We start from the raw sequence: 56,662 nt of genomic DNA on the forward strand, positions 1-56,662 counted from the left end.
TGGCGAGCGTCGAGACCAGGTGGTGGCATGTCGATGTGTTGAGCCCGCTGCGGTCCGCCATCTCGGCGAGGGTCAGTCCTTCCGGCTCGCTCGCAACAAGTTCGAGCAGAATGAGTGCCCGCTCCACCGATTGTATCGTGCGTCCGAATGTGGTGCGATCCCCAGCCTGCACGTCTCCGAGATAAGCCACTGCTTCGCTCGCTCCGATTATATTTTTGTCTGTTTGTCGGACCACGTTCTGTCCTCCCCGTTGCCGCCGAGTTTGGGCAACATCTCGATTCTTTCAATCGTTTTTCCAAATATCGCCACTTATTTCACGATGTGAAATCAATAGCGTTATTGGTGGGAGCCATCGGGTAAGTTAGCGGATCCGGTTCGGCCCGCCCGCCGGCAGCGCTCGGAACAATACCTGACCTTGTCCCAATCCCGCTTCCACTTCTTGCGCCAGGCAAATGGCCGACCGCAACGTTCGCAAATCTTCGTGGGGAGATCCCCCTTGGCGCGCATCTTCACTTCGGACCTCTCAGCATAGGATCGATCATCAGGTAGCCGAATGCCGTCGCGGGAACAGCAGTGCGGCAGAGAACACCGTTCTCCATGCGCGACAAAGACCTGCCGCACGGCACCGGCTTGCATCTTTACCGATTATTCAGGAGCGGGCGTTGACACGGCTCTTTCAAAGGCGCCAAATGATCCACCGCAGGCGAAAAGGCCGCGGTAGGGGGAAGAAAGAATGCAGCAGCCGATACTCTCGGCCGCCGTCTTTTATATGGCCTGTGCGTCGGCCGCTTTCGGACAGACGACCTTGACCATAGCGACGGTAGCCAATCCGGACATGGAGCGGATGCAGAGGCTCTCGGAAGCCTTCACGTCCGAAAATCCCGAAATTTCATTGGACTGGGTCACACTCGACGAAAATACCCTGCGCCAAAGGGTTACCACAGATATTGCAACAGGGGCCGGGCGTTTCGACATCGTGTCGATCGGAACCTACGAGGTACCGATCTGGGCCGAACGGGGCTGGTTGTCCGCGATCAACACCATGCCCGCAGACTACGATGTCGAGGACATCCTGCCGCCGATCCGCGAAAGCCTGAGCTACGAGGGCATCCTCTTCGCAGCACCCTTTTACGGCGAGTCGGCCTTCACGATGTATCGCACGGACCTGTTCGAGGCAGTCGGGCTCGAGATGCCCGAGGCACCGACCTGGGACTTCATCCGCACCGCCGCTGCCACGATCACCGCCGAAACCGACGACGTCCACGGAATCTGCCTGCGCGGCAAGCCGGGCTGGGGCGAGAACATGGCCTTCGTCACGGCAATGGCCAACTCCTATGGCGCGCGCTGGTTCGATCAGAGCTGGGATCCCCAGTTCACCAGCGAGACCTGGGCGAGCACGGTGGCCGATTACGTCTCCCTGATCAACGAGTTCGGCCCACCCGATGCAGCCTCAAAGGGATATGTCGAGACGCTGGAAATGTTCCAACAGGGGGAATGCGCGATCTGGATCGACGCAACCGTCGCCGCCTCCTCGATCACCGATCCCGAAATATCGGAAGTGGCTGATAGCGTGGACTTCGCGCTTGCTCCCGACCGAGGCTTGGGCAAGCGAGCCAACTGGCTATGGGCTTGGGCGCTCGGCATATCGTCGGGCTCGGAACACCAGGACGCGGCAAAACGCTTCGTGGCCTGGGCAACCTCGCCCGACTACGCGAGGCTCGTGGCCGAAGAAGAAGGCTGGGCCAATGCCCCGCCAGGCACGCGCGCGTCACTTTACAAGAACCCCGACTATCTGGAAGCCGCACCCTTCGCCGAAATGGTTCTCGCTTCGATTCAGGCCGCCGATCCGGAGAATCCCACGGTCGATGAAGTGCCCTATACCGGTATCCAGTATGTCGCGATTCCAGAGTTCCCGGGCATGGCGACCGCGGTCGGCTCGCAGATCGCAAAGGCGTTGTCCGGCGACATTTCGACCGGCCAGGCCCTGGAAAACGCCCAATGGGTCACCGAAAAGGTGATCGAGCGCGCCAGGTTCATCGGCGAGGAATAGCGCCCGACGGGCCTGCCGCGGCCCGTTTCCACGGCACAAGCAATTGTGGGGGAGATTGAAGTGACACATTTGGCGGATGCCTATCAGAAACCCGTCTCCGAAATGGACGACGAACAACTGCCGGTCCCTGAACACCGAACACATGGGGCAAGGCACTTTCTCGGCCTCTACGGGTCCGAACATGTAGCCGCGACCGAATTCGTCATCGGCGCCGCATTCGTGGCCATGGGTGCGACGATCCACGACATCCTGATCGGGCTGCTGATCGGCAACACGCTGGCCGTCCTGAGCTTCTGGATCATCACCGCGCCGATCGCGATAAAAACGCGGCGCAGTCTGTATTCCTACCTCGACCACCACATGGGGGATCTTCTCCCGCGGCTATACAACGGCGCCAACGTGCTGATCTTCGTGGCAATTTCCGCCGCAATGATCACGGTTTCCGCGACGGCCGTTCGTGTCCTCTTCGACATTCCGCCGCAGATCTATCCATGGCCCAGCAGCATGGCCTTTGTGCTCATTGCCGGCTCGGCAAGCATCATCGCCGTGGTCGTGGCCTATTACGGGTTCAACGTGGTTGCCGAGTTCGCCACCATCTGCACCCCCTGGCTGATGGTGATGTTCACCGCCGGCGGCATGGTTCTGATCCCCGCGCTCAACGAAACGCTTACCGGCTACACCACGCTCTCCAGCTTCGGGGATTTCGTGAACCTCGCTGGCGCGACCGTGTTCACCGGCATTAACTCCCAAGGAGAGCCCGGCATCGGTCTGATCGAGGTCATCGGCTTTGCCTGGGCCGCGAATACCTTCGCCCATTTCGGCCTCGTGGACATGGCGCTCCTGCGCTACGCGAGAAAGTCGGTCTACGGCCTCTGCACCGCGACCGGCATGATGTTCGGCCACTACATCGCCTGGATTTCCGCCGCACTGATGGGCGCAGCCACGGCTTCGATCATGAAGCTGAGCGTCGCCGTGGTCTCGCCCGGTGACGTCGCCTTCTACGCGCTCGGGGCCACCGGTTTCGTAATCGTCGTGATTGCGGGATGGACGACAGCCAACCCGAACCTCTACCGCGCCGGCCTTGCCGCCCAGGCGGTCTTCCCGAAGATTCCACGCCAGAAGGTCACCCTCATGGTGGGCGCTGTCGTGGTGGTCGGAAGCTGTTTCCCCTTCATCTACCGCAGCATCCTGCCGATCCTCGCCTATGCCGGGCTGGTTCTCGTGCCCATCGGCGGCGTTGTCTTCGCCGAGCAGCACATCTTTCAACGCATGGGGCTGAAGCCCAACTGGCACCGTCTGACAGGCGCCAAGGACAACAGGCCTGCGCTGATCACCTGGCTGGTCGCCCTGATATTCGGGTTCGGGCTGAACTTCATGAACATCATGCCCTTCGTCTACCTCTTCCTCCCGACCTGGGCGCTCTCCATTGTCGTCTACACGATCCTCGCGAAGCGGGCCGGCGCTGGCGGAGACTATCCCGAGGCAGAGAAGCGCGAAGCCGAATTCGAGCGCCGCGTCGCGCAGTATCACGCCAGTCTGGCACAGACGGAAAGCCACGAGCACGTCTCCGACACATCCCTGCTGACGAAGATCATCCGCGCTGTCTGGATCGTCGTGGGCCTCCTGGTTCCAGCCGTGCTGGCCTGGCGCGTCCTCTTCAACAGCCCGGACCTCTACGCCTATTACGTCAACCGCGAGGTGTTCTACGACGTCACCATCTGGTGCACGCTCATCTACTTCATATTCGCCTGGTGGGACCTGCAACGCTCGAAATCGCTTCAGCGGCAGAGCCACCCCGCCGGGGAAACCGCGCCTGCGGAATGACGCGTCCCTGAAATGAGTGCCCGCCCGACCTTCCAAGGGTCGAGCGGGTCTCGCCAAATTTCATGCATACACGGATTACAGAGCGCCGGACGAGGCCCTCGGTGAACGGCCCGCCCGGCTAGGCGAACTATCCCCATCTCCCTCCCGGAATTAGCCCCAACCACGCGCCCCTGCTTGATGCCTGGGGCGCGCGGGCAAGACTGATTTGCCATACCACCGCCCCTAGAGCGTCCTTGATGCAGGGACGCGATTTGCCGATGCTCGGCCAAAACGCGAAAAAGATCCTTGAACCCACCCAAGAGACATCCATATACCATCCAAGTGGAATATAAAATATGCCGAAGATCCACCGACCCACGCATTCGGATACGGAGAAACTGACCCTCAATGTCGGACATGTCGATCTCGGGCGTATCGACCTTCTCGTGCAGGAGGGCTTCTACGCCAATCGCAGCGATTTCATTCGGACCGCGATCCGGAACCAGCTCACGGCCGAAGGCGGGGCGCTGTCCAAGTCGGTGGAGCGCCACACGCTCGATCTGGGAATGCGCGATGTCACCCGGGAGGAACTCGAAGCCGCCCAGCGCGCCGGAGACGAGTTGCACATCCGCATCGTCGGGCTCGCCCGCATCGCGCCGGACGTCACGCCCGAACTTGCAAGGGCCACCATCGGCTCCATCACCGTTCTCGGCACGCTCCAGGCACCCGCCGAGGTCAAGGCGGCCCTGAAGGACCGCATCCGCTAACCGGCCGTCTCCTCTGAGGGGGGGCCGCCGGACAGGCACCCACCAACAGAGGTAAGACAGCTATGCAGACAAGTTTCGCGACGGCCATGGGCCGGGCGCTCGAATCGACGCGTGCCGGCGATCCGATGGCCGCCACCCGGATCATCCAGATGGCTCTGGCGGGCGAGGAAATCGACCTCACGGACGCCACCACACGCCCCGGACCGCCCCGCTTCAAGGCTCCCTGGGGCTTCGTTGAGGATGCAGAGATTCTCGACGACACACCCGGCAGGACGGAGCGCAAATCGCGGCACAAGTCCGCGCACCGCCGGTCGCTCAAGGATACCCTCTCCGCACTTCGCCATGGCAAGGAAAGCATCCTGCCCGGCATGCAGATGCCTGGAATGCGCAAGCCGGGCCTGGGCACTCCACCGGCCATACCGGAAGGTGCGCGCTACGAAAGCCGCCATTTTTCCTGTGCCCACGGGGCGCGGGACTACCGGCTCTATGTCCCCGCCTCGCTTGAAGGGGCGCCGACCGGGCTTGTCGTCATGCTGCATGGCTGCACGCAGGACGCAGACGATTTCGCTTCCGGCACGGGCATGAACGCGCAAGCGGAACGGCACGGCTTCATCGTCGCCTACCCGCATCAGACGCAGGCCCACAACCCGATGAGTTGCTGGAACTGGTTTCGCCCGTTGGATCAGGGTCCGGAGCGGGGAGAGCCCGCGCTGCTCGCGGCGCTCGCCCGCAAGCTCGGCTCGGAATTCGGCATCGCCACGGGCCGAACATTCTGCGCCGGCCTCTCGGCAGGAGGTGCGATGGCCGCCATTCTCGGGGAAACACACCCGGAAACCTTCGCCGCCGTGGGCATCCATTCCGGCCTGCCCCATGGCGCGGCCCATGACGTGGTTTCGGCCTTCGCCGCCATGCGGGGTGATACGATCAATGCAACGCGGAGCCGTATGAAGACCCGCACGATCATCTTCCACGGCACCGCCGATGCAACCGTCCATCTGTCCAACGCCGAAGCCATCTTCGCGACAGCGGGCGGCGATGGCGGCCGCGTCCTGCCTGCGCGCGAAACCTCCCCCGGCGGCCGCAGCTACACCCGGACGCGCATCACCGGGGAGGCCGGAGACCCCCGCGCCGAGCTCTGGCGCATCGAGGGTGCAGGCCACGCCTGGTCGGGTGGAAACGCCGCAGGCTCCTACACCGACCCAATGGGCCCCGATGCCTCGCAGGCCATGGCCCGTTTCTTCCTCGACACCACATCCGAAACCGGAGACACGAAATGAAAAACTCACTGACGTTCGACGCCATCGCCGAAATAACGCCGGGTCCGAAATGGAAGGCGCGCTGGGATTGGTCCTGGCCGGCCTACGAAGCCTGGTTCACGTCGCGTGGAGGCGACAACGGCCCGTCCCGCGCGGAATGCGAATACGCGCTGGCAGAGCATATGCCGGAACTCGTCCCGACCTACCGACGCCTTGTGGCGCTGGCGGGCGGCGGCGACCGGGCCGCGCGCTTCCTCTCCACATGGTGTCCGCCCGCCTACCTGGGGGGCTGTTCGCTCGCTGCGCGCTCGAGATCGGGCCGCGTTCGCCTCGTGCGCAACTACGACCTCTCGCCGAACCTCAACGAGGGTTTCCTCCTGCGCAGCGAATGGTGCGGACGCCCCGTGATGGGCATGATCGAGTTCCTCTGGGGCCTCTCGGACGGCGTCAACGGGGCCGGTCTCTCCATCGCGCTGGCCTATGGCGGCAGCAAACGGGTGGAGCGCGGCTTCGGCATCACCACCATTCTGCGATATGTGCTGGAAACTTGCGATGATCTGCCCGCAGCTCTGGAGGCGCTTCGCCGTATTCCCTCGCACATGGCCTACAACCTCGTTCTGGCCGACCGGCATGGTGCAACCGCGTCTGTCGAGATGATCCCCGGTGGCGGCATCCGTTGCATGGACCTGCCGATCGCGACCAACCACCAGCACGGGGAGGACAAGCCCGATCGCCCGGCCTTCACCCGCACGATGGAGCGTCGTGCACATCTCGAAGACCTCATGGGCAATGCCACGGCCCCCGAGGATCTGCGCTGGCACTTCCTGAGAACTCCCCTCCTGCGGAAGGACTACGCGAACGGGTTCGGAACGCTCTTCACCGCGGACTATGATCCGGTGCATGGGGCGCTTACCCTTGCCTGGCCCGGAAAAAGCTGGACCCAGAGCCTGGACCACTTCGTCGAAGGCACGCGCGAGATCACGTATTCCGGGATCACACCCGATCAGCCGCAGGCCACATCGGGCGGATGGGATTGGGCCCGCATGCTCCTGCCCGGAAACCCGGCGCTCGAGGCATGGCTCGATGGTGCCGAGGAAGGCGCACCCGACTGGGCCGCCTTCGGTCAGATCATGGCCTCGGCATGGCAGAGCACGGACTGGTCGGATCAAGGGCAGTGGTCGAACCATGGCCAGCCCGCGAATAATCGGGATGCAGCCTGAGACATGGCGCGCCCGGCCCTCGTGCGGCCGATAGAACGGTTCAGACACAAGCGTCTGAACCTGCCTTTTAGTCCAGTAGGGTCGACCGACCAGAGCCCGCCCCAGATGGCAAGTCCGACTAAGCTGGCTCTGATCTAATGCGCCGCAGCCTTCTCGCCTTCGCCGTCCCATTTCGCCTCGGTCTCGAGCGCATCGACGTCGCGCTTGCAGGTCAGCAGCGCCTCCATCTCGTCGCCCGCCATGAAGCGGACCTCGAAACCATCCTTGTCCACCGTCTCGGTCGGCACGGCTTGCGCTTCCGATCCCGCATGGCCGAGATAGCGCATCTGCGTGCCGTAGTGACCGGTCCAGAAGAATGGCGTGTCGTAGAACTCGTCATCCGTGTCCGAGAGCAGCAGGGCGGCAAGGTGCTGTCCCTGCCGTTCCGCGTGAACCCAATGCTCGACCCGGATGCGCTTGCCCAGGCGCGGATCGGGATAGGCCGCAATGTCGCCGATGGCTCGGATCGCGGGATCTGATGTACGAAGCTGGCCATCGACCCGGACACCGCCCAGATCATCGTCGATCTCGAGCCCCGCCGCTTCCGCAAGCTGCGTGCGCGGCGCCACCCCGGTGCCGACAACGAGCAGATCAGCCTCGAGCGTGCTGTCGTCTTCCAGCACCACCCGGCTCCCGTCATAGCTCTTGATGCTCTGCCCAAGCTTGAAGGTGACGCCCTTGTCCTCGTGCAATCCTTGCACGAACTTGCCCGCTTCCGCTCCCAGCACCTTCTCGAGCGGCACCTCGTCCTGCGCCACCACCGTGACCTCGAGCTCACGCGCAACAAGCGAGGCCGCCGCTTCCAGCCCGATGAAACTTGACCCCAGAATAACCGCACGCTTTGCGCTTTCCGCCTTCGCGATCAGGTGCCGCGTGTCCTCCAGGCTGCGCAGGGTAAAGGCGTTGGGATGGTCGAGCCCGTCGATGGGCAATTGTTTTGGCGCTGCACCCGTGGCAAGCACCAGCGTTCCGTAGCCGATCCGATCTCCGCTTTCTGTCACGACCGTGCGCGCGGCCCGGTCGATCGAGGCCACCCGCGTGCCGGTGCGCAGATCGATGCCCGGCCCGCGACCCAGCCCCGGCTCGGGCAGGCGCGCATCGCCCGCGTCCATCTTCCCCGCCAGAACCTGCTTCGAGACCAGCGTCCGGTCGTAGGGCGGTTCATCTTCGGCCATTAGCAGGATCACGTCCCGCCCGCTCCCGGCCCGTGCCAGCCCGTCCGCCAAGGCGTGACCTCCGGCGCCACCGCCGACGATCACCACCGGCCCTTCCTTGAGTTGACGCGCCCGTGTCGGAGCAGGATCGCGCTTGCCCGTGACCCGCACGATGCCGTCGCTGACTTCAGTGACATAGCAGCCGAGCGGCTCGAATCCCGGTGCCGCGGTCGCCTCGCCCGTCTCGACGGAGAACCGCGCGTGATGCCAGGGGCAACGGATCTCGCCCTCGGCGACGATCCCGTTCTTGAGCGGCGCGCCGGCATGGGTGCAGTTGCCTGACAGCGCCATGACATGCGCGCCCTGCTTCACCAGAATCACGGATTTTTCCTCGAAGGTGCCGCCAAAGGGCCGCCCCTCGGTCAGGTCCGCGAGTGGCACACCCTTGGCAAGGTCGGGGCTCTGATCGGTCATGGCTGGATCCTCCGTTCTGGCTTTGAACCTGTATCGCGTCTCCCTCACAGCTGGCTCGGTGATCCGCCAAATCCAGTTATCTCACGGCGGCGTGAGGCTCTTCGGCGGCGAGCTGTCTGCGAGGCCCGAGAGCCACCCCGCCGGATTTCGACGGGAACCCAACCCGGCGCGACGAGTTGGTTTGTTGACGGAGCAGGCCGGGACTGACGGAGACACGCCCAGCCGCTCCCGCAATTGCGACAAGACTGGAGCCAGTATGACCGACCAGCCAATCTATCAGCCGACTGCAGATGTGCAGAAATCTGACGAAGTGACCGAGCATCCCGCCACCCGCGGCCAGGGCGGCGAACTCCACCAGGAGCCCGCCGGCGATGCGCCCCGCCTGACCACCGCGCAGGGCATCCCGGTCGCCGACGACCAGAACAGCCTCAAGCAGGGCGACCGTGGCCCGACGCTGCTCGAGGATTTCCATTTCCGCGAGAAGATTTTCCACTTCGACCATGAGCGCATCCCCGAGCGGGTGGTCCACGCCCGCGGGTATGGTGCCCACGGCTATCTCGAAGTGACCGACGCCATTCCGGAACTCACCTCCGCCAGCCTCTTCCAGAAGGCCGGCACCAAGGTTCCCGCCTTCGTCCGTTTCTCGACCGTCGCCGGGAACAAGGGCTCCTTCGACCTCGCCCGCGACGTGCGCGGCTTCGCGGTGAAGCTCTACACCGAGGACGGCAACTGGGACATCGTCGGCAACAACATCCCCGTCTTCTTCATCCAGGACGCGATCAAGTTCCCCGACCTGATCCACTCGGTGAAACCCGAACCGGACCGGGGCTGGCCCCAGGCGCAGTCGGCCCATGACACGTTCTGGGACTTCATCTCGCTGATGCCGGAATCCATGCACATGGTCATGTGGACCATGTCAGATCGCGCCATCCCGCGCTCGTTCCGCTTCATGGAAGGCTTCGGCGTCCACACTTTCCGCTTCGTCAACGCCGAGGGGAAGGGCACCTACGTCAAGTTCCACTGGAAACCCAAGCAGGGGCTTCAATCCGTGGTCTGGGACGAGGCCGTAAAGATAAACGGCGCGGACCCGGACTTCCACCGCAAGGATCTCTGGCACGCGATCGAGGCGGGCGACTACCCGGAATGGGAACTGGGCGTGCAGGTCTTCGACCACGAGTTCGCCGACCAGTTCGAATTCGACGTGCTCGACTCCACCAAGCTCATCCCCGAAGAGCAGGTGCCGGTGCGGGTGATCGGCCGCCTGGTGCTCGACCGTGTGGTGGACAATTTCTTCGCCGAGACCGAACAGGTGGCCTTCTGCACCCAGAACATCGTGCCGGGCATCGATTTCACCAACGATCCGCTGCTCCAAGGCCGCAACTTCTCCTATCTCGACACCCAAACCAAGCGCCTGGGCGGGCCGAACTTCACCCAGATCCCGATCAACGCGCCGAAATGTCCGTTCCACCACTTCCAGCAGGACGGCCACATGGCGATGCAGAACCCGAAGGGTCGCGCCGCCTACGAACCGAATTCCTGGGCGAAGGGTGGACCGCGCCCCCGGCCGAAGCAGGGCTTCGAATCCGTGGCCGAACACAATGAGGGCCCGAAACGGCGCATCCGCGCGGAAACCTTCGCGGACCATTACAGCCAGGCGCGGCAGTTCTACCTCAGCCAGACCAAGGTCGAAAAGGACCACATCGCCGACGCGATCACCTTCGAGCTTTCCAAGGTGGAGGTGCCGGAGATCCGCGCCCGCGTGTTGTCGCATCTGCCCAACATCGACAAGGATCTCGCGCAAAAGGTCGCGGAAGGCCTCGGCATGGAGATGCCCGAAGCGGCGGAGCCCTACCGCACGCCCATCGACCTGCCGGTTTCGGACAAGCTCTCGATCCTGAAGAACGGGCCTGACAGCATCGCGGGCCGCAAGATCGGTATCCTCGCCACCGACGGCGCCGACGCGGAGCTAGTCAACGCGGTGAAATCCGGCGCCGAAAGCGCGGGCGCCATGGTCGAGATCGTGGCACCCCAGGTCGGTGGCGTGAAGCTTTCGGATGGCAGCCACATGCCGGGCAACGAGAAGATCGATGGCGGCCCCTCGGTGCTCTACGACGCCGTTGCCGTGATCGTTTCCGAGGAGGGCGCGGGCAAGTTGGCCTCCATGCTGCCCGGCAAGCAGTTCGTCGCCGATGCCTTCGGACACTGCAAGTTCATCGCCTACAGCGATGCGGCCGAAACCCTCCTGAACGCTGGCGGCGTGACCGACCGCGACGAAGGGATGATCGCGCTGAAATCCGCGTCCGATGCCGAGACCTTCCTCGAGGCCTGCGTCGCGATGCGGTTCTGGCAGCGTGCGGGCTGATCTCGCATTTCGCAATTCCTTGAACCTCAGGAGTGGATTGAATGAGTGACATTCATGCCCAAGACAATCCCCACCGCAGACTCAAGATCCAGCCGGGGCCGCGTATCGCGGCCCTGGTCATTGCAGCCCTGCTCGGCCTTCTCGGGGCCGGGCTCGCCTATACCGGAACCCAGATAGCGCTTCTTGGCGGCACCTGGTTCTTCGTGATTACGGGTCTCCTGCTTCTCGCGGGGGCCCTTTTGCAATTCATGGGGCGATACGCCGCAGGCGGCGTGGTCTTCGCCGCTGCTGCTCTCTTCACGATAGGCTGGTCGTTCTTCGAAATCGCCGGAAAGGGCTTTCTTCCCGCCTGGGGGATCGATCTCGCCGGCCGTGCGGGCCTTATCACGGGCTTCGTTGCGCTCAACATTTTCTTTCTGCTAATCGGGCTGGCACCGCAGGTGCGACCCCGCTGGGCGCGCCCCCTTGCGGCAGGCGGTCTCGTGGCGGGGCTCGCGGTCGTTGCCGGTCTCGTCGCATTCCACTGGGAACGCCCCGCTGACCCCTCGGGCGGAACCGAAACCGCATCCGCGGACAATTCGATCGCACCCGGCCATAACGCAGCCGACGAATGGACGGCCTACGGCGGCTCCCCCCTCGGCGCCGGATACTCTCCCGCCGACGAAATCACCCCCCAGAATGTATCCGACCTGGACGAAGTCTGGCGCTTCCGCACCCGTGACCTGCCCCCGAACGAAAGTGTGGCCTTCGCGGCCCAGAACACGCCGCTCTATGTCAAGGACCGCATCTTTGCCTGCTCCCCATCCAATGAGGTCTTCGCAATCGATCCTGCCGACGGCACCTTGATCTGGGGCTTCTCGCCCGAGGTTCCGGACAAGGCAATGGAGCCTCTCTTCTCCGTCGCCTGCCGCGCCGTGGGCTATCATCCGGGCCAGGCAACCGCAGCCCCTACCGACACGGATGCGCTGGCAGTGGGTGCCCAGGGGGACGATTGCGGCGCGCGGATCTACGTCACCACCACGGACGGGCGGCTGATCTCGCTTTCCGCCGAAACCGGTTCTCCATGCGAGAGCTTCGGCGAGGGTGGCACGGTCGATCTGACCGAGAACATGGGGCTTCAGACCTCGGGCTTCGCCTCATCCTCCTCCGGTCCGGCCGTCATCGGCGACACGCTCATCATCGGCCAGCAGGTCAGCGACAACCAGCAGCGCGACGCCCCCTCCGGCGTGGTGCGCGCATACGATGCCTTCACCGGCGAACTGCAATGGGCCTGGGATTCCGAACGCCAAGGCATGGCCACGGATCCGCTGCCCGAGGGCGAGATCTACCCGCGCGGCACACCGAACGTCTGGAATGTCATCTCCGGCGATCCGGACGCGGGCCTCGTCTATTTCGGCACCGGCAATTCCGCGAACGACCATTATGGCGGCGACCGCTCGGAGCATGAAGACCGCTTCACCGCCGCCATCGTTGCAGTCGATCTCGAAAGCGGCGAAACGGTCTGGGACTTCGCGACCATGTCCCACGACCTCTGGGACTACGACCTCGGCGCCCAACCCGCGCTGCTCGATCTTGAAATCGAGGGCGAAACGCGGCGCGTTCTGCTCCAGGCCACCAAGCAGGGCTCCCTCTACCTGTTCGACGCGGCGACAGGCGAACCCATGCGGCCCATCGAGGATCGGCCCGCCCCGCAGGGAGACGGCCCGTTGCCCGGCGACCGGCTTTCGCCGACGCAGCCGCAATCGGTCTACTATCCCAATCTCTCCGGCCTGCCGGGAGACAACCCCGAAGAGCTCGACGCCCGCCATGCCTGGGGGGTCGGCCTCATCGATACGGCCATGTGTCGCCGCGATTTCCTGAAGATGGACTACGAGGGCACCTTTACGCCGCCCTCGGACAACCCCGACGGAACGCTGCTCTTTCCCGGCACCATCGGCGGCATGAACTGGGGCGGCGTCGGCATCGACCTAGAGCGACAGATCGTCGTTACCAACAATTCGCGGCTGCCGAACCGGCTTACCATGTATCCGCGCGAGGAAGTGGAGGACCTGCCGATCGGCGAGGGAGGATCCCACTCCGAGCAGGACATCGTGCCGCACTGGAAGTCTCCCTGGGGGATCACCCGGCCGATCTGGCTTTCCGCACTTGGAATGCCCTGCATTGCCCCACCCTGGGGGATTCTCGCCGCCACCGACCTCGTCAGCGGCAATCTGGTCTGGAGCCAACCCATCGGCACGGGCTTCGATTCCGGCCCCATGGGAATGTCCACCTACTTGAAGCTTCCCATGGGCACGGCCACCATCGGCGGCCCGCTCGTCACCGGCACCGGCCTCACCTTCATCGCCTCCGCACAGGACAACTTCCTCCGCGCCTTCGAGACGGAGACAGGCCGCCTGCTCTGGGAAGGTCGGCTACCCGCGGGCGGACAGGCTTCGCCCATGACCTACGAGCACGAGGGCCGGCAGTATGTGGTGATCTCGGCGGCGGGTCATGAACGGCTACAGACCGACGTGGGCGACTACGTGGTCGCCTACGCCCTGCCAGAATAATCCACGTCAACGGGTCCTGCCGCAAACAAGATCCGGCAGGCGCCCCGACAAAAGAATAACCCCCGCCGGAATATCCCGGCGGGGGCCTTTTCCTGTCTCGCCAAGGAAGCGGGTCTCATGCCCCGACGACGTACCCCGCATTCGGATGCAGCGTCTGCCCGGTGAAGCATTCCCCATCGGAGGAGGCGAGGAACAGGTAGGAGGTCGCAACCTCCCAAGGCTGCGCCGGCCGCCCGATCGTCGTGTGCGAGCCGAACCCCTCGACCGATTCCGCCGGGATCGATCCCGGAATGAACGGCGTCCAGACCGGCCCCGGCGCCACGGCGTTCACCCGGATGCCCCGATCCGCGAGATTGAGCGCAAGGGAGCGCGCCAGCGCAAGCGAAGCCCCGCGCGAGGTGGAATAGGCAATCAGGCTGTCGTTGCCCTTGAAGGCGTTCACCGAGGTCGTGTTGATGATCGACGCACCTTCCTTCAGATGCGGAAGGGCTGCCTGGGTGCAGAAGAAATAGGACATCACGTTCGAGTCCATCACGCGCCGCAACCGCTCCTCGGAGAGGTTCGCAATATCCTCGTCGACCCACTGCTGGGCTGCGTTGTTGATAAGGATGTCGAGCTGGCCGAAATGCTCCACCGCCTGCTTCACGGCCGCCTCGGCATGGTCCTTGGCTCCGAGATCACCCCGGATCAGCAGGGCCTCGGACCCCTCTTCCTCCTCGACGATCCGCTTGGTTTCCTGCGCGTCCTCGTCCTCTTCGAGATAGGCGATCGCGACCTTCGCCCCTTCCCGCGCGAAGAGCACCGAAACCGCCCGGCCAATGCCGCTGTCACCGCCGGTGATGAAGGCGACCTTGCCCGCGAGCTTGCCGACACCCGGATGGCGCGGCGCGTAGTCGGGCTTCGGATCCATCTTGTATTCGTCCGCCGGCATGCTGTCCTGCGACTGTGCCGGGATCTTCGGATGATCGTTCATGTTGTGCCTCCTCAGGTGTTGAATGCGGCAACAGCGCCGCCGTCAGCCCGCCAGGCCGAACCGTTGGTGAAACTCGCCCGCGCCGAGCAGAGCATCGCGACCAGGGCCGCAACCTCCTCGGGCTTTCCGCGCCGCTTCAGGCTCAGATAGGGCCGTTCGTTGTCGAGAAAGTCCTGAATGGCCTCTTCCCGCGACGAACCATTCTCGTCCGCAAGCTTGTCCATCATGCCATCCGTCATCGGGCTCTCGATGAAGGCCGGCATGACCGAATTCACCAGCACGCCCTTTGGACCGTAGGGAAAGGAGAGCGCCTTGGTGAAATTGAGCAGCGCAGCCTTGGAGGCGTTGTAGACCGCCTCGTCCGGATAGGGCTGCACCGCGTTCTCGGAGGTGACGAAAACCACCCGGCCCCAGCCCTTCTCGGCCATACCAGGCACGAAACCGCGCGCCATCCGCACGGCCGACATGAAGTTCGTTTCCCAAGCCGTCCGCCAGTCGTCGTCGGTCATCTCCAGCGGATCGCCCTTGGCGCCGGTGATGCCCGCCATGTGCACGAGAATATCCGCGACCCCATGTTTCGACACCGCAATCTTGAGATCCTCGATGCTCTCCTCCGAGGTCAGATCGGCCTCCATGAAGCCCGCGACATTCGAAAGCCTGGCCGCGGTTTCCTCCAGTGCCGACGCGCTCGTATCCGTCAGGAAGAGCTGCACGCCTTCCCGGTCGAGATCCTGCGCGGCAGCAGATCCGAGACCGCCGCCGGCACCCGAAATCACTGCAAGTTTGCCGTCTATACCGAGGTCCATTCGCACTCCCATCGTTTGCTATCGTCAGGAAGCAAACGCGGGTCTGCGCGGGCCGGTTCCACGGCAGAACGGCCGCAACAGCCCCATTGCGGGGCCTCGGGCGAACACGTCTGCGTGTCTAGTCGCCAGCAGGTGGCTCGGGCTGCGTGATCGGATCGAGCGCCGCATAGTAGGCGGCCAGCGCGCGGATCTGATCGTCATCGAGTTCCTTGACGCTCAGCGCCATCAGTTCCGCATGGCGATTTCCGACGCGTGCGTGATCCCGCCAGAGCCGGAGCTGGCTCTCGAAATAGGCTTTGTGCTGGCCGGCAATTTCCGGAAAAGCCGGGTTGCGCGGTTCGGGCCATGGTCCGTGGCACGCTTTGCAGGAGGGGACATCCCCGCCATCCGATCCCGAGGCCAGTGCCTCTCCGTCCGCAGATCCCTCACCCGCGGGCGCGCCAACGGGCGTCTGCGATGCATAATGCGCGGCCAGGCCTGCCAGCATTCCTTCATCCACCGCCCGCGCCGCGTGATGCATGATCCCGCTTTCCCGCGTGCCTTTACGGTAGGTTTCCAGCGCCGAAAGGAGATATGCCTCGTTCTGGATATCGAGCCGCGGCATGTGCGGATTGCCCCCGGCGCGCCCATCCACACCATGACAGGTCGCGCAGTAGCCCAGCCCCGGCACCGGCGGAATGCTTTCCCCCGCGGCCGCATTCCGCATCGCCTCGTAGTCATCGTTGCCCATGTCCGGCACCGCATCCAGAAACGCCACGACCGCCCAGACATCGTCATCGCGCGTCTCGGTCGGCCAGTGCGGCATCCCGCTCATCTTCACGCCATTGTCCACGATCCAGTGGAGCTGGTTCGGCTCCCAACTCGCCGCGGCATCGGAGACATGCGGCGGCGCGGGATTCATCGACAGCGCGGTGGCACTCTGCGCCTCCCCCGGCGAGGCATGGCAGAACCGGCAGGCACTATCGAAATGCCCTGCCCCGATGGCCGCGAGGCCCGGATCGCCGAGGTTCGCGGGAACCTCCGCCTCCGACGGCGCGCGCAGCCGCACATTCTGCTCGAAGGTGGTATGCAACGCCCAGTGCACGGGTGGCAGATGTCCGATCCGCGCCGAGACATTGAAGAGCCCGAACCCGACGGTTGCGGCCCCCGCAAGTGCGGCAAGCCCCGCCCAAATCGCCGTGGTGCGCAGAAAACATCTCATTTCGCCGGCTCCCCCTTTGCCAGCAGGTGCCCGACCCGTGTGAGCCCCGCGACGAGATAGATCGGCGTGCCCAGGGCCAGCATGATCATGCCGCCCAGTTGCTGATCCCGCAGCGGATCGCCCCCGTAGCAGATCGCACTGTAGAGCGGTCGCCCGCCAAGGATCAGCAGCGCACCCAGAAGTGTCATATGCATCGAGGTCAGCAGCAGCCCGCCCGCCCCGGCAAGCTCTGCACCGGGGCGCAGCACGGAAATCCAGATCAGCCCACCCGCGAACAGGAACGAGGCTTGTTCAGCTACATACCAGCCGAGTGAGAGCCGTGCGGCCTCATGAAATGCGGGAAGGTGCCAGCCCCAAACCACGGCGAACTCCACGAGCGTTGCCGCAAGGGGCGAAACCGGCAGATCCGCAAGTCGCGGCACCCCCAGAACGATCAGGGGTGCGGCCACCGCGACGATCACCATGTGCCGCGCCATGTGCACCGAGAAACTCGCGTGGTTCCCAGCTCCCCAGGCGATCCCGAGCAGGACAAGCCCGGCTCCAAGGCACAATGCGCGTATCATTGGCAGCTCCCCGTGAGCCAGACCGGCAGCGCCACGTAGGCCACGCCCACGAAGGACACGATCGAGAGCAGGAACGCCGCGTGCCCGAGAAACTCGTGCCGATCCTCTTCGCGCGAAAGATGATGGGTATGGTCGAAATCGTCGAGGAAATCCCACTGTTTCCAGGACCGCCAGGCCACGAAGGCGATACCGCCCAGCGCCACGGCCGTCAGGACACCAACGCCCATCTGAAGCCAGGCAACCGCCATTTCACCGGCCCCGAACTTGATGCAAAGGACCGAAGTGGCGGCATAGCTGAGCACGAAATGCACTGCCCAGATCAGGGGCGCGATGGTGATCGTCCAGAGCGAGCTCGCCTCCTCTGCAATCTCCTTTTCCTCTTCCTTGTGTCTGAGATCCTCGTTCATGGCATCAGCCTCGGCAGCAGCCCGATCACCGTCGCCGAAACCAGCCCGGTAATCAGGAGGAAATGCCAGTAAAGCGCGGTGTTCCACAGATCCGCATCATAGCTTGGCGTAAGCTTGCCCCGCCAGCTTCCCGCCAGGCAATAAAGCGGCATCACCACACCGGGGATCGTGTGCACCACCGTCCAGACCACGAAACCGCAAATCATTGCCGGATAGACATGGGCCACAGGATCGAGCCCCGGCACCCAGACCGCCGCGACAAGCGCCAGTGCCCCCAGAAGCGCCAGCAGCGGTGCGACCATCAGCGCGATCCGAGCACGGGAAACCTCACCCTCCCGGTTCCAGCCGCGTGCGAGCAGGGTCAGCCCCCAAGCCACCAGATAACAGAGCGCGGCCGCAGCAACGAATGTCCCGTCCGCATGTGCCGCTCCGGGCAGCGGGAAATCATCGCCCGCCGTCCAGTAGAAGAAGAAGCCGAAGACAAGGCTCGCAAAGGCGGTCATGTCGCCCAGCATGGTGATGAAGACTCCCCACCATCCCGGCGCCGTCGGCCCGGAGGCATAGACCGGAAGGCGCAGGCCCAGCCCCACATCCTTCATGTCCGCCTCCGGCACCTGCGCGGTCGAGGTCCAGAGCCACCAGATGATCGCGCCCAGCGCGCCCAGCGCGCAGACGAGCGCCGGCCAATAGTGGTGGAACACCGGCAGGATGAAGAACCCGCCCGTGAAGGCGGCCGCGATCAGCGTGATCCAGGTGGGCCCGGTCACACGCTGGCAGAGCACGGGCTTGGCGTCGAGCACGGTGGTGATCAGCGTCTCGCGCTTTCCCTCTGCCGCATCGCCCAGATAGTAGCCGCCCTTGTCCATCCGCGCGACGATGCCCTTCTGGTCCCAGAGCGGATAGCGCGAGGTGACATAGGGGATCGAGCGCACGCCCCAGCCCGGATCTTCCGGCACGTCATGAGCCCATTCGAGCGTCCCCGCGCCCCACGGGTTGCGTGGTGTGTCCGCGTCCTTGCCCTTGGGCCGGATCACATCCCACAGGAACACCGCGAACCCGGCGGCCATGATGAAGGCGCCGACGGTCGAGATCAGGTTCAGCCAGTCCCAGCCAAAATCGCCGGGATAGGTGAAGACACGCCGCGGCATGCCCTTGAGCCCTGTGAGATGCATCGGCAGGAAACAGATGTTGAAACCCGCGAAGACGAGCCAGAACGCAAGCTTGCCCAGCCGTTCGCTCATGACCTTCTTCCGGATGAACGGATAGAAGTAATAGATCCCCGCCATCACCGGAAAGACCATGCCGCCGAAGAGCGTGTAGTGCAGATGCGCCACGATGAAGTAGGTGTCATGCACCTGCCAGTCGAAGGGCACCAGCGCCACCATGACGCCCGTGAGCCCTCCAGCGGTGAAGATCGCGAGCGCGCCCGCAATGTAGAGCATGGGCACACTCATCCGGATCCGCCCCACCATCAGCGTCGCCAGCATCGCGAAGAGCTGCACGCCGGTAGGGATCACCACCGCTTCCGACGCCGCCGAGAAGAACCCGAGCGAGATCGCGGGCAACCCGGTGGTGAACATGTGATGGACCCAGAGCCCGAAGCTCAGGAAACCGGTGCCTACCGCCGAAAGCACGATCCAGGAATAGCCGACGATGGGCCGCTGCGCGACCGTGGGCACGATCATTGCCGCAATCGCGATCGACGGCAGGAAGATGATGTAGACCTCCGGATGGCCGAAGATCCAGAACAGGTGCTGCCAGAGCATCGGGTCGCCGCCGCGCTCGGGATCGAAGAACGGCCAGTCGAAACTGCGCTCCATCTCGAATAGGAAATCGCCCGCGATGAGCGGCGGAAAGGCGAAGAGGATCATCGCGCCGACCACGAGCACATACCACGAATAGAGCGGCATCAGGTTGATGCGCATCCCCGGCGGGCGGCATTTCAGCACCCCAACGATCAACTCGACCGCGGCCGCGATCGAACTCACCTCGATGAAGGAGAGCCCCAGGAGCCAGATATCCGCGCCCATCCCTTCGGACTTGGTGGCGAGCGGCGGATACATGAACCAGCCGGAGGACGGCCCCGCGCCGAACAGCACCGAGCCGAAGACGAAACACCCGCCGATCAGGAAACACCAGAACCCGTAGGCCGAAAGCCGCGGGAACGGCATGTCGCGCGCGCCCAGAAAGGCTGGCAGGAGCAGGATGGCGATGGCCTCGAACATCGGCACGGCGAAGAGAAACATCATCGCAGAGCCGTGCATGGTGAAGAGCTGGTTGTAGCGCTCCGCCCCGATGAAATCGTTCTCGGGGACCGCAAGTTGCACCCGCATCAGCACCGCCAACAGCCCCGCGCAGAGCATGAAGATGAAGCAGAGCATGGAATACCACTGCCCCACCTCGGAATTGTTCACCGCACTCCAGTAGCGAAAGCCCTTTGGCTGCGCCCAGATCGCCTTGAGCCTGTCGCCGCTTGCCTTTGTCCACGCGGGATCGACCGGAGCGGTCAACATCTCTTCGGTCGGCGGATAGGTGCCCTCCGGTTCGAGCACGCGGGGGGATTTCCGACCGTCGCTCATTTCAGCCCCGCGAGATAGGTTGCAAGCGCCCGGAGGTCGTCTTCAGGGAGGTAATCATAGTCCGGCATCATCACTCCGGGCTTGGTGTCACTCGTATGCGCGATCCAGTCGGCCAGCGCGTCCTCACTCATGGGCAGGATGCCTGCGGCAAGGCTTTCCCGACCGCCCACATGGGTGAGATCCGGCCCCACATCGGCGTTTGCCGGCGTGCCCCGGATCGTGTGGCAGCCACCGCAACCCTCCGCGAGAAATACCGCCTCGCCCCGCGTGGCCGTCTCCCCACCGGGGGGGCGCGCGTCGCCCGCCTCGGTCGCAAGCCAGGCCTCGAACGCGTCCGGCTCCATCACCACCGCCTCGAACGCCATCAGTGCGTGCGACGTGCCGCAGAACTCCGCGCACTGGCCGCGAAAGACGCCTGTTTCGGACGGCTCCACGGCCAAGCGCGTCTCCCGACCGGGGAACATGTCGAGCTTGCCCGCAAGCGCCGGAACCCAGAAGGAATGGATCACATTGCGCGCCGACAGCGTGATTTCCGTGGGCATGCCCACCGGCAGCCGGATCTCGTTGGCCGAGATCACTGGCTCGGTCGCGCCTTCGGGCCAGTATTCGACCCGCCACCACCACTGCTCGCCCTGCACATGGACCCGCAACCCGTCCGCCGGGGCGCGATGCTCAGGGATCCGGGGGAGCGTGAGCGAAAGGAGCACCGCAAGCAGCGTCACCGGAAAGACGATCCCGCCTCCGATGATCAGCGCCTCGGCGAGCCTGCGCGACAAGGGCTTCGGATTGAGCCGGGTGACATAGACGAACAGACCGTTCACCAGCACCCAAAGGAGGATCGCACCTCCCAACAACCACCAGAAGAGGCTGGCCACGAATTCGGCCTCCAGCCCGGCGGGCGACAACACGGATTGCCGGCCCTCGCAACCTGCGAGCAGTGCAAAGAGGGCCACGGCCCCGACAGGCCGGGCGCGGACCGGCGCCAGCCTCACAACATTCGTCAGCAGCGGTGTCCGCCTTGCGATGCCCCCCGGACCCTCAGGGTGCATGGACCGCTGCCGGGCAACTCATCGAATTCGTCATTCGTGGTGCAATCCCGCCGTTCAATCACTTCCCTCTAATGGTTTAACGGCGTGACCGGGCGGAGGTTCCGGACGAAGGCGCAATTTCCCACTCCAGCAATCGGGAACCAATTGCCCGACCCGCCATTTTCTTGAAGCCCCATCGCCCTAGCTTCAAGGTATCATGGAAAAGAGCAAAGCCACCCCGCGCCATTCGCCCACGCAGCAAGACCCGGATCTGCCCTTCGACCGCCAGCCTTCCGGCGGCTGGGGCTCGTTCAAGGGAATCAAGCAGGTTCTCGGCAATGTCCAGGTTTCGCCGCATGCCCTGAAGATCCTTGGCAAGCTGAACAAGCCAAAGGGCGTGATGTGTTCTTCCTGCGCCTGGGCCAAGCCCGCCGATCCGAAGGTGGCGGAGTTCTGCGAGAACGGAGCCAAGGCGACGCTGTGGGAAATGGACGAGCGGCGCGCCGATTCCGCCTTCTTCGAGCAGCACACGCTGACCAAACTCCGCGAGATGCACGATCATGCGCTCGAAAAGGCAGGGCGCCTGACAGAGCCGATGCGCTACGATCCCGAGACGGACAAGTATCGCACGGCGACCTGGGAGGAAGCATTTGCCGAGATTGGGCGTGAACTCAACGCAATCGATCCTGAGCAGTCGGTCTTCTACGCCTCCGGTCATGCGGGGCTCGAAGCCTCCTATCTCTACGCCCTCTTCGCCCGCGCCCTGGGTCACCAGAACCTGCCGCAATCCTCCAACATGTGCCACGAAACCACGTCGGTGAACCTTCAGAAGTTCATCGGCACACCGGTCGGCACCTGCACGCTCGAGGATTTCGAGCATTGCGATGCGATCTTCTTCTTCGGCCAGAATACCGGGACGAACAGCCCCCGCTTCCTGCACAACCTCAAGGAAGCGGTGAAGCGGGGTTGCCGGATCGTCACATTCAACCCCATCCGCGAGCGCGGCCTCATCGAATTCACCGACCCGCAAAGCGTCGCGCAGATGACGCTCGCGCCACCGACGAAGATCTCCGAGAAATACTACCAGGTGCGGCCTGGCGGCGACATCGCGGTGATCGCCGGCATGATGAAGTTCCTGCTGGCCGCGGAAGAACGCTATCCCGGCACGATCCTCGACCGGAGCTTCATCGAGACGGAAACCACGGGCTTCGACGAAACCGTCCGGGCTCTGGACAACGTCACCTGGCCGGAGATCGAGCGCCTGTCCGGCCTCACGCGCGCAATGATCGAGGAAGCCGCCGAGATCTACATGGATGCCGAGCGCGCCATCGGGATCTATGGCATGGGCCTCACCCAGCACGTGAACGGTTGGCTCAATCTCGGGATGCTCTGCAATCTGCTGCTGATGCGCGGCAATATCGGAAAACGCGGCACGGGCATATCGCCGGTGCGTGGGCACTCGAACGTCCAGGGCCAGCGCACGGTGGGCATCGGCGAGAAATCCTCGCACATGCCGACCGACAAGCTGCGCGCACTTTATGATATCGACCCGCCGGAACAGGAGGGCCTCAACGCCGTCCATGCTTGCGAAGCGATCCTCGATGGGCGCGTGAAGGCCATGATCTGCTTGGGCGGCAACCTGCTCCGCGCCCTGCCCGACCGGGAACGCATGGAACAGGCCTGGCCGCGCCTCCGCCTCACCGTCCATATCGCCACGAAACCGAACCGCACCCATCTGGTGCCGGGCGAGATCAGCTACATCCTGCCCTGCCTGGGCCGCGTGGACGAGGATGTGCAGGAAACCGGCCCGCAAACCGTCACGGTCGAGGATTCGCTCTCCCACATCTACGGCTCCATCGGCACGGCATCGCCTCCGGGTCCGCATGTCCGGTCCGAGCTTGCCATCGTCGCAGGAATGGCCAAGGCCACCCTGCCGCCGAACCCGAAGCTGAAATGGGATGCCTGGACCGCGGATTACGGTCTCGTGCGCGACCTGATCGAGCAGACCTTCCCGGACGAGTTCGCGCGGTTCAACGAGCGGATGCACCAGCCGGGCGGCTTCTATCGCGGCAATTCCGCCGCCGAACGCCGCTGGGAAACCGAAAGCGGCCGGGCCGAGTTCACCCCGCCCACCACCTTCACCGCACTGGGCTCACCCCCCGGCCATGACGAGACGGTCATGACGCTCACCACGCTCCGCTCGAACGACCAGTTCAACACCACGATCTATGGCTTTTCCGACCGCCTGCGCGGGCTTCAGGGCAGCCGGCACATCCTCCTCATTAGCCCGGACGAAATGAAACGTCTGGAGCTCAGGGAAGGCCAGAGCGTCACGCTCACCAGCACCGTGGATGACGGGGTGGAGCGCCGCATCGAGGGGCTGAAGATCACTGCCTACGACCTGCCGCCGGGTTGCGTCGCGGGCTACTATCCCGAGCTCAACCCGCTCGTTCCGCTGTCCTACCACGAGACATACTCGCAGACGCCCGGCTACAAGGGCGCCCCGGTGAGGATCACCGCCGGCTGACGTCGGTGCGGGCGACGGCTACCCGTCGCCCTCCGCCCGCATGATCCGACCGAACCGCTTCTCCATCGGGAAGCTGATCCGGCACCGGAACCCCTCTGGCATGTAGGAAAGCGTCGTGACCGCATTGAGCTCATAGGCGAGCGTACGGGTCAGAACCTCGGTCCCGAACCCCCGAAACCCCGGCTCTTCCGACTTGATCCGGCCGCCCTCTTCCCAGTCGATCGTGAGCACGGGTTCCTCCGCAGACGCATCGTCCACGCTCCAGCGCACGGAGAGCGCGCCGGCGCCCGAGGCAAACGGCCCGTGCTCGATCGCATTCACCGCAAGCTCGTGAATGGCCAGCGCCAGGACCTGTCCCGCCCGCGGCTCGAGCAGTACGAGCGGCCCCTCCAGCGACAGCTGATCCCCGTCGAGGATGTTGTAGTAGAGAAGCTCCTCGCTCAGGAGGCCCTGCAGATCCACACCGCCGCGCGCATCCGCCGCATGCTGCGCCCGCGCGATCGCTTCCAGCCGATCCTCGAGATGGGCGACGTAATCGGGCAAATCGCGCTTCGTCTCGGCCGATTTCTGAATGATCACCCGCAGCATGGCCAGGGTGCTGTTCAGCCTGTGCCTCAACTCCCCCGGCGCATCGGACTTGTCCAGAAGGCGGCGCAACCGGGCGTTGTCCGCTTCGAGTTCGGCAAGTCGGGACGCATGGTCATTCGTCGTCATTCCTGTCTCTCCCGATTGCTCTTAGTCACACCGCAGGCCCATCGATGGCGTCAAGAATCTCGGGATCGAGATGCATGTAAGCAGGGTCGAAGAGAGCCTCCTCGCGCAACCCGGTCAGATCCAGGATCTTCACCCAACGGCCCTCCTGCGAAATCAGGCCCGACGCTCTCAGATCCTGAAGCGACCGATTCACATGCACGGTCGAGAGACCGAGAATGTCCGCAATATCAGTTTGTGTAACGCCGATTTCGAAGCCGTGTTCCTTCACTTGTCCAACGAGGCTAAGCCGTACATGTAGCTCGCAAAGCAGATGCGCCAACCGCTCGAGGGCCGTACGCCGCCCGAGACTCACGATATGCTGACGTTCCAGCGCGGTCGTGAAGAGCAGGTCCCACCAAAGCGCCGTCGAGACATTGTCGCGCACACTCGCGTTGCGGATATCTTCGAGCGAAACCCGCGCCAGCGTCACGGGGGTCAGCGCGCTGAACCCGTTCTCGATGAAATGCGGTGTGACGCCGAAAGGCTCGCTCAGATCGCCGGGAAGGAGAATGGAGACGATCTGCTGCTTCCCGTTCGGGAGCAGCTTGAACCGGCAAGCCCACCCCTGCAGCACCACGTAGATCGACTTCTGCTTCTCGCCTTCCGCAAGAATATCGCCGCGCGCGCCGTAGCTCTGGATGCGGGTCATCATGGCCCGCAGAACGGCCTGATCTTCTCCGGATAGATGAATTACGTGGTGTAGCTTCTCAATGAAGGGATTCCTGATACCCTGATCTGGCGCTCGATACATCACTGTACCCATACTTCTGAACCGGTCGCGCCATCTCGCGCACGAAACATGAACCGGCATAGCGCCGGACGTGAAAATGGACAATCTCCGCGAACCGACACCGGCAGCAAATCGCCCGCCCGAGGCGCAGACGCCACTTCCGGAAAAATCTAGGTTGAAGAAATCTGGTTTGCTAGATTTTTTAACAGGGGAATCGTTTCGGTCCCGCCCATTCACAACTCCAAGTCGAGAATATCTCGGGAAAATACACCTTTGAAGACAACTCTCACGCCCGCGGAGACGGAGGAGAAGTATCAGGCCCTTCTGGAGGGCATGAGCGACGGTTTCGCTATTCTGGAAACGGTTCAGGACAGCAGCGGTGCCATCGTTGACCTGATCTTCCGCGAATACAATTCGGCCTTCAAGACGGAAACCGGGCTTACTCCCGACGGAGGGTCGATCCGAGAGGTTCTGCCCTATCTGGATGGAATGGGCGTGAGCGATTTCGGCTCCACGCTCGAGACCGGGGAAACCAGTTCCTTTCGGGCCCGCCTTGCCAATACGGGCGAGAGGCGAGTCTTTCGCCGCTTCCGCCTCGGCGGGCCGGGCAGCACGCATATCGGTCTCATCCTCGAACGGCGCACCAACCGGGGCCCGGGCTCGGGTTTGTTCGAGGAAGGCGATGCCCTGCTCCATGCCATGACCGAGCAGTCCGATCTCGGCGTGGCCTTCTTCGACCGGAACCAGAAATTCACCTACGCCAATTCGGCCTATCACCGGATGTACGGCTACAAGCCGGGCGACATGGTCGGGAAGCGCGTCGAGGATCTGACCGTGCCGGAAGACTGGCGGCGCAAGCGCATCCTTCTTGATCGCACGCTCGCCCGCGGGGAACCCTTCTCCATCGACAAGCGCCATACGCGGCCAGACGGCAAGCTGGTCTGGGTCCGCAGCAGCGTCGGGTCGCAGCGCGACGAGCACGGCAATATCACCGGCGGCGCAATCACCTCGATCGACGTCACGGATCTCAAGATCGCCGAACTGACCCGGAAAGACATCGAAGACCGCTACAAGCTGCTGTTCAACTCCATCGATCACGGGTTCTGCGTCATTGAGATGGTGTTCGGGCCACAGGATGAGCCGCTCGATTACCGCTTTCTCGAGGTGAATACTTCCTTCGAGGCACAGACCGGTCTCAAGAACGCCGTAGGGCGCACCGCCCGCGAGATGCTGCCGGAACTCGAGGACTACTGGTTCGAGATCTATGGCCGGATTGCCAAGACAGGCATACCCGAGCGATTCGAAATGCCCTCGGAAGAAATGGGCGCCTACTATGAAGTCTATGCCTTCCGGATCGGGCTTGCGGAGGCGCAACAGGTCGGCATCCTCTTCAGCAACGTAATCGAGAGGGTCGAGGCACAGAACATCCTGCGGGAAACCGAAGCCCGCTTCCGGCAGTTCGGGGAAGCTTCCTCCGATTTCATGTGGATCCGCAACGCAAACACCCTTGAGGTGGAATATCTGAACCCCGCTTTCGAGATCGTTCACGACATCAGCCCACCGGATCTGCTCGCCGATCCCGGCCTGGGCCCATGGCTCGAGATGATCGTTCCCGAGGATCGTCAGGCGATCGAGGAAAGCTTCGAAAGCGTCCGTGAGGGCAAGTCGGTCGAATGCGTCTACTGTCTGGTCCGCCGCACCGACGGGCAGCTCCGCTGGGTCAAGAGCCGGCATTTCCCCCTTATCGACAGCCAGGGCAGCGTGCAGCGGATCGGCGGCATCGGGCGCGACATCACCGAGGAGCGGCAGACCTCCAATCGCCTCGAAGTACTCGTGACCGAGCTTCAGCACAGAACCCGAAACCTCCTCGCGGTCATCAACGCCGTCGCCGGCAGAACCATTCGCCGCAGCAAGTCGCTCGATGAATTCAGAGAGAAGTTCACCGCGCGGCTCGATGCGCTCGAACGGGTGAATGCCCTGCTCTCAAGGCTCGGCGAGGGAGATCGGATCTCGTTCGACCTGCTGCTGGAGACCGAACTCGGCAGCCTGGGGCTGGACGAATTCAATCCCGATGCATCGCCCAATGTCGTCTTCAAGGGGCCGCGCGGCGTGCGCCTGCGCTCCGGTTCGGTGCAGACCTTCGCCCTGGCATTGCACGAGTTGATGACGAACGCGGTGAAATACGGCGCGCTCAGCCGCCCCGAGGGGGAATTGTCCGTCACCTGGAGCGTCGAGACAGAGGACAACTACTCGCGCCTTCAGGTCAAATGGGAGGAGCGGGGCGCTCCGAGGGAAGAAACCTGCCCCGAGGGCACAGGTTATGGCCGCGAATTGATCGAACGAGCGCTGCCATACCAGCTCGGGGCGGAAACCAGCTACGATCTGCAACCCGATGGTCTGCGATGTACCATCGTCATGCCGATCTCGATCAGTTAGGGTGAAGGGATGACAGAGGGGACACAGCCAAGATCGGTGAAGGGCAGCACCATTCTCGTGGTCGAGGATGACTACTTCATTGCCGATGAACTACGAAACGGGTTCGAGGAACGCGGCGGGCAGGTGCTCGGCCCGGTTCCAACGGTGGAGGCCGCGCTCAAGATCATCGAGGCGACGCCCGATCTCGACGCCGCGACACTCGATGTCGCACTCGGGGAGGGCAACGCCTTCGCCGTCGCCGATGTCCTGATCGAGAAGGACATCCCCTTCGTGTTCCTCACGGGCTACAGCGGCTGGGTCATCCCGGAACGCTACGACATGACCGAACGGCACAAGAAACCCGCGCGCATCCAGGAAGTGGTCAACTCGCTCTTCGACGACGAAACCTGACCCCTCGCGCGTCGTTCCCGCCGGGATCAGCCGGCGTTTCCCGCCCGCGCGTGCAGGTCTGCCGCAAATCGCGCCAGCCTGCCCAGCGCCGCCTTTCCTTCCGGCAGAGCATCCGGCCAGAGCGGAAACATGTGGAAAAGGCCGCGGGTCACGTGCAGATGCGTCTCGACGCTGGCCCGCGCTGCCCCGGCCGCGAGCATCAGACTGTCATCGAGAAGGATCTCCGTGCTCGCGGCTTCGAGGTGCAGCGGCGGCAATCCCGAGAGATCCGCCAGCAGTGGTGAGGCATCCGTATGGTCCGGCGCAATTCCCGGCATCGCCATCCGCGCCAGCTCCGCATCACCCGCGTCATCGTTCATGGCATCGGAGGTCCGGGCCCGCGTCGTGCTCCGCCCCGAGCGATCGGTATTGGGCGCAACGAGCGCCAGCCCAAGCACCGATCGACGCAGGGCCACGTTCAGCGCCAGATGCCCACCGGCACTGTCCCCGCCAAGAACCACGTCTCCGCTTGCCGCGACCACCGCCAGCGCATCCTCGAGCATCGCGGGCCAGGGCGCTTCGGGCGCCAGCCGGTATCGCGGAAGGATCACCCGCAGACCCGCGGCCGCCAGCGTCTCAGCCAGCAGCACATGGGTCTCTGGCGCCCCGAAAACGTAACCGCCCCCGTGAAACCAGACGATCTCGGGCCCCTCGCCCACCGCAAGGCACTCCACGCCACCGCGCTCGATCGACCGCGCCTTCGGCTGCACCCCGGCCAGCTCCGCGAACTGCGTGCGCAGGGCCTCCGGCGCTCCCTCCATCGGCACCCGGTCGATGAGCGCCCGCAGCTCCGCCTCGTTTCGCGGACGCCCCCCCATGGCTCCCCCGCGCCCCGCTAGTTGACCGGGTTCTGCGCTCCGATGAAGTAGAGCAACTGCCCCTCGTCATCGAAGAGCGGCCGGATGCGGAGCCGGTTCATGAACGGCTCGCCCGACTTGTGATAGTTGAGAATATCCACCGAGAAGGTCGTCTTCGCCGCAAGCCCGGCACTGATCATCCGGATGGCATCCGGGTTGGTTTCCGGCCCCTGCAGGAACCGGCAGTTCTCCCCGATGACCTCTTCCGCGGAATAACCGGTCTGCCGCTCGAACTCCTCGCTGACATAGATCAGCGGGTTGCCCGGCACATGCGGATTGGTGATGACGACACTCAGTTCCTGTTCGTCAGCGGCGAGCGATGCCGCCAGAAATGCGTCGTCGTGAACCAGTTCGTTCATTTGTCCCTCGCAGCGATATTGATTTCCATTCGACGAAAATCCTAACCGCCCGGCAATTGCCCGCAACAACATAGGATAATGCGGTGCGACAAAACCGGCCTCCCCGAAGCCGCTTCCTGCACCTCGCCGTTAACACGATCTTCGCCAGCGCGCGGCTAGGGAAGGCGGATCAGGAACATGACAGCCCGGAATTGAACCATGGCCACATACAGCTTTGACGCAGTCATCAGCATTGTGAATGAGGACTCGCAGGACTCCGTCTATTTCAACGGCGACAGCGAGTTGACGGTTGTCGCGGCCGACGGCGACGGCTTCGAGTACGAATACAAGAAGAACGGCGGCGGCATCAAGCCCGTCAACTACGAGGCCGAAGGCTACCACTTCCTCGTCGATGGGCTCGACCTGGTCAACTACGACGTCGATATCGAGTTCGGCTGGGGCAAGTTCTCCGGCACCGGCAAGATCACCGTCATGGTCCTGACCTTCATGAAGAAAGACGTGAACGGCCAGGACGAAGAAGTCGTCGTCCTGGTCAATCTCGACGGGGACGACATCCCGAGCGTCAGCAGCACGCAGGAATTCGACGACCTCGAGGGCGAACTGACAGATGTCGGCAGCCACAGCTCCGGCTCGTTCCGCCCCGACCAGCTCATCGAATGGAGCGAGTTCAACTACACCTCGATGAGCGACGAGGACGAGATCTTCGGCACCAAGGGCAAGGACAAGGCCTTCGGCGGCGCGGGCGAGGACACCTTCTACAGCAGCGCCGGCAATGACACGCTCAAGGGCGGGGACGACTGGGACACCGCCTCCTATGCCTATGACAAGAAGGCCATCATCGCCGACCTCTCCAAGGGCCAGGTGAAGAGCGACTTCACCGGAACCGACAAGCTCGACTCGATCGAAGCCATCGAGGGCAGCCGCCGCAGCGACAAGATGACCGGCAACGGCAAGGACAACTACTTCGCCGGGAACAAGGGCGAGGACACGCTCAAGGGCGGCTCCGGCAGCGACCATGTGCGGTACAACAACGAGGACGACTACGGCGGCACCGACGGCATCAAGGTCGATCTTGCCGCCGGAACGGCCACCGACACCTTCGGCAACACGGACAAGCTCGATTCCATCGAGAATGTCGACGGCTCGGTGTTCCACGACAAGATCTTCGGCTCGGATGACGCGAACCGCCTGCGCGGGCGCGACGGCAAGGACAAGATCGAGGGCGGCAAGGGCAAGGACACGATCGATGGCGGCCGGGGCGCGGACACGCTCGAAGGCGGCGGCGGCTCGGACCTGTTCCTCTTCGAGGACAAGTTCGGCAACGACAAGATCAAGGATTTCGACGCCACGAACAACAAGGAGAAGATCGACCTCTCCGAAGTGAGCGCCATCAAGAGCTTCGACGATCTGGAAAACAACCACCTCTCCCAGAAAGGCGATGACGCGATCATCAAGGTGAGCAGCAGCCACAAGATCACCCTTATCGACGTCGACATCAGCGATCTCGGGTCCGGCGATTTCCTGTTCTGAGCACGGCCCCTGCGGGCGCAAGCCCGGGACCGAACACACTCCCGGACCGGCACCGTTCCGGGGGTTTGCGCATCTGCCAACCGGTGCTGACACTGCGCGGTGCTGCGCGCGCGTGAATGACTTCCCCAAACATGCTCGCCTGCAGGGTACCGTTGAGCGGCAACCCCGGATTGCGCCGCCCTTTCCCGGCACGCCCACCCGTGCTAACCATTTCTCATTACAGACAATCCCTTTGCGAGCACCATGGACCCCGATTCCACCGGAACCCCGCCGCAGACCGACCAACCGGGCTTCAGCCTCGCGACGGGCGAAACGGGACTGACGCTCCACATCCCGCCCCTGCCGGATCCCCTGGTCATCGCTATCTGGGCGCTTGGTCTCGGCGCTTTGCTCTTCATCGCGCTCATGCTCATCAACGCTTGGACCAACCGCCAAAAGACCTGGCCGTGGATCACGAAACGCTGGCGCGGCATCATCGGCATTCTCCAGCGCAACTATCTGACCATCCTCATTCCGCTAGGCTTTCTTCTGATCGGCTGGGCGTTCGCCGCCTACATTTGGCAGATTCCCTTCCTGATCGGCCAAATGCTGACAAAGCTTAAGACCGAGATTGCGGGTGCGGATACCCAAGCCATACGCAACATTGGCTACACCTTCGCCGCCCTCGCCGGAATGCTTGCGATCCTCGCCACCATCCCGTTCCAGCTCGTGCGCGTCTGGATCAACGAGCGCACCGCCAAGACCCAGGAAGCCAACCTCACCACCGGCCTGATCAACACCGCAGTCGAGGGCCTCGGCGCGGACAAGACCGTCAGCCGCATCGGCCGCACGGTGATCTTCACGAAGGAAGGCGAAGACGCTCATGGTACCGTTCAATGGCGTGGAGAAAAACCGCCCAAAAAACCAGGCGAAGGCTGGAAACTTGAGCTAGGCGAATGGAAAACCTACGACACCACAGAGCCCAATATCGAGGTGCGCGTCGGCGCCATCCTCACCTTGGACCGGATTTCCCGCACGAACCCCGAAGAACACATCCGGGTCATGGATATCCTCTGCACCTACATCCGGGAGAACGCCCCGGCGAAGGACGCAAAGGACCTTAATCTCGACGATACATTCGAGGACAGCATCAATAGCCTCTCTAAACCCCGAACCGATATCCAGACTGCACTGACCACCCTCGGCAACCGCGAACCGCAGCGCATCGAGAACGAAGAAAAGCGACGCACTCAAGGCGGCGAAACAGGCTACCGCCTCGACCTGCGTGAAACCAACCTGCGCAAAAGCGACCTATCGCACCTTAACCTGAATCGTGCGCGCCTGAACCATGCGCGGATGGAAGGGGCGGACCTCAGGGAGGCAAGAATTCTGCGGGCGGACCTCAGCGAGGCGCAGATACAGGGGGCGGACCTCTCCGAGACACAAATGGGGGCAGCGGACCTTGAGGGGGCACGAATGGAGCGGGCGGACCTCTCCGAAGCACGAATAGAGGGGGCGAACCTCCGTAGGGCGTCGATGAACGGGGCGGGCCTCCGCTTGGCGCGGATGGAGGGAGCGGACCTCCGCCTGGCGCAAATGGGGGCAGCGGACCTCTGGGGGGCGCAGATGAAGGGGGCGGACCTCGGCGGGGCGCAGATGCAGGACGCGAACCTCCGCGGGGCGCGGATGCAGGGGACGGACCTCCGCTGGGCGCGGATGGAGAGGGCGGACCTCTGCGCGGCGCAGATGCAGGACGCGAACCTCAGCGAGGCGCGGATGCAGGGGGCCAACATTCGCGACGCGCGGTTGGAGGAGTCTAACCTTTGGAAGGCGCGGATGGAGCAGGCAGACTTCACCGGGGCCGATCTCAGATCCGCGTATTGGTCAGGCGCACAGACTGCGCTGATTGCCCATTTCGCGGATTTACGTGGTGCGCAAGACCTAACGCAAGCTCAGCTCGATCAGATGATCGGCAATGAGCATACACTCCTGCCCGATCACCTGGCCCCAGATACAGGCCGGCCCTATTCCATACCCACCTGCTGGAAAGAACCGCCCGAAGCCTTGGTCATCGCCATGAAGCGCGTGGGCTACGACTGGGAAAAGGACCCGGATGGCTACTGCTGCCCACCCGGCGAGGAGCCTCAACGCACCGGAAAACCGCTGGCCCTCAACAAGCCCTACCCGCCGGGGCACCCTCTCGCCGAGCGGGATTAACCTTTTCCGCCGTTAACCTTCGTTACCAAATCCCGAAAAAGCAGCCATACGGTTTCCATATCGAAACCATACCGATTCCATACGGATTCCATACTCCCGCAGCGCCCGCCCGAGGGGCGCCAGGCGCAACCCTACCAGCCGTTAACCATTTGGGTGCAGATTGCGGTCATTCCAGTCACGCAGGTCATTGTTCTGCGGAAAAAGTTGTTTGAAACGAGTAATTTGAACACAATCCGTTTCCTGTCCGGGTGTCTGAACGTCCGGCGTTACGGGGCGCAATTTCCGCACCCCCTCATCCCGAGCATGAAACTTGATTGTCCCTCCCGGCGCGGGCGGTCGGATCGCCGCCATTTCGCGATGCCTCCACCGTCCGCGCCTATTGGGAAACCCTCAAAAGTACAATAAATACAATGCACTAGGCGCATCCTACGCAGCCATCCCGATCATCACCCGGCCACCCCGGTAGTGTTCCCACCCGCATGTCCCGGAAGGCAACACTTGCATCGGAACATCTGCGCAGACAGAAGACCTGAGGGAGGAAAACAAACATGAGCATTGATATCGCCATCATCGGCGTCGGAAAGATCGCACGCGACCAGCATGTGCCTGCGATCAATGGCAACAAGGCCTTTCGCCTTGTCGCGACAGCAAGCCGATCCGGCGGCATTGAAAACACCGAGAATTTCGACACCATCGAAGCCTTGCTTGCCGCACGATCCGATGTTTCGGCCGTATCGCTCTGCATGCCACCTCAGGTTCGCTTCGCGGCGGCCGTCGCTGCCATCCGGGCGGGCCGCCATGTCATGCTGGAAAAGCCCCCCGGCGCGACCATTGCCGAGGTTCGCGCCCTAGCGACTCTTGCTCGCGAGGCCGGTGTCACGCTCTTCGCCACCTGGCATTCCCGCCATGCGGACGGAGTTGCGCCCGCCAAGGCGTGGCTGGCGGAGCGCACGATCCGGAAGGTGCGAATCGACTGGATGGAAGACGTGCGCGAATGGCATCCAGGTCAAGCCTGGATATGGCAGGCCGGCGGGCTCGGGGTGTTCGATACCGGAATCAACGCGCTCTCGATCCTGACCGAGATCCTGCCCTTCCCGGTCCACCTCGCCAAAGCCGATCTCTCATTCCCGTCGAACTGCGATACGCCCATCGCCGTGACGCTCGACTTCGCGGCACCCGAAAATGCAGAGGTGGGCGCGGTCTTCGACTGGCGCCATGAGGGCGATCCGGTGTGGAACATCACCGTCGAAACATCCGAGGGCGTGCTTCGGCTGCGCAATGGCGGAGCCGTGATGGAGATCGATGGCGAGACCCAGACGCTGGAAGATGTGGGGGAGTATCCCGGCCTTTATGCCCGGTTCGCGGATCTCCTGGCCCAAGGTGCATCGGATGTCGACGATACACCGCTGGTTCACGTCGCCGACGCGTTCATGCTCGGACGACGAGTTGCCGTAGAGCCCTTTACCGAGTGAACCGATAGAGAACAGGCGCGGCAATACAGACGCAGGACATCAGGCGGAACGAAAAAATGAAATCGCAGATCTTCGATGAGCGTCAATGCGAACTGGGGGAAGGGCCGTTCTGGCATCCGGAGCGAAAGCAGTTTTTCTGGTTCGACATCCTGGGCAAGCGGCTTTTCTCACGGCTGGGAGATCAGTCGCTGGAATGGGATATGGAGGATTTGAGCTCTGCGGCCGGCTGGGTCGATCGAGACACGCTTCTCATCGCAACCGAAACCGGGCTCTACCGCTTCTCGCTTGCAACGGGAAAGCGCGATCTGGTGGTGGAGATCGAGGCAGACGACCTGACGACGCGCTCCAATGACGGACGCGCCGACACACGGGGCGGTTTCTGGATCGGAACGATGGGCAAGGCGGCCGAGGCGGGCAAAGGCAGCATCTACCGGTATTATCGGGGTGATCTCCGCCGTATCGTCGCGGGCATCACCATTCCCAATGCGATCTGCTTCGATCCTTCAGGTGACCTCGCCTATTATGCCTGTTCGACGTCGCGCCAGATATTCCGGCAGCCGCTCGATGATGCGGGCTGGCCGGATGGCCCGGCCAGTGTGTTCATCGATCTGCAGAAAGAAGAGATGAACCCCGATGGCGCGGTTGTCGATCAGGAAGGTTGCATCTGGAACGCTCAATGGGGCGCATCGCGCGTGGCTCGCTATCGGCCCGATGGCGCCTTCGACCGGGCCGTTCCGGTGCCGGCACGTCAGGCAAGTTGCCCGGCCTTTGGCGGTGAGGGTGGCGATCTGATGCTCGTGACATCCGCACGAGAAGGGCTCGTGGACATTGATGCAGCGGACGGTCAGACCTTTCTCGTTTCTCCGGACGTCCGGGGAGTCGTGGAGCCGAAGGTCCGGATCTAATTGGCGAATCTCGCCAGTTTAATGGGGTATAATGATACCATAATTTCAAAGCATTGATTTTTCAAGTTTAATTCCAAAGATTCCGGATTGACCTTTGCAGTGGTTCGGATAGAAGGACGCTTCGTTCGGAACATGAGCGCGACTCAGGAGCGCGGCCTTTGCCGCAGCCCTTGTCGTGCAACCTACAAACCAGACGGACATGAGATGAAAACCTATTCGGCCAAGCCGTCAGATATCGAAAAGAAGTGGGTCATCATCGATGCCAATGGCATCGTGCTTGGCCGTCTCGCGACCCTCGTCGCCATGCGTCTGCGTGGCAAGCACAAGGCGTCCTTCACCCCGCATATGGACATGGGCGACAACGTCATCGTCATCAACGCCGACAAGGTGCAGATGACGGGCCGCAAGCGGACCGACAAGAAATATTACTGGCACACGGGTTATCCGGGCGGCATCAAGCATCGCACCGCCGAGCAGATCCTCGAGGGCAAGCACCCCGAGCGTGTCGTGCTCAAAGCCGTCGAGCGCATGCTGCCGGGCGGTCCGCTGAGCCGCAAGCAGATGTCGAACCTTCGCGTCTATGCTGGTGAAGCCCATCCGCATGAAGGCCAGAGCCCCGAAGTGATCGATGTCGCCGCGATGAACCCCAAGAACACCCGGAGCGCATAACCCATGGCTGATTTCTCCTCGCTCGAAGAGCTCAAGGATGCCGTTGCCTCCGAGGCCCCGGCCACCGAAACCGCACCTGTTCGCGAGCCCGTCCGTGACGATCTTGGTCGCTCCTACGCCACCGGTCGCCGGAAGGACGCCATTGCGCGCGTCTGGATCAAGCCCGGCTCCGGCAAGGTCGTCGTCAACGACAAGCCGATGAACGAGTATTTTGCACGCCCCGTGCTGCAGATGGTGATCGGCCAGGCGTTCTCCGTCGCGAATGTCACCGGACAGTTCGACGTGATGGCCACCGTCAAGGGCGGCGGTCTCTCGGGTCAGGCCGGCGCGGTCAAGCACGGCATCAGCCAGGCACTCTCGCTCTACGAACCGAGCCTGCGCCCGGCGCTGAAGGCTGCCGGCTTCCTCACCCGCGACAGCCGCGTGGTCGAGCGCAAGAAATACGGCAAGCGCAAGGCTCGCCGGAGCTTCCAGTTCTCCAAGCGCTGATCGCCAGGTCCCGTTTCAGAAATCCGAACCGCCGCAGATCCCATGCGGCGGTTTTTTCTTGGGTTGCTTCCGCTCACGTCTTGCAGATGGAGTTCCCCCCATCGGCCAGCATTGCTGCTCCGGTTACAAACGACGCCTCGTCTGAGAGCAGGAAAAGCGCCGCCCGCGCGATTTCCTCCGGCTCGGCCATGCGCTTCAACGCGTGAAGATTACGCACAAAAGCATGCGTCCCGGGATCATCTCCCGCCATCTCCGTGCGGGTCCCGCCCGGCAGAAGGGAATTTACGCGGATCCCTTCCCCGCCGTGCTCTGCAGCAAGTACCTGGGTCATGCCGACAAGCCCGGCCTTGGCCGAAGCATAAGCCACCATACCAGGAAGCCCAATCGTGTGACCAACGAACGACGAAGTAAACACGATCGATCCGCCCCCGCGCCGCTGCATGGCCGGGATCTGATACTTTGCCCCGAAGAATCCAGCCTTCAGGTTGATGTCCTGGACGTAGGACCAGGTCTCCGCGGACATATCCACCACTGGCCCCATGTCGCCGACCGTGCCCGCATTGTTGAACGCACCATCTAATCCGCCGAACTCTGCTTCTGCGAGGCCAACGAGCCGCTTGGCCACGTCTTCCTGCCGAACATCTCCCGCAAGCGTGAGAGCTTGCGCCCCCGCGGATCGAAGCTCCGCCGCCAACTGCTCCAACAGCGCCGCGCGCCGCGCGGAAAGGACGAGCGATGCGCCTTCTTCTGCGAATATTCTGGCGGCAGCTGCGCCGATACCACTGCTCGCCCCGGTGATAATTATGGATTTGCCCTCAAGCCGCATCGGATTGCCTCCATGAAGATGTGACATGAGGGCTAGCTTTCAGCGCGGCGACTTCGCGACCCGTTTCTTGCGCAAAATAAGCGAGCCGTCCCTGGCTTACCCCATCCTATCCGGTGCCCAGGCATCAATGAGCCCCGTGGCCTTCAGGATCGCGTATGTTACCAGAAACGCCAGAAAAGCGTAGAAGGCACGCCGCGGTCCCGGCTTTCGGGTGAACAATGCGATGATCGCGAAAATCACCGCAAACAGGAAAAGCAGCCTGATCATGGCGGCACTATGCCCGTCCACGCGCCAGACGCAAGCAGCCGTCGGTCTTGCCATCGGCATTTAATAAGCCTACCTGACCATCAGCTTTGCTGACGATGGAAATCTGCGATGACCGAAGTAACCGACAACCTCAACTTCCTCGTGCTGGAAATGTCGCGCTTGATCCGCGCGGGCTTCGAAGAGCGCGTGACGGAAACGGGGCTCGGGGTGACCGCGTCCGAGGCGCGGCTGCTCGCGCATCTCCGCCATGTCGGCCCCATGCGCCAGATCGATCTCGCGGAACGGTTGGGCGTGGGTCAGATGAGTGTTTGCGGTTTCATAGATCGGCTGGAAAGCGCGGGACTCGTCACCCGCACCGCAGACCCGGAAGACAGGCGCGCCAAACGGGTCAGCCTGTCCGCCACTTCCGGTCCGGTCCTTCGCCAGATCGAGGCAATCGGTGCGACACTCCGCGAGACTGCGCGCGGCGACATGACAGATGAAGAATGGCGAACGCTGATCGCCCTGACCCGCAGGGCGCGGGACAATCTCGCAAATGCGCGATCCTCGCAGTGCGAAAAGACCGCAGGAGAGACGGCATGAGCATTCCCGCCGAAGCGAGCACGACCGAACAGGATCAATCTGTGCCCTCCCCGGCGATGAGCGAACGCAGGGTCGCCCTCATCGGTGGCCTCTTTGTCGCGATCGGTCCTGTCTCGATGGCGCTTTATACCCCGGCAATGACCGAGATTGTTCGCGCGTTCGGCACGAGCGAAGGCCTGGTCAAGCTGACCCTTACCCTCTATTTCGCCGGCTTTGCCTGTGCGCAGCTTGTCGCGGGTCCGCTCTCGGATGCCTTGGGTCGCAGACCCGTGACGCTGGCCTTCATGGCAATCTATTGTGCCGGAAGCCTGCTGGCACTCGCAGCCCCCGGCATCGAAGTGTTGCTGCTGGCCCGGTTCATTCAAGGCGTCGGCGCATCGGCCGGTGTCGCGATCTCCCGGGCCATCGTGAGGGATCTCTTCACCGGGGACAGGTCCTCCGCGATCATGAACCTGATCGGGATCATCCTCGCAATCGGCCCCGCGACGGCGCCGACCATCGGGGGGCTCACACTCGCGGTCGCCGGCTGGCGCATGATCTTCGTGCTCATGGTTCTGATCGGTCTCTCGGTCATGCTGACGACGATCTTCGCGCTGCGCGAAACCGTCGTGCCTGACCACCGGAAACTCTCGTTCCGCGCTCTCGGCCGCAGTTACGCGGATGTCCTGCGAAATGCGCGGTTTCTCGGCGCCGCGGGCGTGGTCGCGGGCAGCATCGGAGCGCTCTACGCGCAATCCACTTTCCTGCCGTTCATACTCATGGATCGTGTTGGCCTCACCCCGACGCAGTTCGGGCTCGGAATGCTCATGCAGAGCGGCTTCTTCATGGCAGGTTCGCTGGCCTACAGACGCCTGCTGCGACGCTATTCCGCGGATCTGCTCCTTGCACCTGGCCTCTGTTTCATTGCCGCGGGAAGTGCCGGCACCTTCTGCCTATTGTTCTGGGATGCGACTTTCCTGCGCGTCATGTTGCCAGTCGGCCTCTACGCTGTCGGCATCGCTTTCGTCATGCCCTCCATGAGCACGGCTGCCCTTCTACCCTTTCCCAGATCGGCCGGCGCCGCAGCTGCCATGATGGGCTTCCTTCAAATGGGAGCCGGGCTGATTGTCGGAACGATCGGGGCAACCTTCGGCAATGCCCAACTCGCCATGGGGTCGCTTATTCCGGCGATGGGTCTCTTCGCAATTCTCTGCGCCGCATACTATCGCCGTACCGAGCAGCTGGATATGCTGCGCGCAATGCACACGCGATAGGGTGCAATTCTTACAAGACAAGGAGAGGAAACTTGGCAGACGATATTCTGCTGCGTGAAGATCAGGGCGCGGTTGCGACACTAACACTCAACAATCCTGCCAAACTGAACGCGCTGTCCGGGGCGATGCTCTCCGCGATGCAGGCTGAGCTTGATGCGCTTGCCCAGGATCAGAAGGTTCGCGTTGTGGTTCTGCGCGCTGCCGGAAAGGCGTTCTGTGCCGGGCACGATCTGCGCGAGATGACCGATGCACGTCAGGCGGAAGATGGCGGCCGGGCCGGTTTCGAGGCTCTCTTTGCGACCTGCTCGCGCATGATGATGTCCATCGTGTCCCTGCCGCAGCCGGTGATTGCCCAGGTTCACGGCATTGCGACCGCAGCCGGATGTCAGCTTGTGGCCACATGCGATCTGGCCGTTGCCGCCGAAGGCACGCGTTTCGGGGTGAACGGCGTCAATATCGGCCTTTTCTGCTCGACGCCGATGGTCGCCCTCACTCGAAATATTCCGGCCAAACGTGCCTTCGAAATGCTGACGACCGGGGATTTCGTCGATGCCGACGAGGCCCGTGCGCTGGGACTGGTCAATCGCGTTGTGCCCGAAGGGGATCTCGGATCAGAGACCCAGGCACTTGCGCTGAAGATTGCCAGCAAGCTTGGCCCGGCCGTCCGGATCGGCAAGCGCGCCTTCTACGAACAGGCCGCGATGGATCTCGGGGAAGCTTATTCTCACACGGGTCAGGTCATGGCGGCCAACATGATGCGCGATGACACGGCCGAGGGAATTGAAGCATTTCTCGAGAAACGCAAACCAGCGTGGAACCAGACGACGGAATAGCCGCGGGCGAACGCAAACGTGCGGTTCAATTGAAAGGGGCCGGGTCTCTTCAGAGATCCGGCCCCCTTTTTTCCGTGCCACCCGGCGTCAGGCCGTTGCGGCGCTCGGCTGGCCTTCTTCGCCCTCGTCGGAAGCATCTTGCGGATCCTCCGCCGGTCCTTCCACTGGATCGATCAGCAGAGGCAGCATGGATGCTGGCGCATGGCTGCTCGTTTCCTCGACCTTGGGCGTCTTCCAGGCCAGTGTATCGAATGCACCACAGCCCTCGCAGACCGGGATCCACGCCGGATGCACATGGCCGCATTTCTCGCAAACCCATTGCGGCCCGCGCGGCGCGTCGATTGCCCGCGCCAGCCACGCCCGCACCTCGGCTTCGGGCGCGCCCTGTCCCCGCTCGATCGCGGCCATCAGGGCAAGGCTTCGGGTGGTCGGGTTGGTCTCCGCAAGATCGCCCAGCGCCTTGCGCGCACCGGGGAAATCCTCGGCCGCAAGCGCGAGTTCAGCCCCGAGGAGCTTGCTCTCGGCATCGCGAGGAGCGGCGGAGATCAGGCTCTCGAAGCGCTTCCGGCGGGCCTGGGGCGTTTCGTCCGGCACGATTGCCGCATAGGCCGCCGCGAGATCCGGATGGGGGTTGGCCGCCCAGGCGCGGTTGAGCACCTTCTGTGCCTTGCGCGGCATGTTCTTCTCGACCAGCACCTGTGAGGCGAGAACCGCAGCGGGGACAAGCGTCGGCGCCAGCTTGTTGGCCTGCAACGCCGCATCATTGCGCCGGGCGGTATTGCCTTCCTCGGCGGCGACACGGGCATCCGCAAGCGAGAGCACGGCATCACGGCGGTGTCCGACATCGCGCGGCAGCAGCCGGGAATGCACCGAAGCATTCAGCGTTTCGCGCGCTCCAGACCAGTCCTGCTCGCGCGATTGCAGATCGAACAGCGTGCGCAGAAGCGCGGGGTTGTCAGGACGCAGGGCAAAGGCCTTCTTGGCCAACGCGAGAGCGGTGGTCGTGTCGCCTTCCTCGAGCTTCTGCCGCATGAGCCCGCTCACGCCAACAAAGCGCGTGCGGCGATCCTCGAGAAGCGTCTTGTAATATCCAATCGCCTTGGTCTTGTCGCCATTCAGCTCCGCGGCCTGAGCCTGCACCAGTCCGGTGACATCCTTGCGACCGAGAAGCCGCTCGGCCTTGGCGGCCTTCTTTGCCGCCTGACGGGAATCGCCGGCGGCAAGCGCAATCATGCCGTCCGAGAGCGCGTTGAAGCCCCGACGCTCCCGTGCGCGGCTGAAATGCCGGGTGAGCGCGGTTTCGTCACCGAGCAGAAATCGCCCGAGCGCATAGAGAAAGCTCAGGATCTTCAGGACCACGATGGCGGCCACAAGCAGCACGACAAGAGCGATGAGCGTGCCGACGGGAGTAAGGGACCATTCGCGCCCGGCGAAGGCAATGACGACCTCGCCAGGCGTTTCCAGCACCCAGGCGAGCCCGAAGGCGAGCGCCACCGCAATGGCGACGAAAATGAATATCTTGATCAGTGACCAGAGCATGTTCTCCGCCCCCCTCAATTCACGGCCGGTTGGCTGGATTCAAGCTCGGCCAGCCCCGTATCGGCGGCTTCCCGCATTTTGGCATCTTCGAGCCAGTCGCCAAGTGCCTCCGCAGCCTCGGACGGCAGCGCCGCGGATTCGGCAAGCGCGCCCTCGAGATCGCCGTTGTTCAGGCTGTCTTCCATGCGGGACAGCACGGCATCGGTGCCCTCCCCTTCCTGCGGCTCGAGCGAGCGCGTGGCAAGCTGGGATTCGAGGAAAGCGCGCGAACGATTCAGGAAACCATCTCCCGCCTCTGCCTGAATGCTCGCACGGATCGCACCATGTGCATCACCCGGAAACCGGTCGCGCAACATCTGCACCGTGGGCACGCCGCTTGCAGCCGCGGCGCTCAGCCCCTCGGGGAGGCTCACGTTCTCCGCCGCTTCCAGTCGGCTCGCGGGCTCTTCGAAGGGCTGTCCGCTCGCGAGTGCGGCGCGGATAAGAGCAATATCGGATTCGATTGCGGCCGCATCGAGAGACTTCTGCGTTTCTTCCTGGATCTCGGCGACCTGTGCGCTTGCACTTTCCTGGATTTCGATGACCTTGGCTTCAGCCGCGTCGATGGAGCGATCGGCCGTAGCGGCGACCTCGTCGATGCGGTGGCCAAGCGATGCAACGCTCTGCGAGAGTGTGCGAACCTCGCCACGAAGCCCCTCGAGTTCCGCCTCGTAAAGATCGATCTGGGCATCGGCAGCGGATGTGCCACCTTGCGACAGCTGTTGTTTGAGGGAGGCGAGCTCGCCGGCCTGCCCGTCGAGGGCGCTCTGAAGCCCGGAAATCTGCTCCGCGGTATTCGCGCCGCCGAGATCCTCCACTTTCGCCTGCAGATCCGAAATCTGGGTGTCGATGGCTCCGCGCGCATCTGCAACGGCCGCATCGACGTCCTCGGACGTTGCCACGTTGGCAGGCACTTCGTTCACCTGAGCGCGCAATGCGTCCAGCTGTTCGCTCAAGGTGGCGAGTTGCTGGCTCTGCGCGGCAATCTGATCCTCCGTTTCCGACGACGTTCCCGGCGAAAGCCACTCGGCAACGGGAGCCATGCCAGAGGGTAGCATTGGCGCTAGCTTCGGTGCCCCCCAGATGCCCAGCGCGGCGCCCAGAATCAGAACAATGAGCAGCGTAAGTGCGCGTGCCGCAAAAGAAGACCCCTCGTGGTGTTCCTCATGATCCTCGTGGTCGTCGATTTCGTCCTCCACGACCGGTTCTTCTCGGTCAGCCGTTTCCGCCTCGCCGTACGAATCGTCGCGATAGGGGGTCTCGGCCTCGGCGGTGTCCCTGGGCTCGGCAGGCTCGGGATCGAAACCCGGTTCGGATCCTGGAGCCTCTTCGGATTTCACAGCCGGGTCGGTTGCCGATTCGTCAGCCCAGACCTCATCAGCTGTCGATTCCTGCGGTTCCGCCAGGGGTTCGGCCGCAGGGCCGTCATCGGTCTCTTTGGTCACCGATCCCTCTGTCTCGGCTTCTTGCTTGCTGTCCGCATCGAAACCCGATGCGACCTCTTGGTTCTCGGTCGCATCTTTTTCATTCGCCGCCATAGAGCTTTCCCCACGCACCTGGAACTTTGGCCGGATACTAGGCGAAGCAAATTTTCTGAACAAGGAAAAGACCCAAAGCGAGAAATTGCCCGCCATGATTAACCTGCGGCGACGGCGAATCGGCCTGATGGGCCCCCATCTGCCTAGAGTTCGCCCAACGCCCGGATCATGCCCGCACGCCCTGGATGAGACGCGATCCGTCGGCCCCCCAGCGCAAGATCGCCCAGCCCCGCATCCGCCGCGACGCTGAGCGAAACCGATGTGGTGGAACCAAGCTGCCAACCCGCGGCACGGGCCTGCGCCTGGAAGATCGCGGCGGTGCGCGGAGAGAAGACAGTCAGAACATCGACGTTGCCCGCCGCAAGCAGGTCTGCCGCTTCGCCATCTATCCGGGCCTCGACCTGGTCATAGAGCGCGGCGGCCCGCGTTTCGATGCCCGCCGCCTCGAGCCGGTCGTCAAGCTTTCCTGCGGCGTGTATTCCCCGCACATGCAGGCACGCACCGCTTTCGGGGGCATGACGCGCGATGACCAGATCCGCGAGTGTCTCGACGTCGCCCTCGGCCGAGCGGGCGTCGAAGCCCGCGCGGCGAGCCGTCGTCGTCGTCATTGCCCCGACGCAATACGCGGGGATGTTCCGATTATCGCTCAGGCGGACGAACTGCTCGACACCGTTCGCGGAGGTAAAGAGCAGGGCCCCGACACCAGCGAGCTCGATCTCGGCCTCTACCGGCTCGATACGAATTGCAGGTGCGACGATGGTTCGGAACCTGCCCGGCAGTTCGGCCTCGACCGCTGCGGCGAATTCCTTGGACTGAGGCTCAGGGCGAATGAGAAGGAGGACCTTGGACAAAGCAAACCAGCCTTTCGGGGATCCATTGTAGTTCGACTATCGAACGCCACCTGCCGTTGCGCGCAGACAGGCCCGGTGTTACCTGCGCGGGATCGGCAACGCAATCACTTGCGCCCGGAATGGCGGATGGAGATGCAGGCAAAACGGATCATACTCGGTATCGAGAGCAGCTGCGATGACACGGCGGCCGCGCTCGTCCGTGCCCAACCCGGCCTTCCGGTGGGCGAAATCCTTTGCTCCGAAGTATTCCGCCAGGACGATCTGCATGCCGATTTCGGCGGCGTCGTGCCGGAGATCGCGGCGCGCGCCCATGCCGAGCGGCTCGATCTCGTCACCGAAGCCGCACTTGGCCGCGCCGGTCTCACGCTTGGAGATGTTGATGCGATTGCGGTAACGGCCGGACCCGGGCTGATCGGTGGCGTGCTTTCGGGCGTGATGTTTGCCAAGGGGCTTTCCGCGGGCAGCGGCCTGCCGCTCTATGGCGTGAACCATTTGGCCGGGCACGCGCTGACCCCGCGGTTGCTGGAGCCGATCGAGTTTCCCTATCTGATGCTGCTGGTCTCGGGCGGCCATTGTCAGTTTCTCTCCGTCGAAGGGCCCGGCAGTTTCCGGCGGCTCGGCGGCACCATAGACGATGCCCCAGGCGAGGCCTTCGACAAGATCGCCAAGCTCCTGGGTCTCGGCCAGCCCGGCGGGCCGGCGGTGGAAGCCGAGGCGCGCTGCGGCGATTCGAAACGCTTCAACCTGCCCCGACCACTTCTCGACCGACCTGGATGTGACCTCTCCTTTTCCGGCCTGAAGACAGCGGTCCGCCGCGCGCGCGACCAGCTGGTAGAAACGAAAGGCGGCCTCAGCCGAACGGACCGCGCCGATCTTTGCGCCGCCTTCCAGGAGGCCGTGGTCGATACGCTGGCCGAGAAAACTCGGCGGGCCTGCGCCGCATTTACGGACGCACACGGTCCCGGCCTGCTGGCTGTCGCGGGGGGTGTCGCAGCCAATGGCCCGATCCGCGCGGCGCTCGAACAGGTTGCCGCGCAGGCCGGCTTTGGCTGGACAGCACCACCACTCAGCCTCTGCACCGACAATGGCGCGATGATCGCCTGGGCCGGCGCGGAACGGATGGCAACGGGCGGACCTGACGATCTCGGCCTCTCGGCGAGACCGCGCTGGCCACTGGACACGAAAGCCGCGCCGCTAATCGGTTCCGGCAAGAAGGGAGCAAAGGCATGATCGCCGTGATCGGGGCAGGCGCTTTCGGTACCGCACTGGCCGTGGCCTTTGCCTCCGCCGGGCGCCCGGTGACGCTGTGGGGGCGCAACGCGGCCAGAATGCACGCGGCAGAAGGCAGCCGCACGATTGACCGCCTCCCGGACGTGACCCTGCCGGAAGCTGTCACCTGCACAAGCGCGCTCGCGGATCTCGCGCATGCGGAAACGATACTTCTTGCCCTTCCCGCGCAACAGACCGGCGGTTTCCTGGGCGATGTGGCGGGGAAACTGCCGGATGTGCCGCTTGTTCTCTGTGCAAAGGGGATCGATGCCCCAAGCCTCCGCCTCCAGACGGAAATCGCCGGCAACGCCGCGCCGGGCCATGCGCTCGCAGCCCTCACCGGACCGGGATTCGCAGGTGAGATCGCACGCGGCCTGCCAACGGCGCTGACTTTGGCCTGCGCTGAGGCCAAACGTGGCGCGACCCTGCAGCATCTCCTGTCCGGACCGAGGCTTCGGCTCTACCTGACAGATGACGTCATCGGTGCGCAGGTCGGCGGGGCGCTGAAGAATGTCATTGCGATAGGCTGTGGCATTGTGGAAGGCGCTCGGCTTGGTGCCTCGGCGCGCGCTGCCCTGATGACCCGAGGTTTCGCCGAAATGTCGCGCCTCGGCGTGGCGATCGGCGCACGGGCCGAAACGCTGGCCGGTCTTTCCGGGCTCGGGGATCTCTCGCTCACCTGCAATTCCCTGCAATCGCGCAATTTCGCCCGCGGGGTCGCCATCGGAAAGGGCGCGGAGATACCGCAAGGAACGGTAGAGGGCGTTGCCACGGCTCGGGCGGCCTGTCGACTGGCCGCGCATCATGGGATCGAAATGCCGATTGCCGCTTCGGTGGCGGATGTGCTCGATGGGAACCTCACGCTGGATGCCGCGATGGACGCGCTCCTTGCCCGTCCGCTCAAGGAGGAATGAAAAATGCTGTTTGCCCTGATCTGCAATGACAAGCCGGGTCATCTCGAAACCCGGAAAGCCAACCGCGAGGCCCATCTGGCCTACATCGCGGAAACCGGCGTGGTGGAGCAGGCGGGGCCGCTTCTCGATGCGGAGGGAAACATGTGCGGCTCGCTGGTGATCCTCGATGTCGCCGACATGGCGGCAGCCGAGGCCTGGGCCGCAAACGATCCCTATACCAACGCAGAGCTTTTCGCGTCGGCTGAAGTCCGGCCCTGGAAACGGGTCATCGGCTGAGCAGCCCGCTTGTTGGAACTCAGACCATTTCGGCGGCCGGAATGATCCGGTCCCCGATAAGGTCAAGCAGATCGCCAAAATACCCGCCGCTGCGGGCCGGTTGCGTCGGGTCGGAGGTGATGGCGACAGTCATGCCCAGATCCGGCACAACGCAGATCACCTGCCCGCCATAGCCACGGGCGAGTGCGAAGCGATGCCCCTGTGCACGCCCCAGAAACCAGCCGTAGCCATAGTCGAGCCCGGAAAATGGCGAGCGCGTCCGAGGCTCGAAGGAAGCCCCAACCCAACCCGCGCTCAGAACCCGCGTTTCGCCCCAGGCCCCGCGCAGGCGGTACATTTCACCGAACCGGACCAACGCCCGCGGGCTCAGCGCCATCTCGTTGCCACCGAGGTAGTATCCTTGCGGATCGCGTGTCCAGGCCGGCACATCGAAGCCCAGCGGATCCCCGATCCAGTCCCGCGAAAGCGCAAGCAGGCTTCGCCCTGAGGCGGAACTGAGCACCGCGCCGAGCACATGGTAGCTGCCCGTGGAATAGGCCATCCGCTCGCCCGGCGACGACACCATGGGCCGCCCGAGCGCATCGGCAATCCAGTTCGGGCTGGAAACCCAGGAACCGTAGTTCGCTCCGGAGGTCCGCTCGAGCCCCGCCTGCATGGTCAGAAGATCCGCCACAGTAATACCATCGACAGCGGGGTCGGCACCGGACGGGATCAGCGAGGGCGCCACCTCGCCGATCGTCGCGTCCACCCCCGGTATCACGCCCCTGTCGATGGCGGCGCCCACCAGCGCGGCAACGAACGTTTTCGAGACGGACTTCACATTTACCGACCGATCCAGACCCGGCCCCCGGTAGTTTTCGGCCAGGACCGTTTCGCCATCGACCGATACGATGAGCGCATGAAGCTGATCGAGAGCCGCCGCAGATTGCCGGACACCGCCCCATCCCGCCAGCGGCTCGGCGACCGTCAACCGCGCGGAAAGAGTCAGGGCCAGACCGCCCCCCAGTACCGATCTCCGCGTCTGACCATCCATCGACTGTCGCATCATCCCGGAACTCTTTGCCGAATACACCGGGACCATCCGTCATAAGCCCCTCTTCGACCAATCAGATCTTCGTGCGTGGTGCCGCCGCGGCTCCCGCGAATACCGGTGGTCTTGCCAAGTGACGCTCGAATACGCATGAAGCGGTTGGCGAAACGGGAGCACGCTTGATGAACTACTGGTTGTTCAAATCCGAAGCCTCGACCTGGAGCTGGGATCAGCAGGTCGCGAAGGGCGAAACCGGCGAGGAATGGGACGGCGTGCGCAACTATCAGGCCCGCAACAACATGCGCGAGATGAAGCTCGGAGATCGTGGCTTCTTCTACCACTCCCAGAAAGACCGCGAAATCGTCGGAATCGTCGAGGTCTGCGCCGAGGCGCACCCGGATTCAAAGACCGACGATCCGCGCTGGGAATGTGTGGACATCAAGGCCGTTGCAACCATGCCGACACCCGTCTCACTCGACATGTGCAAGGCAGAGCCCCGCCTTGCCGAGATGGTGCTGGTCAACAATTCGCGCCTTTCCGTTCAACCTGTCACCGAAGAAGAATGGCGCGTTATCTGTGAATTGGGCAATTATTCTGGATAACCCGACCGAATTACAGCCAGCTTGCGAGAATAGCCCGCAATTCGTTATATGACCCGAACTTAACGAATTCTTATCCAATAAACCCCTGTAATGCAATGAGGTTCACCTTTTCGTTGTATCTACGGCTACGCCGAAAACGGGGAGGATAAGCGTGCACGTACTCGTGGTGGAAGACAATTCCATCAATCTGGCCGTTCTGAAAACGATCGTTTCCCGTATCCCCGGGTGTTCGGTCAGCGGGTTGGAGGATCCTCTCGAGGCGTTGTCCTTTGCGGGCCGAACGCCGTGCGACCTCGTTCTCGTAGACTTCAACATGCCGCGGATGAACGGCGTCCAGTTCGTGCAGAATCTGCGCGAGAACCCGACTCATGCCCATGTTCCGGTGATCATGATAACGGCGGACAATGACCGCGACCTGCGCATCACGGCAATCGAGGCCGGGGCCACGGATTTCCTCAACAAGCCGGTCGATCCGGATGAACTCAAGGTTCGCGTCACCAACCTCCTCAAGCTGCGCAAGGCACAGGTCGAACTCGCCAATCGCGCGGTCTGGCTCACCCGAGAGGTCGAGGCGGCCACCAAGGAGTTGCTTCTCCGCGAGGAGGAAATGATCTGGCGGCTGGCACGCGCGATCGAATACCGCGATGGCGGAACGGGCGAACACATCAACCGGGTCGCGGCCATTTCCAGAATCGTCGCCGAAGAGCTCGGTCTCGACAGGAACCACTGCCGGGACATCTATCTTGCCGCCCCGCTTCACGACGTTGGAAAGATCGGTGTCTCGGACTCGATCCTGAACAAGCCCGGCGGCCTCGACTCGGCGGAAACTGCCGCCATGCGCGAGCACGTCAATTACGGCGCCAACATTCTGGCAGACGGGCACAGCAACCTGCTGAAGGTCGCCGCCAGCATCGCGAAGTCGCACCACGAACGCTGGGACGGAACGGGCTATCCCGATGGCCTCGCGGGTAAGGACATTCCCATAGAGGGCCGGATCGCCGCCATCGCGGATGTCTTCGACGCGCTCTGCACCGACCGCCCTTACAAGCGGGCCTGGAGCCTCGACCGCGCAAGGGAACACATCAGTTCGGAGGCCGGCGCCCATTTCGATCCGCAGTGTGTGGCCGCCTTCGAACGCGCTTGGCCGCGCATCGCAGACTACATGAGCGAGACAGTAAGCGAAGCACGATCAGCCTGAGCCCCCGAAGAGAGATCCTGCCAGAAAGACGGAGCAACGAGATGAGCATTAGGTTTGCCGCAATCCTCACAGGGGCGATCGCCCTCGCCACCCCCGGACAGGCGGGCCCGCTCGAACAGCCCGAAGGCATGGTCATTCTCACGGTGACGGGGGCGGTCTCCGAAACCAATGCGCCCGAGGGAGCCCAATTCGACCTGGCCATGCTCGAAGCCCTGGCAGGCACGCAGATCACGACCGATACGCCATGGTATGACGGCGAGCGCACCTTCGAGGGGCCCCTGATTTCCGCAATCCTCGAAGCGGTCGGTGCCGAGGGCGAAACCTTGAAGGTAACGGCCATCAACGACTACTCGGCGGAAATCCCGGTCTCGGACGTGACGACATATCCCGTCATTCTCGCGACCCGGATCAATGGCGAAACAATGTCGATACGCGACAAGGGGCCGTCTTTCGTCATCTACCCGTTCGACCGGTCCCCCGCACTCTACACCGAACTCTACTTCGGCCGTTCCGTGTGGCAGGTGAAATCGATCGAGGTCAACTGACCCGTGCATGCCGACACCGCAAAGCAATTCCCCTCACCGGCGGCAGATCTGAGCGGTTTCAAACGCCGACAGCTTGCGGGTTGGGCGCTCATCCTCGTGGTTGTCAGTGTTCTGATGTTCACCACGCTGACAACGATGTTCACCGGGTTGAACGAGCGCAAGCAGGACTTGGCGGCGAGCGTGCGAGAAAATGCGCTCTGGGCCGCCTTTCAGGCCGATCTCGAAGCCAATCGCTTCATCATCTCGATCCTTGAAGCACTGGCGGACCCCACGGCGGAAAACCTCGCTGACCTGCGCATTCGCTATGACATCCTCTACAGCCGCGCCGCAATTCTATCCGAATCGCGCTTTTCCGCGATGTTCGAGGCAGAGCCGAGCGCCTTGGCCGTTGCGGTCAGCACTCGGGAAGAAATAACTTCACTGGCTCAAGTCATCGACGCCTTCGAGGGCGATCTTGCCCTGAAGTCCGGCCTGCCGGCCCTCCTGGATGCAGCGTGGAAGATCAGGGCGACGACAGCGGCGCTGACATTGGAGGCGAATTCGGCGGTCAATCTCGCCAAATCCGCCTCCCGTGAAGAAACACGCCACGGCTATCGCCAGATCATGATGAGCGTCATCGCCCTGGTCGCCATGCTGGTTCTGCTCGTGCTGCTTCTCATGGTCCAGCTCCTGCAAATCACGAACGCCGGCAAGCAACTTGCCGATCTGAACCGGAGGAATGAGCGCGCACGAAAAGCCGCCGAAGCCGGAAACCGCGCGAAGTCGGCTTTCCTCGCTTCAATGAGCCACGAGATCCGAACCCCACTGAACGGCATCATCGGCATGGCAGAAGTCATGGCACAGAACCCGATGGAACCATCCCAGGCGGAGCAGCTCAGCCTGATCCGCCGCTCGGGCGACCACCTTCTCGATGTCATTAATGACATTCTCGACTTCTCGAAACTCGAATCCGGAGCGGTCGAAGTCCGTGTCGTCCAGTTCGATCTGGCGGAAGTCACCGATTCCGTTCTGGCCCTGCTGGAGAACCGCGCGAAGGAACGCGGACTCGACCTCACGATGCAGGCGCCCGACATCTCGATCCGGACGGACCCCGCGCGCTTGCGTCAGGCCCTCATCAACCTCATCGGAAACGCCATCAAGTTCACCCCCGATGGCTCGGTCCGGGTTCGTGTCCGGGAGTTGCCCGGCCAGTCACTCCGTTTCGAGGTGGAAGACACCGGTGTCGGAATCGCCCCTGATGCCGTCGGCCGGCTGTTCAGGGAGTTCAGCCAGGTCGATGAGAACCACAACCGCCGTTTTGGTGGGACGGGCCTCGGCCTTGCAATCAGCAAACGGCTCATCGAGGCGCTTGGCGGCAGGATCGACCTCGAATCGACGCTCGGCAAGGGAACCCGTTTCTGGTTTGACCTGCCAGTCGCCCCGATCCTCACGGCGGTTCCCGCCAACAGGGAAGAAACCTTGCGAAGCGCCGAGACGGCGCGCTTCAATGGCAGCGCCCTCGTGGTTGACGACAACCCGATCAACCTCCAGGTCGCCCGCGCCTTGCTCGAACGCTGCGGCCTCGAAACCGACATAGCGCATGACGGGCAAGAAGCCCTCCGGCTCATCGCCTCATCTGATTTTGATGTGATCTTCATGGATATGCAGATGCCGGTCCTCGACGGGCTGGAAACCACGCGGCGCCTGCGTGCGGATGGCTGCAAACTGCCGGTCATCGGCCTGACAGCAAATGCCTTCACGTCGGACCGCAATGCCTGCCTCGAAGCCGGCATGAACGATTTCATGTCAAAACCGGTCACCCTGGAGAAGCTGCGTGCCATGCTCTCCCCCTGGCTCGAACCGGACACTACCGACACGCAAACCACGAATGCAAACGAAGCGGAGGTGATCGAAGAGCCTGAAGCAACGGTGCAGGCCGATACCGCCTACCGCGATGCACTCATCAGCGAGATCGGCCCGGAGGTCTACAACACGCTGATGGCGAATTTCATTGACGAGGCCAGGTCGCTCCTCGAAACCGCGCGGACAACGAAAAGCGATGAAGAGCGTGACCGCAGCCTGCATTCCCTGAAGGGGTCCGCTCTGACGCTTGGCCTCAACAGGGTCGCGGCGCTTGCAGAAGAGGTCCGCAGAGCGGACGGGGCAGGACCGGAACAGTTCGACCGCATCTCCTTGGTTCTCGCGGCGGATACGGCAGCCTCCACGGTCAAATGCGCATAGTACCCGATCAACTAATTGGGATCGCATCGACCCGGAATATTAAGGATAAGTTGAGGCCATGTTCGCGCTTTGGCAAAGTTTTGCTACTATCTAGTTGGGGGAGTTAACTGGGGATCGGTTGAAGTGGATCCAGTCAGACCAACGAGAGCAGAACGGGTTTCGGACGCCGTGGTCCATATCACCGGTGTCGTTCTTGCACTGATGGCTGCGCCGGTCCTGATCACGTTGGCCGTCATCCGCCTCGGCGATCCGACCTATGTCACCGCGGCGGTCATCTACGGGGTCAGCCTCGTTCTGATGCTCACCTGCTCCGCTTTCTATCACCTCCTGCCCGCGCCTGCCTGGAAGGACTGGCTGCGCAGGCTCGACCAATCGGCCATCTACTTCAAGATCGCGGGCACCTACACGCCGTTCTCCATACTCGCCACGGGGACCACCGGCGCCTTTCTCGCAGGTATCTGGAGTGCCGCACTGGCGGGTGCCGCCGCCATCATCTTCGGCCCCAACTGGCTCAGACGCCCGAGCCTCGTTCTCTATCTCGGGATAGGCTGGGCCGGGCTGATCGCAGGCGGATCGCTCTTTGCGGACATGAGCCCGGTGGGGTTCGGACTGATCCTTGCCGGCGGCTGCATCTACACGTTCGGCGTGTGCTTCTTCCTCTGGGAAAGCTTGCCGTTCAACACGACGATCTGGCACGTGATGGTGCTTGCGGCCTCTGCGCTCGTCTACTCTGCCGTCATCGTCGAATACTGGGGACGCGCCCCAACCCTTGTCTGAACGGGGCCGTTCTCGCGCGCTTCGTTTCATTCAGGCGAATTCTTCCGGTCAGAAATGACAACAGATCGCCCGCGAGACGCACGTTTGTGTTGCACCGCCGTTTTCAGACCCTTATCCAGCCATATCGAATGTAATAGGGAAGGGTGCTGACCGAATCCGCAACCCTTGGCGGCGGTAGGCCATCTCGGTGCCCAACAGAAAGAGGTAGCGTCCATGAAGGTCCTCGTGCCCGTAAAGCGAGTGATCGACTATAACGTAAAGGTGCGGGTCAAGGCTGACGGCACCGGAGTCGATCTCGCGAACGTCAAGATGTCCATGAATCCGTTTGACGAAATTGCGGTGGAAGAGGCCATCCGGCTGAAGGAGAAGGGTGCCGCCAAGGAAATCGTCGTGGTCTCCATCGGCGTGAAGCAGGCGCAGGAAACCCTGCGCACGGCGCTGGCCATGGGGGCGGACCGCGCGATCCTCGTGAAAGCCGCCGAAGACGTCCACACCGACATCGAACCCCTTGCGGTCGCCAAGATCCTCAAGGCCGTGATCGATGCCGAGGAGCCGGGCCTGGTGATCGCCGGCAAGCAGGCGATCGACAATGACATGAACGCCACCGGCCAGATGCTCGCAGCCCTTCTGGGCTGGCCGCAGGCAACCTTCGCCTCCGAAGTGGAGATCACCGGCGAAACCGCGAAAGTGACCCGCGAGGTCGATGGCGGGCTTCAGGTCATCGAGGTCAAGATGCCCGCGATCGTCACCGCCGATCTCCGCCTCAACGAGCCGCGCTACGCGAGCCTGCCCAACATCATGAAGGCCAAGAAGAAGCCGCTCGAGGAGAAATCCCCCGAGGATTACGGCGTCGACGTGAGCCCGCGTCTCAAGGTGGTGAAGACCTCCGAGCCCTCGGCCCGCAAGGCCGGCGTGATGGTCGGATCCGTCGATGAACTGGTCGAGAAGCTGAAGACCGAAGCGGGAGTGATCTGATGGCAGTTCTGGTTTACGCGAAACACGACAATTCCTCGCTCAACGACGCGACGCTGAAGACGATGAGCGCCGCGAAGGCAATGGGCGGGGACATCACCCTCCTCGTCGCCGGCGACAATTGCGCGGGCGTGGCCGAAGAGGCTGCGAAGCTCGATGGCGCTACCAAGGTGCTCCATGTCGAGGGCGCGCAGTATGGCCACCGTCTGGCCGAGCCGCTCACCGATCTTTTCCTGAGCCTCGCGGGCGACTACGAGCATATCGTCTTCCCGGCCACCACGACCGGCAAGAACGTCGCGCCCCGCCTCGCGGCGCTGCTCGATGTCATGGTGATTTCCGACATCACCGGCGTGGTCGATGCCAATACCTTCGAGCGGCCGATCTATGCCGGCAACGCGATCCAGACGGTCGAGAGCACAGACGCCAAGAAAGTCATCACGGTACGTGGCGCAAGCTTCGACTCCGTGGGCGAGCAGGCCCCCTGCCCGATCGAAACCGGCGCCGCCGCCGCCGATCCCGCCATCTCGACCTGGATTGAGGACCGCGTGCAGGAAAGCGACCGGCCCGAGCTCGCCTCGGCCAAGGTCATCGTCTCGGGTGGCCGTGGTGTCGGCTCGGAGGAGAACTTCGCCATCATCGAGAAGCTCGCGGACAAGCTCGGCGCGGCGGTCGGGGCCTCCCGCGCCGCAGTCGACTCGGGCTTTGCCCCCAATGACTGGCAGGTTGGCCAGACCGGCAAGGTCGTTGCGCCCGATCTCTACATCGCCGTCGGCATCTCGGGGGCGATCCAGCATCTCGCGGGCATGAAGGACAGCAAGATCATCGTTGCCATCAACAAGGACGAGGAAGCACCGATCTTTCAGGTTGCCGATTACGGCCTTGTTGCCGACCTGTTCGAGGCCGTGCCGGAGCTTGAAGGCAAGGTCTGAACAGATGCCGGTGCGCGGCTCGACCGGGCCGCGCAAACCGACCGGTCGCGTGCCTCAGCGCAGGACCGGATTGAACGTGATGGTGTAGCTGTCGGTATTGGCGGATTCGATGCAGTCGATCTTGACGAACATTTCCTCCGCCTCTCCCGTCGTGAGCTGAAGCTCGTTCTTCCCGCGCAGCAGGGGATTGAGCCCCAGATATTGCTCGTCTTCATCGAAGAAGCTCGCCCGACAGCCACGCCCGGCCTCGGCGATTTCCACTTCGATCTCATCCGCAGGAACGTTGCGCAGGTCGAAACGGTACCAGTCCACATCAATGCCTGAATGGGTGCCACCCAGCAGCTGCCCGAGCTCCAGCACGGTCGCGCCGTCCTTCTGGTCGTTCTGCGGTTCGTTCTCGAGGCCGAAGTGCCCCCCGGCGCGCCGGAAGCTCGTCGCATCCGACCCGGGGCGGAGATTGGCCGGAGCGATCTTCGCCAAGACGGTATGTGTGCTGTTGGGGGCAACAATGGGCGCGGAGAATGTCGCCAGACCGCTGAAGAAGACGGCAAACCCGGCCGATGACGCCGAGACCTGAAGGTTCCCTATTCCGATGGTCGCGCCGCCGCCGCCCGGCCCCTCACGGAGCATCAGCCAGAAGCCGGCAACCGCGAGCAATCCGCCACAGGCCATCAGGGTGATGAGTTCAAGCGATTCGGTGGCAAGACTAATCATCAGCTGATGCCCCTGGGGATGTCATGGCTCGGGGTTCAGGCTGAATGAATTTGGTTAATGTCTCGTTAGGGTTCTGCAGCCTCGGCCAGGGGATCGGAATGCCCGTGGCGGCGGAGTATCACATCCACTGCCCGGCCGCGCGCCGCCGGAACCCGCTCGCGCGCCAGGCTCGGCCCCAACCGCGCCTCGAGGAAATGCCCGGTCAGCCTGAAGGCCGCAGCCAGATCGGCGCCTGAAACCGGGATCGCCGCATCCCAGCCGGAGCGCAGGAACTCCGGCAGGGGCAGCAGCTTGTCGGCCCACGGAGCCCCGCCCTCCCGGCTCACTGCGCAGCCCGACCGGGGAGAGACCCACACCAGATCCTCCGTGCCCCCCGTGGCTGCACAGCGCGAGAAGTCGAGCCCGAAGCCCAGTTCCGCCAGAAGGGCCAGTTCCCAGGCGGCATAGAGGCAGGGCCAGTCCTGCGCGACGGCGAGGCTCTCGACCAGTTCCAGTGTCGTGGCATAAAGCTGGGGATGGGCCTCGCGCTCGGGCAAGCTCGCCGTGACCAGCGCACTGATCGAGCCGAGCGCGGCGAGTGCCGCCCGATCGGAAAGGATCAGTGCCATGTTGCTGGGTTTCGGATCGACGCGAAACGTGCCGATATGATCCTCCAGCCGCGCCTGCCAGTCGAGCGCGAGCCGTGCGCCGGGTTGAAGAATTGGCGCCATGCGCCGCGATCCGCCCCCCCGCACCACACCGGCATGGCGACCATGGCCATGCGTCAACACTTCGATGATTGCCGAACTTTCTCCGTGTCGCCGGACCGTGAGAAGGATGCCCTCGTCGCGCCATTCCATCTGTGCGGCCAGCCCCATTGCTTCCCGGTCCTCGCATCCCGGACCATGATACATGCGCATTTAAGC

General features: G+C 63.3%; 51 protein-coding genes (1 of these 51 cut by a window edge). 29 read left to right on the forward strand and 22 right to left on the reverse strand.

Annotation, left to right across the window (positions count from 1 at the left end; all coding sequences use genetic code 11):
• Together ACP15W_RS10060 and ACP15W_RS10065 are read right to left on the reverse strand one after the other, a co-directional pair.
• Positions 1 to 190: the 5' end (the start) of an IclR family transcriptional regulator gene (locus tag ACP15W_RS10060; protein ID WP_424932743.1), read on the reverse strand. 620 nt of this gene lie to the left of the window's left edge; only the first 190 of its 810 coding nucleotides appear in the window; it begins with the start codon at positions 188 to 190; the stop codon falls past the left edge of the window.
• Between the two features lie 146 nt (positions 191 to 336).
• Positions 337 to 636: a DUF2256 domain-containing protein gene (locus ACP15W_RS10065; protein ID WP_424932744.1), complete on the reverse strand. Its 300-nt coding sequence runs from the start codon at positions 634 to 636 to the stop codon at positions 337 to 339.
• Positions 637 to 733: 97 nt separating this feature from the next.
• Between ACP15W_RS10065 and ACP15W_RS10070 the strand changes: the two genes are divergently transcribed.
• The 5 genes from ACP15W_RS10070 to ACP15W_RS10090 all read left to right on the forward strand — a co-directional run bounded on the left by ACP15W_RS10070 (position 734) and on the right by ACP15W_RS10090 (position 7,096).
• Positions 734 to 2,050 carry an ABC transporter substrate-binding protein gene (locus tag ACP15W_RS10070; protein WP_424932745.1) on the forward strand — a complete coding sequence of 439 codons (1,317 nt, stop codon included), beginning with the start codon at positions 734 to 736 and terminating at the stop codon, positions 2,048 to 2,050.
• A gap of 60 nt (positions 2,051 to 2,110) precedes the next feature.
• On the forward strand, positions 2,111 to 3,874 hold the full coding sequence (locus tag ACP15W_RS10075) for a purine-cytosine permease family protein (protein WP_424932746.1): 1,764 nt from the start codon (positions 2,111 to 2,113) through the stop codon (positions 3,872 to 3,874).
• A gap of 335 nt (positions 3,875 to 4,209) precedes the next feature.
• On the forward strand, positions 4,210 to 4,620 hold the full coding sequence (locus tag ACP15W_RS10080; protein WP_424932747.1) for a CopG family transcriptional regulator: 411 nt from the start codon (positions 4,210 to 4,212) through the stop codon (positions 4,618 to 4,620).
• 62 nt (positions 4,621 to 4,682) lie between these two features.
• Positions 4,683 to 5,897: an alpha/beta hydrolase family esterase gene (locus tag ACP15W_RS10085; RefSeq protein ID WP_424932748.1), complete on the forward strand. Its 1,215-nt coding sequence runs from the start codon at positions 4,683 to 4,685 to the stop codon at positions 5,895 to 5,897.
• Positions 5,894 to 7,096 carry a C45 family autoproteolytic acyltransferase/hydolase gene (locus tag ACP15W_RS10090; RefSeq protein WP_424932749.1) on the forward strand — a complete coding sequence of 401 codons (1,203 nt, stop codon included), beginning with the start codon at positions 5,894 to 5,896 and terminating at the stop codon, positions 7,094 to 7,096. The genes ACP15W_RS10085 and ACP15W_RS10090 overlap by 4 nt, the downstream gene beginning before the upstream one ends.
• Before the next feature lie 134 nt (positions 7,097 to 7,230).
• On the opposite strand, the gene ACP15W_RS10095 is transcribed toward ACP15W_RS10090, so the two are convergent.
• Positions 7,231 to 8,763 (reverse strand): FAD-dependent oxidoreductase, encoded by a 1,533-nt coding sequence (locus ACP15W_RS10095; RefSeq protein WP_424932750.1) that lies wholly within the window; start codon positions 8,761 to 8,763, stop codon positions 7,231 to 7,233.
• 256 nt (positions 8,764 to 9,019) lie between these two features.
• On the opposite strand from ACP15W_RS10095, the gene ACP15W_RS10100 reads away from it, so the two are divergent.
• Together ACP15W_RS10100 and ACP15W_RS10105 are read left to right on the forward strand one after the other, a co-directional pair.
• Positions 9,020 to 11,125: a catalase gene (locus ACP15W_RS10100; RefSeq protein WP_424932751.1), complete on the forward strand. Its 2,106-nt coding sequence runs from the start codon at positions 9,020 to 9,022 to the stop codon at positions 11,123 to 11,125.
• A 41-nt stretch (positions 11,126 to 11,166) separates the two neighbouring features.
• Positions 11,167 to 13,674: a pyrroloquinoline quinone-dependent dehydrogenase gene (locus ACP15W_RS10105; RefSeq protein WP_424932752.1), complete on the forward strand. Its 2,508-nt coding sequence runs from the start codon at positions 11,167 to 11,169 to the stop codon at positions 13,672 to 13,674.
• Between the two features lie 115 nt (positions 13,675 to 13,789).
• Here ACP15W_RS10105 and ACP15W_RS10110 read toward each other — a convergent pair whose 3' ends face one another.
• The 7 genes from ACP15W_RS10110 to ACP15W_RS10140 form a co-directional block, all read right to left on the reverse strand.
• Positions 13,790 to 14,647: an SDR family oxidoreductase gene (locus tag ACP15W_RS10110; RefSeq protein ID WP_424932753.1), complete on the reverse strand. Its 858-nt coding sequence runs from the start codon at positions 14,645 to 14,647 to the stop codon at positions 13,790 to 13,792.
• An 11-nt stretch (positions 14,648 to 14,658) separates the two neighbouring features.
• Positions 14,659 to 15,453: an SDR family NAD(P)-dependent oxidoreductase gene (locus ACP15W_RS10115; protein ID WP_424932754.1), complete on the reverse strand. Its 795-nt coding sequence runs from the start codon at positions 15,451 to 15,453 to the stop codon at positions 14,659 to 14,661.
• 118 nt (positions 15,454 to 15,571) lie between these two features.
• Positions 15,572 to 16,654 (reverse strand): c-type cytochrome, encoded by a 1,083-nt coding sequence (locus ACP15W_RS10120; RefSeq protein WP_424932755.1) that lies wholly within the window; start codon positions 16,652 to 16,654, stop codon positions 15,572 to 15,574.
• On the reverse strand, positions 16,651 to 17,217 hold the full coding sequence (locus ACP15W_RS10125; RefSeq protein WP_424932756.1) for a cytochrome c oxidase assembly protein: 567 nt from the start codon (positions 17,215 to 17,217) through the stop codon (positions 16,651 to 16,653). Before ACP15W_RS10125 ends, ACP15W_RS10120 begins: the two co-directional genes overlap by 4 nt.
• Positions 17,214 to 17,624, reverse strand: coding sequence for a hypothetical protein (locus ACP15W_RS10130; protein WP_424932757.1), 411 nt, complete (start codon positions 17,622 to 17,624; stop codon positions 17,214 to 17,216). The genes ACP15W_RS10125 and ACP15W_RS10130 overlap by 4 nt, the downstream gene beginning before the upstream one ends.
• Positions 17,621 to 20,203 (reverse strand): cytochrome c oxidase subunit I, encoded by a 2,583-nt coding sequence (gene ctaD / locus ACP15W_RS10135; RefSeq protein ID WP_424932758.1) that lies wholly within the window; start codon positions 20,201 to 20,203, stop codon positions 17,621 to 17,623. The genes ACP15W_RS10130 and ctaD overlap by 4 nt, the downstream gene beginning before the upstream one ends.
• Entirely contained in the window at positions 20,200 to 21,252 is a 1,053-nt protein-coding gene (locus ACP15W_RS10140) for a cytochrome c oxidase subunit II (RefSeq protein ID WP_424932759.1), read from the reverse strand. The genes ctaD and ACP15W_RS10140 overlap by 4 nt, the downstream gene beginning before the upstream one ends.
• 196 nt (positions 21,253 to 21,448) lie before the next feature.
• Here ACP15W_RS10140 and ACP15W_RS10145 point away from each other — a divergent pair, with 196 nt between their 5' ends.
• Complete coding sequence (locus ACP15W_RS10145) at positions 21,449 to 23,758, forward strand: FdhF/YdeP family oxidoreductase (protein ID WP_424932760.1); 2,310 nt, start codon at positions 21,449 to 21,451, stop codon at positions 23,756 to 23,758.
• Between the two features lie 18 nt (positions 23,759 to 23,776).
• Here the strand turns inward: ACP15W_RS10145 and ACP15W_RS10150 are convergent, their stop codons facing one another.
• Together ACP15W_RS10150 and ACP15W_RS10155 are read right to left on the reverse strand one after the other, a co-directional pair.
• Positions 23,777 to 24,472 carry an HWE histidine kinase domain-containing protein gene (locus ACP15W_RS10150; protein ID WP_424932761.1) on the reverse strand — a complete coding sequence of 232 codons (696 nt, stop codon included), beginning with the start codon at positions 24,470 to 24,472 and terminating at the stop codon, positions 23,777 to 23,779.
• A 25-nt stretch (positions 24,473 to 24,497) separates the two neighbouring features.
• Positions 24,498 to 25,163 carry a Crp/Fnr family transcriptional regulator gene (locus ACP15W_RS10155; RefSeq protein WP_424932762.1) on the reverse strand — a complete coding sequence of 222 codons (666 nt, stop codon included), beginning with the start codon at positions 25,161 to 25,163 and terminating at the stop codon, positions 24,498 to 24,500.
• Between the two features lie 351 nt (positions 25,164 to 25,514).
• On the opposite strand from ACP15W_RS10155, the gene ACP15W_RS10160 reads away from it, so the two are divergent.
• On the forward strand, positions 25,515 to 27,677 hold the full coding sequence (locus ACP15W_RS10160; protein WP_424932763.1) for a PAS domain S-box protein: 2,163 nt from the start codon (positions 25,515 to 25,517) through the stop codon (positions 27,675 to 27,677).
• Positions 27,678 to 27,686: 9 nt separating this feature from the next.
• On the forward strand, positions 27,687 to 28,067 hold the full coding sequence (locus ACP15W_RS10165) for a response regulator (protein WP_424932764.1): 381 nt from the start codon (positions 27,687 to 27,689) through the stop codon (positions 28,065 to 28,067).
• Between the two features lie 26 nt (positions 28,068 to 28,093).
• On the opposite strand, the gene ACP15W_RS10170 is transcribed toward ACP15W_RS10165, so the two are convergent.
• On the reverse strand, positions 28,094 to 28,924 hold the full coding sequence (locus ACP15W_RS10170) for an alpha/beta hydrolase (RefSeq protein ID WP_424932765.1): 831 nt from the start codon (positions 28,922 to 28,924) through the stop codon (positions 28,094 to 28,096).
• A 17-nt stretch (positions 28,925 to 28,941) separates the two neighbouring features.
• Positions 28,942 to 29,322, reverse strand: coding sequence for a PAS domain-containing protein (locus ACP15W_RS10175; RefSeq protein WP_424932766.1), 381 nt, complete (start codon positions 29,320 to 29,322; stop codon positions 28,942 to 28,944).
• A 198-nt stretch (positions 29,323 to 29,520) separates the two neighbouring features.
• Between ACP15W_RS10175 and ACP15W_RS10180 the strand changes: the two genes are divergently transcribed.
• The 6 genes from ACP15W_RS10180 (at position 29,521) to rpsI (ending at position 36,583) form a co-directional block, all read left to right on the forward strand.
• Entirely contained in the window at positions 29,521 to 30,852 is a 1,332-nt protein-coding gene (locus ACP15W_RS10180) for a hypothetical protein (RefSeq protein ID WP_424932767.1), read from the forward strand.
• Positions 30,853 to 31,095: 243 nt separating this feature from the next.
• Entirely contained in the window at positions 31,096 to 33,048 is a 1,953-nt protein-coding gene (locus ACP15W_RS10185; protein ID WP_424932768.1) for a pentapeptide repeat-containing protein, read from the forward strand.
• A 548-nt stretch (positions 33,049 to 33,596) separates the two neighbouring features.
• Positions 33,597 to 34,520: a Gfo/Idh/MocA family protein gene (locus ACP15W_RS10190; protein WP_424932769.1), complete on the forward strand. Its 924-nt coding sequence runs from the start codon at positions 33,597 to 33,599 to the stop codon at positions 34,518 to 34,520.
• Positions 34,521 to 34,576: 56 nt separating this feature from the next.
• Positions 34,577 to 35,425, forward strand: coding sequence for an SMP-30/gluconolactonase/LRE family protein (locus ACP15W_RS10195; RefSeq protein ID WP_424932770.1), 849 nt, complete (start codon positions 34,577 to 34,579; stop codon positions 35,423 to 35,425).
• Positions 35,426 to 35,629: 204 nt separating this feature from the next.
• Positions 35,630 to 36,094, forward strand: coding sequence for a 50S ribosomal protein L13 (gene rplM, locus ACP15W_RS10200; RefSeq protein ID WP_424932771.1), 465 nt, complete (start codon positions 35,630 to 35,632; stop codon positions 36,092 to 36,094).
• A 3-nt stretch (positions 36,095 to 36,097) separates the two neighbouring features.
• Positions 36,098 to 36,583, forward strand: a complete 486-nt coding sequence (rpsI, locus tag ACP15W_RS10205) for a 30S ribosomal protein S9 (RefSeq protein ID WP_424932772.1) — start codon at positions 36,098 to 36,100, stop codon at positions 36,581 to 36,583.
• Positions 36,584 to 36,656: 73 nt separating this feature from the next.
• Here the strand turns inward: rpsI and ACP15W_RS10210 are convergent, their stop codons facing one another.
• Both ACP15W_RS10210 and ACP15W_RS10215 read right to left on the reverse strand, forming a co-directional pair.
• Entirely contained in the window at positions 36,657 to 37,409 is a 753-nt protein-coding gene (locus ACP15W_RS10210) for an SDR family oxidoreductase (RefSeq protein WP_424932874.1), read from the reverse strand.
• A 96-nt stretch (positions 37,410 to 37,505) separates the two neighbouring features.
• Positions 37,506 to 37,676, reverse strand: coding sequence for a hypothetical protein (locus ACP15W_RS10215; protein WP_424932773.1), 171 nt, complete (start codon positions 37,674 to 37,676; stop codon positions 37,506 to 37,508).
• A gap of 108 nt (positions 37,677 to 37,784) precedes the next feature.
• On the opposite strand from ACP15W_RS10215, the gene ACP15W_RS10220 reads away from it, so the two are divergent.
• Genes ACP15W_RS10220 through ACP15W_RS10230 form a run of 3 tightly spaced genes read left to right on the forward strand, consistent with a single transcriptional unit; the run spans position 37,785 to position 40,344 of the window.
• On the forward strand, positions 37,785 to 38,258 hold the full coding sequence (locus tag ACP15W_RS10220) for a MarR family winged helix-turn-helix transcriptional regulator (protein WP_424932774.1): 474 nt from the start codon (positions 37,785 to 37,787) through the stop codon (positions 38,256 to 38,258).
• Positions 38,255 to 39,511: a multidrug effflux MFS transporter gene (locus ACP15W_RS10225; RefSeq protein ID WP_424932775.1), complete on the forward strand. Its 1,257-nt coding sequence runs from the start codon at positions 38,255 to 38,257 to the stop codon at positions 39,509 to 39,511. The genes ACP15W_RS10220 and ACP15W_RS10225 overlap by 4 nt, the downstream gene beginning before the upstream one ends.
• Positions 39,512 to 39,543: 32 nt before the next feature.
• Positions 39,544 to 40,344 carry an enoyl-CoA hydratase gene (locus ACP15W_RS10230; protein WP_424932776.1) on the forward strand — a complete coding sequence of 267 codons (801 nt, stop codon included), beginning with the start codon at positions 39,544 to 39,546 and terminating at the stop codon, positions 40,342 to 40,344.
• A gap of 87 nt (positions 40,345 to 40,431) precedes the next feature.
• Here the strand turns inward: ACP15W_RS10230 and ACP15W_RS10235 are convergent, their stop codons facing one another.
• From ACP15W_RS10235 to ACP15W_RS10245, 3 genes are all read right to left on the reverse strand, one after another.
• Positions 40,432 to 41,883 (reverse strand): heme biosynthesis protein HemY, encoded by a 1,452-nt coding sequence (locus tag ACP15W_RS10235; protein ID WP_424932777.1) that lies wholly within the window; start codon positions 41,881 to 41,883, stop codon positions 40,432 to 40,434.
• A 14-nt stretch (positions 41,884 to 41,897) separates the two neighbouring features.
• The gene (locus ACP15W_RS10240; protein ID WP_424932778.1) at positions 41,898 to 43,460 is read right to left on the reverse strand and encodes a mitofilin family membrane protein; all 1,563 of its coding nucleotides are present in this window, start codon (positions 43,458 to 43,460) and stop codon (positions 41,898 to 41,900) included.
• A 143-nt stretch (positions 43,461 to 43,603) separates the two neighbouring features.
• Entirely contained in the window at positions 43,604 to 44,311 is a 708-nt protein-coding gene (locus ACP15W_RS10245) for a uroporphyrinogen-III synthase (RefSeq protein ID WP_424932779.1), read from the reverse strand.
• 132 nt (positions 44,312 to 44,443) lie between these two features.
• Here ACP15W_RS10245 and tsaD point away from each other — a divergent pair, with 132 nt between their 5' ends.
• Genes tsaD through ACP15W_RS10260 form a run of 3 tightly spaced genes read left to right on the forward strand, consistent with a single transcriptional unit; the run spans position 44,444 to position 46,770 of the window.
• Positions 44,444 to 45,541 carry a tRNA (adenosine(37)-N6)-threonylcarbamoyltransferase complex transferase subunit TsaD gene (tsaD, locus tag ACP15W_RS10250; RefSeq protein ID WP_424932875.1) on the forward strand — a complete coding sequence of 366 codons (1,098 nt, stop codon included), beginning with the start codon at positions 44,444 to 44,446 and terminating at the stop codon, positions 45,539 to 45,541.
• Complete coding sequence (locus tag ACP15W_RS10255; protein WP_424932780.1) at positions 45,538 to 46,494, forward strand: NAD(P)H-dependent glycerol-3-phosphate dehydrogenase; 957 nt, start codon at positions 45,538 to 45,540, stop codon at positions 46,492 to 46,494. Before tsaD ends, ACP15W_RS10255 begins: the two co-directional genes overlap by 4 nt.
• Positions 46,495 to 46,497: 3 nt before the next feature.
• Entirely contained in the window at positions 46,498 to 46,770 is a 273-nt protein-coding gene (locus tag ACP15W_RS10260) for a YciI family protein (protein WP_424932781.1), read from the forward strand.
• A 19-nt stretch (positions 46,771 to 46,789) separates the two neighbouring features.
• On the opposite strand, the gene ACP15W_RS10265 is transcribed toward ACP15W_RS10260, so the two are convergent.
• The gene (locus ACP15W_RS10265; RefSeq protein WP_424932782.1) at positions 46,790 to 47,818 is read right to left on the reverse strand and encodes a serine hydrolase domain-containing protein; all 1,029 of its coding nucleotides are present in this window, start codon (positions 47,816 to 47,818) and stop codon (positions 46,790 to 46,792) included.
• A 164-nt stretch (positions 47,819 to 47,982) separates the two neighbouring features.
• On the opposite strand from ACP15W_RS10265, the gene ACP15W_RS10270 reads away from it, so the two are divergent.
• The 7 genes from ACP15W_RS10270 (at position 47,983) to ACP15W_RS10300 (ending at position 55,043) form a co-directional block, all read left to right on the forward strand.
• The gene (locus tag ACP15W_RS10270; RefSeq protein ID WP_424932783.1) at positions 47,983 to 48,402 is read left to right on the forward strand and encodes an EVE domain-containing protein; all 420 of its coding nucleotides are present in this window, start codon (positions 47,983 to 47,985) and stop codon (positions 48,400 to 48,402) included.
• A gap of 151 nt (positions 48,403 to 48,553) precedes the next feature.
• Positions 48,554 to 49,600: an HD domain-containing phosphohydrolase gene (locus ACP15W_RS10275; protein WP_424932784.1), complete on the forward strand. Its 1,047-nt coding sequence runs from the start codon at positions 48,554 to 48,556 to the stop codon at positions 49,598 to 49,600.
• Positions 49,601 to 49,641: 41 nt separating this feature from the next.
• On the forward strand, positions 49,642 to 50,145 hold the full coding sequence (locus tag ACP15W_RS10280) for a hypothetical protein (RefSeq protein WP_424932785.1): 504 nt from the start codon (positions 49,642 to 49,644) through the stop codon (positions 50,143 to 50,145).
• Between the two features lie 3 nt (positions 50,146 to 50,148).
• Entirely contained in the window at positions 50,149 to 52,365 is a 2,217-nt protein-coding gene (locus ACP15W_RS10285; protein ID WP_424932786.1) for an ATP-binding protein, read from the forward strand.
• A gap of 123 nt (positions 52,366 to 52,488) precedes the next feature.
• Positions 52,489 to 53,142 carry a PAQR family membrane homeostasis protein TrhA gene (gene trhA, locus ACP15W_RS10290; RefSeq protein WP_424932787.1) on the forward strand — a complete coding sequence of 218 codons (654 nt, stop codon included), beginning with the start codon at positions 52,489 to 52,491 and terminating at the stop codon, positions 53,140 to 53,142.
• 213 nt (positions 53,143 to 53,355) lie between these two features.
• Positions 53,356 to 54,117: an electron transfer flavoprotein subunit beta/FixA family protein gene (locus ACP15W_RS10295; protein ID WP_424932788.1), complete on the forward strand. Its 762-nt coding sequence runs from the start codon at positions 53,356 to 53,358 to the stop codon at positions 54,115 to 54,117.
• Entirely contained in the window at positions 54,117 to 55,043 is a 927-nt protein-coding gene (locus ACP15W_RS10300) for an electron transfer flavoprotein subunit alpha/FixB family protein (RefSeq protein ID WP_424932789.1), read from the forward strand. Before ACP15W_RS10295 ends, ACP15W_RS10300 begins: the two co-directional genes overlap by 1 nt.
• Positions 55,044 to 55,097: 54 nt before the next feature.
• Here the strand turns inward: ACP15W_RS10300 and ACP15W_RS10305 are convergent, their stop codons facing one another.
• Positions 55,098 to 55,757: a hypothetical protein gene (locus tag ACP15W_RS10305; RefSeq protein WP_424932790.1), complete on the reverse strand. Its 660-nt coding sequence runs from the start codon at positions 55,755 to 55,757 to the stop codon at positions 55,098 to 55,100.
• A gap of 65 nt (positions 55,758 to 55,822) precedes the next feature.
• Entirely contained in the window at positions 55,823 to 56,596 is a 774-nt protein-coding gene (gene recO / locus ACP15W_RS10310; RefSeq protein WP_424932876.1) for a DNA repair protein RecO, read from the reverse strand.
• Positions 56,597 to 56,662: the final 66 nt, after the last annotated feature.

The sequence above is a fragment of the Amaricoccus macauensis genome (assembly GCF_049800915.1).
GTDB classification, from domain to species: Bacteria; Pseudomonadota; Alphaproteobacteria; order Rhodobacterales; family Rhodobacteraceae; genus Amaricoccus; species Amaricoccus macauensis_A.

What these genes read in the sequence shown, in the direction of transcription:
- ACP15W_RS10065 (WP_424932744.1), bottom strand. Translation starts at nt 636, where the DNA reads ATGCAAGCCGGTGCCGTGCGGCAGGTCTTTGTCGCGCATGGAGAACGG.
- ACP15W_RS10070 (WP_424932745.1), top strand. Translation starts at nt 734, where the DNA reads ATGCAGCAGCCGATACTCTCGGCCGCCGTCTTTTATATGGCCTGTGCG.
- ACP15W_RS10080 (WP_424932747.1), top strand. Translation starts at nt 4,210, where the DNA reads ATGCCGAAGATCCACCGACCCACGCATTCGGATACGGAGAAACTGACC.
- ACP15W_RS10085 (WP_424932748.1), top strand. Translation starts at nt 4,683, where the DNA reads ATGCAGACAAGTTTCGCGACGGCCATGGGCCGGGCGCTCGAATCGACG.
- ACP15W_RS10090 (WP_424932749.1), top strand. Translation starts at nt 5,894, where the DNA reads ATGAAAAACTCACTGACGTTCGACGCCATCGCCGAAATAACGCCGGGT.
- ACP15W_RS10095 (WP_424932750.1), bottom strand. Translation starts at nt 8,763, where the DNA reads ATGACCGATCAGAGCCCCGACCTTGCCAAGGGTGTGCCACTCGCGGAC.
- ACP15W_RS10100 (WP_424932751.1), top strand. Translation starts at nt 9,020, where the DNA reads ATGACCGACCAGCCAATCTATCAGCCGACTGCAGATGTGCAGAAATCT.
- ACP15W_RS10105 (WP_424932752.1), top strand. Translation starts at nt 11,167, where the DNA reads ATGAGTGACATTCATGCCCAAGACAATCCCCACCGCAGACTCAAGATC.
- ACP15W_RS10110 (WP_424932753.1), bottom strand. Translation starts at nt 14,647, where the DNA reads ATGAACGATCATCCGAAGATCCCGGCACAGTCGCAGGACAGCATGCCG.
- ACP15W_RS10115 (WP_424932754.1), bottom strand. Translation starts at nt 15,453, where the DNA reads ATGGACCTCGGTATAGACGGCAAACTTGCAGTGATTTCGGGTGCCGGC.
- ACP15W_RS10120 (WP_424932755.1), bottom strand. Translation starts at nt 16,654, where the DNA reads ATGAGATGTTTTCTGCGCACCACGGCGATTTGGGCGGGGCTTGCCGCA.
- ACP15W_RS10125 (WP_424932756.1), bottom strand. Translation starts at nt 17,217, where the DNA reads ATGATACGCGCATTGTGCCTTGGAGCCGGGCTTGTCCTGCTCGGGATC.
- ACP15W_RS10130 (WP_424932757.1), bottom strand. Translation starts at nt 17,624, where the DNA reads ATGAACGAGGATCTCAGACACAAGGAAGAGGAAAAGGAGATTGCAGAG.
- ctaD (WP_424932758.1), bottom strand. Translation starts at nt 20,203, where the DNA reads ATGAGCGACGGTCGGAAATCCCCCCGCGTGCTCGAACCGGAGGGCACC.
- ACP15W_RS10140 (WP_424932759.1), bottom strand. Translation starts at nt 21,252, where the DNA reads ATGCACCCTGAGGGTCCGGGGGGCATCGCAAGGCGGACACCGCTGCTG.
- ACP15W_RS10145 (WP_424932760.1), top strand. Translation starts at nt 21,449, where the DNA reads ATGGAAAAGAGCAAAGCCACCCCGCGCCATTCGCCCACGCAGCAAGAC.
- ACP15W_RS10150 (WP_424932761.1), bottom strand. Translation starts at nt 24,472, where the DNA reads ATGACGACGAATGACCATGCGTCCCGACTTGCCGAACTCGAAGCGGAC.
- ACP15W_RS10155 (WP_424932762.1), bottom strand. Translation starts at nt 25,163, where the DNA reads ATGATGACCCGCATCCAGAGCTACGGCGCGCGCGGCGATATTCTTGCG.
- ACP15W_RS10165 (WP_424932764.1), top strand. Translation starts at nt 27,687, where the DNA reads ATGACAGAGGGGACACAGCCAAGATCGGTGAAGGGCAGCACCATTCTC.
- ACP15W_RS10170 (WP_424932765.1), bottom strand. Translation starts at nt 28,924, where the DNA reads ATGGGGGGGCGTCCGCGAAACGAGGCGGAGCTGCGGGCGCTCATCGAC.
- ACP15W_RS10175 (WP_424932766.1), bottom strand. Translation starts at nt 29,322, where the DNA reads ATGAACGAACTGGTTCACGACGACGCATTTCTGGCGGCATCGCTCGCC.
- ACP15W_RS10180 (WP_424932767.1), top strand. Translation starts at nt 29,521, where the DNA reads ATGGCCACATACAGCTTTGACGCAGTCATCAGCATTGTGAATGAGGAC.
- ACP15W_RS10185 (WP_424932768.1), top strand. Translation starts at nt 31,096, where the DNA reads ATGGACCCCGATTCCACCGGAACCCCGCCGCAGACCGACCAACCGGGC.
- ACP15W_RS10190 (WP_424932769.1), top strand. Translation starts at nt 33,597, where the DNA reads ATGAGCATTGATATCGCCATCATCGGCGTCGGAAAGATCGCACGCGAC.
- ACP15W_RS10195 (WP_424932770.1), top strand. Translation starts at nt 34,577, where the DNA reads ATGAAATCGCAGATCTTCGATGAGCGTCAATGCGAACTGGGGGAAGGG.
- rplM (WP_424932771.1), top strand. Translation starts at nt 35,630, where the DNA reads ATGAAAACCTATTCGGCCAAGCCGTCAGATATCGAAAAGAAGTGGGTC.
- rpsI (WP_424932772.1), top strand. Translation starts at nt 36,098, where the DNA reads ATGGCTGATTTCTCCTCGCTCGAAGAGCTCAAGGATGCCGTTGCCTCC.
- ACP15W_RS10210 (WP_424932874.1), bottom strand. Translation starts at nt 37,409, where the DNA reads ATGCGGCTTGAGGGCAAATCCATAATTATCACCGGGGCGAGCAGTGGT.
- ACP15W_RS10215 (WP_424932773.1), bottom strand. Translation starts at nt 37,676, where the DNA reads ATGATCAGGCTGCTTTTCCTGTTTGCGGTGATTTTCGCGATCATCGCA.
- ACP15W_RS10220 (WP_424932774.1), top strand. Translation starts at nt 37,785, where the DNA reads ATGACCGAAGTAACCGACAACCTCAACTTCCTCGTGCTGGAAATGTCG.
- ACP15W_RS10225 (WP_424932775.1), top strand. Translation starts at nt 38,255, where the DNA reads ATGAGCATTCCCGCCGAAGCGAGCACGACCGAACAGGATCAATCTGTG.
- ACP15W_RS10235 (WP_424932777.1), bottom strand. Translation starts at nt 41,883, where the DNA reads ATGCTCTGGTCACTGATCAAGATATTCATTTTCGTCGCCATTGCGGTG.
- ACP15W_RS10240 (WP_424932778.1), bottom strand. Translation starts at nt 43,460, where the DNA reads ATGGCGGCGAATGAAAAAGATGCGACCGAGAACCAAGAGGTCGCATCG.
- tsaD (WP_424932875.1), top strand. Translation starts at nt 44,444, where the DNA reads ATGCAGGCAAAACGGATCATACTCGGTATCGAGAGCAGCTGCGATGAC.
- ACP15W_RS10255 (WP_424932780.1), top strand. Translation starts at nt 45,538, where the DNA reads ATGATCGCCGTGATCGGGGCAGGCGCTTTCGGTACCGCACTGGCCGTG.
- ACP15W_RS10260 (WP_424932781.1), top strand. Translation starts at nt 46,498, where the DNA reads ATGCTGTTTGCCCTGATCTGCAATGACAAGCCGGGTCATCTCGAAACC.
- ACP15W_RS10265 (WP_424932782.1), bottom strand. Translation starts at nt 47,818, where the DNA reads ATGATGCGACAGTCGATGGATGGTCAGACGCGGAGATCGGTACTGGGG.
- ACP15W_RS10270 (WP_424932783.1), top strand. Translation starts at nt 47,983, where the DNA reads ATGAACTACTGGTTGTTCAAATCCGAAGCCTCGACCTGGAGCTGGGAT.
- ACP15W_RS10280 (WP_424932785.1), top strand. Translation starts at nt 49,642, where the DNA reads ATGAGCATTAGGTTTGCCGCAATCCTCACAGGGGCGATCGCCCTCGCC.
- ACP15W_RS10295 (WP_424932788.1), top strand. Translation starts at nt 53,356, where the DNA reads ATGAAGGTCCTCGTGCCCGTAAAGCGAGTGATCGACTATAACGTAAAG.
- ACP15W_RS10300 (WP_424932789.1), top strand. Translation starts at nt 54,117, where the DNA reads ATGGCAGTTCTGGTTTACGCGAAACACGACAATTCCTCGCTCAACGAC.
- ACP15W_RS10305 (WP_424932790.1), bottom strand. Translation starts at nt 55,757, where the DNA reads ATGATTAGTCTTGCCACCGAATCGCTTGAACTCATCACCCTGATGGCC.
- recO (WP_424932876.1), bottom strand. Translation starts at nt 56,596, where the DNA reads ATGGAATGGCGCGACGAGGGCATCCTTCTCACGGTCCGGCGACACGGA.